Raw genomic sequence first — 56,152 nt, 5'->3', positions numbered from 1 at the left:
GCGCTCCGTGACCGAAGGAGTCGAGCGGGTGGCGAACCGACTCGCCACAACGGACAAGCCGTTCAGCGGAATCACCCCCGACGCACTGGGCCCGGTGGTCTCCGCGGTCGACCTGGACCGGCCGCTCGGAGATACCTCGGCCGCGCTCGACGAGCTGGAGAGCGTCTATCTGCGGGACGCCGTCTACTTCCACCATCCGCGCTATCTCGCGCACCTCAACTGCCCGGTCGTCATACCCGCCGTGCTCGGCGAGGCCGTGCTCTCCGCCGTCAACTCGTCCCTGGACACCTGGGACCAGAGCGCCGGCGGCACCCTGATCGAACGTCGGCTCATCGACTGGACCGCGCGGCGCATCGGGCTCGGCGCCGGTGCCGACGGTGTCTTCACCAGCGGCGGCACCCAGTCCAACCTCCAGGCGCTGCTCTTCGCCCGCGAGGAGGCCAAAGCCGACGAGCTGACGAAACTGCGCGTCTTCGCCTCCGAGTGCAGCCACTTCAGCGTGCAGAAGTCGGCCACCCTGCTCGGGCTCGGCCCGAACGCCGTGGTCTCCATCCCCTGCGACCGCGACAAGCGCATGCAGACCGTGGCCCTCGCCGCCGAGCTGGAGCGGTGCCGCGCCGAGGGGCTGACCCCGATGGCCGTCGTCGCGACCGCGGGCACCACCGACTTCGGCTCCATCGACCCGCTGCCCGAGATCGCCGCGCTCTGCGAGCAGTACGACACCTGGATGCACGTCGACGCGGCCTACGGCTGCGGGCTGCTGACCTCCCTCACCCGGCGCCCGCTCCTGACCGGCATCGAGCACGCCGACTCCGTCACCGTCGACTACCACAAGTCCTTCTTCCAGCCGGTGAGTTCGTCGGCCGTGCTGGTACGGGACGGCGCCACCCTGCGCCACGCCACGTACCACGCGGACTATCTGAACCCGCGCCGGACGGTCGAGGAGCGGATCCCCAACCAGGTCGACAAGTCCCTCCAGACCACGCGCCGCTTCGACGCCCTCAAACTGTGGATGACCCTGCGCGTCATGGGCGCCGACGGTATCGGGGAACTCTTCGACGAGGTCTGCGACCTGGCCGCCGAGGGATGGCAGCTCCTCGCCGCCGACCCGCGGTACGACGTCGTCGTGGAGCCCCAGCTCTCCACGCTCGTCTTCCGCTACATCCCCGAGCACATCACCAGCCCCACCGAGATCGACCGCGCCAACCTGCACGCCCGCAAAGCGCTCTTCGCCTCCGGTGAGGCCGTGGTCGCCGGGACGACCGTGGGCGGACGCCAGTACCTGAAGTTCACCCTGCTCAACCCTGAGACCACCGTGCGCGACATCGCCGCCGTCCTCGATCTGATCTCCGGCCACGCCGAGCAGTACCTGGGAGAGAACCTTGTCCACGCTTCCTGAGCGCAGCGCGCCGTACGACTTCGTCGGCATCGGGCTCGGCCCCTTCAACCTGGGACTCGCCTGCCTGACCGAGCCGATCGACGAACTCGACGGCGTCTTCCTGGAGTCGAAACCCGACTTCGAGTGGCACTCGGGGATGTTCCTCGAAGGCGCCCATCTCCAGACGCCGTTCCTGTCGGACCTGGTCACGCTGGCCGACCCGACCTCGCCGTACTCCTTCCTCAACTACCTGAAGGAGTCCGGACGGCTGTACTCGTTCTACATCCGCGAGAACTTCTATCCGCTGCGGACCGAGTACAACGACTACTGCCGCTGGGCCGCCGCCAAACTCTCCAGCGTGCGCTTCAACCGTACGGTGACCTCCGTCTCGTACGAGGAGGAGAGCGAGCTGTACGTGGTCCGCACCGCGGACGAGTCGTACCGTGCCCGGCGGCTGGTGTTCGGCACCGGGACCCCGCCGTACGTCCCGGAGTCCTGCCAGGGGCTCGGCGGTGACTTCCTGCACAACTCCCGCTATCTGCAAGGCAAGGCGGAGCTCCAGAAGAAGGAGTCCATCACCCTGGTCGGCAGCGGGCAGAGCGCGGCGGAGATCTACCACGACCTGCTCTCCGACATCGACACGCACGGCTACCAGCTCAACTGGATCACCCGGTCGCCGCGCTTCTTCCCGCTCGAATACACCAAACTGACGCTGGAGATGACCTCCCCGGAGTACATCGACTACTTCCACGCGCTGCCGGAGGCCACCCGCTACCGGCTGGAGTCGGGGCAGAAGGGGCTGTTCAAGGGCATCGACTCGGATCTCATCAACGAGATCTTCGATCTGCTCTACCAGAAGAACCTCAAGGGCCCGGTGCGGACCCGGCTGCTCGCCAACACCGCGCTGACCTCGGCGTCGTACGAGCAAACAGCCGGGGATGGTACGTACACGCTCGGGCTGCGCCAGGAGGAGCAGGAGCGGGACTTCTCGCTCGCCACCCAGGGCCTGGTCCTCGCCACCGGCTACCGGTACGTCGCCCCCGCCTTCCTGGAGCCGGTCGCGGACCGGATCAGGCTGGACGGCCACGGCCGGTACGACGTCGCCCGCAACTACAGCATCGACACGACCGGGCGCGGGATCTTCCTCCAGAACGCCGCCGTGCACACCCACAGCATCACCTCGCCCGACCTGGGCATGGGCCCGTACCGCAACGCGTACATCATCGGCGAGCTGCTGGGGCGGGAGTACTACCCGGTCGAGAAGGCCATCGCCTTCCAGGAGTTCGCCGCACCGGAAGGCACCGTCCGATGACCGGGCGCACAGCGGAGCCGGAGATCCTGTTCTCCCGTACGGACGAGCGGCTGGGCCTCTTCGAGGTACGCGCCGTCGACCCGTTCGCCGACATCGAACTGCTGCACGGCTGGGTCACGCACCCCAAAGCGGCCTTCTGGCTGATGCAGGGCGCCACGCTGCCGGACGTGGAGCGCGAGTACCTGGGCATCGCCGCCGCCACGAACCACGACGCGTTCATCGGGCTGCACAACGGTGTCCCCGCCTTCCTGATCGAGCGGTACGACCCGGCCGAGGTGGAGCTGAAGGGCCTGTACGAGGCCGAGACCGGCGACATCGGGATGCACTTCCTGGTCGCCCCGGTCGACGGCGCCCGGCGGCTGCACGGCTTCACCCGCGCCGTGATCACGACGGTGATGGCGCTGCTCTTCGACGACCCGTCCGTGGCGCGCGTGGTCGTCGAGCCCGACGTACGCAACACCGCCGTACACGCCCTCAACGAGGCGGTCGGCTTCCGGATCGAGAAAAAACTGGAGAAGCCGGAGAAGGGCGCCTATCTGAGCTTCTGCACGCGCGGGATGTTCCACGCGGCGCTCGCCGCACAGACCGCGCACGCCGCACAGACCGCAGGGACCGGACGACCCGAGCGGACCGAGCAGACCGAGCAGACCGAGCAGACCGCAGAGACCGAGCAGACCGCCCCGGCCGAGCAGACCGCTCACGCAGCACAAGGAGTCACCCGATGAAAGCCACGGACAGCGTCGCCCACCTCACCCCGGAGCTCTGGGAGCAGGCCGGCCGGCTGCTCATCCGCAAAGCCCTCGCCGAGTTCTCCCACGAGCGCATCCTGTCCCCCGAATCCCTCGGCGGGGACCGCTACCGGGTACGGAGCGACGACGAGGCGACCGAGTACCGCTTCACCGCGCGCCGGTTCGCCCTCGACCACTGGCAGATATCCGCCGACTCCGTACGGCGCCACCGCGGCGACGCCGAACTGCCGCTGGACGCGCTCGACTTCTTCATCGAGCTGCGCGAGACGCTGGGGCTCTCCGCCGCGATCCTGCCGGTCTACCTGGAGGAGATCTCCTCCACCCTCGCGGGCACGGCGTACAAACTCACCAAGAAGCCGGTGAGCTCGGCGGAGCTGGCCACCGCCGGGTTCCAGGAGATCGAGACGGGGATGACCGAGGGCCACCCCTGCTTCGTCGCCAACAACGGCCGGCTCGGCTTCGGCGTGGACGAGTACCGCGCGTACGCCCCCGAGGCCGCGACCCCGATCCGGCTCGTCTGGCTCGCCGCCCGCCGCGACCGGGCCACCTTCACCGCGGGCGCCGGACTCGACTACTCCTCCCTGATACGCGAGGAGCTGTCCGCCGGGACGCTGGAGCGGTTCGACGGGATCCTGCGCGACCAGGGGCTCGACCCGGACGGCTACTTCCTGATCCCCGTGCACCCCTGGCAGTGGTGGAACAAACTCTCCGTCACCTTCGCCGCCGAGCTGGGCCGGCGCCATCTCGTCTGCCTCGGGGAGGGCGAGGACGACTACCTGGCCCAGCAGTCGATCCGTACCTTCTTCAACACGACCGATCCGGCCAAGCACTACGTCAAGACCGCGCTCTCCGTCCTCAACATGGGCTTCATGCGCGGCCTGTCCGCCGCCTACATGGAGGCCACGCCCGCGATCAACGACTGGCTCGCCGGTCTGATCGAGAGCGACGCCACCCTGCGCGCGGCCCGCTTCTCGATCATCCGGGAGCGCGCGGCGATCGGCTACCACCACCGGCAGTACGAGGCCGCCACCGCCAAGGGCTCCCCGTATCTGAAAATGCTGGCCGCGCTCTGGCGCGAGAGCCCCGTGCCCTCGCTCCGGGGCGGGGAGCGGCTCGCCACGATGGCGTCCCTCCTCCACACCGACCGGGACGGCTCGTCCTTCGCGGGCGCGCTGATCGCGGCGTCGGGGCTGGCGCCGGCCGACTGGCTGCGCCGCTATCTGGACGCGTACCTGGTGCCGGTGCTGCACTCCTTCTACGCGTACGACCTGGTGTTCATGCCGCACGGCGAGAACGTCATCCTGGTCATCGAGGACGGAGTCGTCCAGCGGGCGGTCTTCAAGGACATCGCCGAGGAGATCGCGGTGATGGACCCGGACGCGGTGCTGCCGCCGGCGGTCGAGCGGATCCGCGCGGACGTGCCCGAGGACATGAAAGTCCTGTCGATCTTCACCGATGTCTTCGACTGCTTCCTCCGCTTCCTGAGCGCGGACCTCGTCTCGGACGGCACACTGCCCGACGAGGACACGTTCTGGCGTACGGTCGCCGAGTGCGTCCGGGGGTACCAGGAGTCGCTGCCGCAACTGGCCGACAGGTTCCGCCAGTACGACCTGTTCGACGAGGAGTTCGCGCTCTCCTGCCTCAACCGGCTCCAGCTCCGCAACAACGAGCAGATGGTCGACATCGCGGACCCGGCGGGCGCGCTCCAGCTCGTCGGCACCCTGACCAACCCGCTGGCCCGGTTCGCGAGATAGCGGCAGGAGAAACCGGGACCGGCCCATGCGGGCGCCGGAGGTTTGGCAGAGCCTCCGGCGCCCGTTTCCGTCTCGCCCGGGCTCCATGCCTGATGGAAGAATCCCGGCATGGCGGAAATCATCCAGAAGGACGGCACCTGGACCTTCGACGGGAACACGGTCCGTATCGTGCCCGGCAAGGACAAGGGCGTGAGCCTGCTCCGCAGGACGCTCGGCGAGATCGCGATGCCGCTGGAGGCGCTGGCGGGGATCTCCTTCGAGGAGGGGCGCAAGTCCGGACGGCTGCGGCTGCGGCTGCGGGACGGCGCCGATCCGCTGCTGCGGATCACCGGCGGCCGGCTGGACGACGGCTCCGAACCGTACCGGCTCAGCGTCGAGAAGGACCGTTTCGGCGTGGCCGAGTACCTGGTGGACGAGGTACGCCAGGCGCTGCTGCTGGACCAGGTGGACCCCGGCCCCGTCGACCGCTATCTGCTGCCCGGCCCCGCCCTGCCGATCACGGTGGGCGCGGGTGACGCGACGGTCTCCTTCGACGGGCGGCGGATCCGGCTGGAGTGGAACTGGAAGACCGAGGAGTCCAAGTCCTCCGGCGGCCCCCGTACGCTCGACCTCGACGACGTGGCGGCGGTGGAGTGGCTGCCGAGCGCCGGTCTGGAGAACGGCTACCTGCGGTTCGTGATGACGGGAAGCACCTCGGCCGCATCGGCCGCCCCGAAGTACGACCCGCACGCGGTGGACCTGTACGGGTTCCGGAAGGACCCGCTGATGGCGCTGGTGGGCGCGGCGGTGCTGGCCCGGCTGCCGCACCCGCTCGCGGCGCCGTCCCCTGCTCCGGCGCCGTCCCCGGTCGGGGAGGGATCGGGCGCCGGGCCGGTGGAGGCCTCCGTCACAGCCGCCGAGGCGGCCGGGGCCGGGGGTGGCGGCGGCGACGATCATGACGCGCTGCTGCGCCGGCTGCGGGAGCTGGGCGAGCTGCATCAGTCGGGGATACTCACCGCCGAGGAGTTCGCCACCGCCAAGCGGGCCGTCCTCGGACGCCTCTGAGGAGACGGCCGGAGCGCCCCCGCTCCCCCGGCTTCCCTCTGAGTCCTTCCCTCATTCAGCTCTCACTTTCGATGGATCCTGCCCGATTCCGGGCAGGAATGTTGCAAACACCCACGCGCGCCCGCAATATCGACGAGTGCTCGAACGCCGCCCGTCGTACGACGACCTCATCGACCATCTCGTGCGCAGCACCGCGCTCCAGCGCGGTGAGGCCGCCCGGGTGGTGCTCGACGTCCTGGCGTACTTCGACGAGACGACCGAGGAGTTCGTACGGCGCCGCCACCGGGAACTGCAGTCCGGCGGGGCCGCCAACGCCGAGATCTTCGAGCGGATCGCGGCCGAGCTGCCGCACCGCGCGGTGGCGCCCCCGGAGCTGTCGCTCCGGCAGCTGCGCCGCATCGTCTACGGCTGACACCGTGGCTGACACCTGCCACCGTGTCCGGGCACACACCGTGAGAACTTCAGGAGGGGCAGAGACCGTATGTGCGGAATCGTCGGATACATCGGCAAGCGTGATGTGGCACCACTGCTGCTGGAGGGCCTGCAGCGACTGGAGTACCGGGGATACGACTCCGCCGGCATCGTGATCACCGGCAAGCCGGCCGCGGGCAAGGCCGCCACGCTGAAGATGGTCAAGGCCAAGGGCCGCGTCCGTGAGCTGGAGTCCCGGGTCCCCAAGCGCTTCGCGGGCACCAGCGGGATCGCGCACACCCGGTGGGCCACGCACGGCGCCCCGAGCGACGAGAACGCGCATCCGCACATGGACGCCGAGGGCAAGGTCGCCCTCGTCCACAACGGCATCATCGACAACGCCTCCGAGCTGCGCGTGAAGCTGGAGGCGGACGGTGTCGTCTTCCTCTCGGAGACCGACACCGAGGTGGTCACCCATCTGGTCGCCCGCTCCCAGGCGGACACCCTGGAGGAGAAGGTCCGCCAGGCGCTCCAGCTCGTCGAGGGCACGTACGGCATCGCCGTCATGCACGCCGACTTCCCGGACCGGATCGTCGTGGCCCGCAACGGCTCCCCTGTGGTGCTGGGCATCGGCGAGAAGGAGATGTTCGTCGCCTCCGACGTGGCCGCGCTGGTCTCGCACACCCGCCAGGTCGTGACGCTGGACGACGGCGAGATGGCCACCCTCAAGGCCGACGACTTCCGTACGTACACCACCGAGGGTTCGTCCACCTCCGCCACGCCGACCACGGTGGAGTGGGAGGCCGAGTCGTACGACATGGGCGGCCACGACACGTACATGCACAAGGAGATCTCGGAGCAGGCCGACGCCGTGGACCGCGTGCTGCGCGGCCGGATCGACGACCGGTTCTCCACCGTGCACCTCGGTGGGCTGAACCTGGACGCCCGCGAGGCGCGCGGGGTCCGCCGGATCAAGATCCTCGGCTGTGGCACCTCGTACCACGCGGGCCTGATCGGGGCGCAGCTCATCGAGGAGCTGGCCCGGATCCCCGCCGACGCCGAGCCGGCCTCCGAGTTCCGCTACCGCAACCCGGTCGTGGACCCCGACACGCTGTACGTGGCGGTGTCGCAGTCCGGTGAGACGTACGACGTGCTGGCGGCGGTGCAGGAGCTGAAGCGCAAGGGCGCCCGGGTGCTGGGCGTGGTCAATGTCGTGGGTTCCGCGATCGCCCGGGAGACGGACGGCGGGGTGTACGTGCACGCCGGGCCCGAGGTCTGTGTGGTCTCCACCAAGTGCTTCACCAACACGGTGGTCTCGTTCGCGCTGCTGGCGCTGCACCTGGGCCGGATCCGCGACCTGTCCGTGGCGGACGGCAAGCGGATCATCGCGGGGCTGCGCCGGCTGCCCGAGCAGATCGCGGAGATCCTGGCGACCGAGAACGAGATCGAGAAGCTGGCCGCGGAGTACGCGGGGGCCGCCTCGATGATGTTCATCGGGCGGGTACGGGGCTACCCGGTGGCGCTGGAGGCGTCGCTGAAGCTGAAGGAGATCTCGTACATCCACGCCGAGGCGTACCCGGCGTCCGAGCTGAAGCACGGTCCGCTCGCGCTGATCGAGCCGGCGCTGCCGACGGTGGCGATCGTCCCGGACGACGATCTGCTGGAGAAGAACAGGGCGGCGCTGGAGGAGATCAAGGCGCGCAGCGGCCCGATTCTGGCGGTGGCGCACCAGGAGCAGGAGAAGGCCGACCACACCATCGTGGTGCCGAAGAACGAGACGGAGCTGGACCCGATCCTGATGGGCATCCCGCTCCAGTTGCTGGCGTACCACACGGCGCTGGCGCTGGGCCGGGACATCGACAAGCCGCGCAACCTCGCGAAGTCGGTCACGGTCGAGTAGCGGGCGGGCGGCGGCAAGGGGTGTGGGCGGCGTCCGGCGGCGGTGAGAGCGGTGAGAGCGCCCCCAGCGCGTGCCACCCGTCACACTGAGGGCGCTCTCCGAAGGGGCCGGTGCTTGCCCGGGCACCGGCCCGCGGCCACGGCGACCGTCGCGGGCCCGGTTGGCCCCCGCTCTAGACGAGTCATTCCGAAGTCCCGTCTGCGGGGAGGTGCCATGCACGCACATCCGCGGCGTTGACGGCGATGTCGGGGGAACCGACGCTCCCGCGTCGCTTCCCTCCTCCGCCTTGCGGCTGCGCTCGGCATCCGAAGGACCGTTCAATGCGCCGAGACGGAGCGAGCGCAGCGAGTGCGGTGCACCTGACACCTCCCCGCCCGCCCCAAGGGGCGGACGACGCTACTTCGGAATGACTCGTCTAGCCGGTGGCGGCCACTCCCCGGCCGGCGGCACGCCGCCGGGGGAGCGTGGTCGGCCAGTGGGCGAGCGCGGCCGTCGCTCCGTACCAGGAGGCGAGCCCGGACACGGCGGCGACCCAGCCGCCCACTTCGGCCAGGCCCGAACTGTCCGCGAACCGGGCGCCGGCGAGCAGGGTGAGTCCGAGTGCGAGATGGCCGAGAATGGAAGTGGAATTGGTGCTTCCCGCAGAGACGTCGTTGTCCACGGCGGGCTCCCTTCACGATGTGCGGGTGCTGAGTCCCAGCGGCCGTTATGTACCCTTCACGAGCGCACAACCCACCTCTACGCGTGAGTAAATTCACGCCGTGACCAAGAGAGTTGACGGCCTCTCAGGCCGAACGGACGTCCCGCGAGGGGCTGTTACGGGATGACAACGACGGGGCGCTGCGCGCGGCGGGCGAGCCGCCCGGCGACCGAGCCGAAGATCCGCCCGACGATGCCGTGGGTGGAGCCGACGACGATCGCGTCGGCGGAGTACTCCTGGCCGACCTCTTCGAGTTCGTGGCAGATGTCGCCGCCGCGCTCGACCAGGATCCACGGCACCTCGGCGAGGTAGTCCGCACAGGCCAGTTCGAGGCCGAGCACTTCGGTGCGGTGGTCGGGGACGTCCACGAAGACCGGGGGTTCGCACCCCGCCCAGACCGTGGTCGGGAGCCGGTTGGCGACATGGACGATGATCAGGCCGGAGCCGAGGCGCCGGGCCATGCCGATGGCGTAGGCGAGCGCACGCTCGCTGGACATCGAGCCGTCGAAGCCGACGACCACTCCGTGCCGGAAGGCCGGATCACAGGAGGCGCGTGTCTGTTCCGCCGCTTGCAGGTCCGACAGTGGGTCGGCTACCTGCTCGCGGTCTGCGGGTTCTGGGATTTCGTGACCGGCCATGGATGTCTCGGCGAAAGAGGTCCTCTTGAGAAGGAGCAACGAGTGGCGGGGTGGACGGAGCTGTGTCCGGGAATCGTCTTCCCAACCCCATACCCCAAAGGGTACGGCGACACTCCTCTCATGCCCAGAGCCCGCCGCGTCACACGCGGCGTTCCAGGGAGCATGCACGAGGCGGTCCCGGATCGCAATGCCGGATGGCCCCTACAGGCTTCCCGGGCGGTGCCCCGGTAGCCCCGCGGAGATCCAGGATCACCCCCACGGGTGACCGGACGGCCCGGCTCCCGTCGGCCATGCCGCCGCCCCCGGGGGCGCCCGCGCTTCCGCACCACCCGGCGCCCGCCTCTCACGGGCGCCACGCGCCACGGGGCGCGCGGGGGCCGCGGCGGGGCCCAGGACCCGCCCCCAGGCCCCTCCCGGGCCCGGAGCCCGCCCCGCCACGCGGAATAATGGGAGCGGTCCCACCGACCTCCGACAGGCCCGCCACGGGCCCTGTGCGAGGTCGCGCGGATTCGCGCCACCCGGGGCCGGCCCCCGTCGGACACGGTGGCGTCGTACGTAAGGATGTACGGAACGTACGGACCGTCCGGAAGCCGTCACTCGTGGAGGGTTCAACCAGATGGACAGGGGGCGCGGGAGGTCTCACGCGCGTACGAGGGTGGTGCGCCGGAGGATTGAGCGCATCGCACAGACGCACCCATCACTTTTCAGCCAACTTCGCACTTGGGCCCAACCTTTGATGAAATGGCCTGCCAACCCCCTTGCCACCAGGGAAGAAAGGACCGCTACGGCCCTCCGCACCCTACGGGGATGGGCCATGCATGCGACGCCCACTTCCACTCTCGGCTCGCGAGTGGAACGCTTCGTGATCGAATGCTTCGCGCCAAGTTGCCTTGTCGACATAGCGCCGGTTGGAGAACTTGTCACGCCGGCACCACGGAACACAGTAGATTCGATCATGAGGATCGACGGCTGGGGACCCGTGCAAAACCGAGGGGAATCGTGCAGGAGCGAAAGGCCCGACAAGAACGGGGAGACGAGAACACCGAGGGGGGCTTAGCGCCATGAGCCAGGACTCCACCGCCGTACCGGAGTCAGTACGGAAGCTTTCCGGGCGTCGACGCCGGGAAGTCGTCGCCGTGCTTCTTTTCAGCGGCGGCCCCATCTTCGAGAGCTCCATTCCGCTCTCGGTGTTCGGAATCGACCGCCAGGACGCCGGGGTTCCCCGCTACCGCCTGCTCGTCTGCGGTGGGGAGGACGGCCCGCTGCGCACCACCGGCGGGCTCGAACTGACCGCGCCGTACGGCCTGGAGGCGATCAGCAGGGCAGGCACCGTGGTCGTGCCGGCATGGCGGTCGATCACATCACCGCCACCACCCGAGGCACTGGACGCACTGCGCCGTGCCCATGAGGAGGGCGCCAGAATCGTCGGACTGTGCACCGGCGCGTTCGTGCTCGCGGCGGCCGGACTGCTGGACGGCCGGCCGGCCACCACGCACTGGATGTACGCCCCGACGCTCGCCAAACGCTATCCGTCCGTCCATGTGGACCCGCGGGAGCTGTTCGTCGACGACGGGGACGTGCTCACCTCCGCCGGAACAGCGGCCGGAATCGATCTGTGCCTGCATATCGTCAGGACCGACCACGGCGCGGAGGCAGCGGGGGCCCTGGCCCGCCGGCTGGTCGTACCGCCGCGCCGCAGTGGCGGGCAGGAGCGCTATCTGGACAGGTCTTTACCAGAGGAAATCGGCTCCGACCCGCTCGCCGAGGTCGTGGCCTGGGCACTGGAACATCTCCACGAGCAGTTCGACGTGGAGACGCTCGCGGCGCGCGCGTACATGAGCCGCCGCACCTTCGACCGGCGGTTCCGTTCGCTCACCGGAAGCGCGCCGCTCCAGTGGCTGATCACCCAGCGGGTGCTTCAGGCACAGCGGCTCCTGGAGACCTCCGACTACTCGGTCGACGAGGTCGCCGGCCGCTGCGGCTTCCGCTCCCCGGTGGCGCTGCGCGGGCACTTCCGGCGGCAGCTCGGCTCCTCCCCCGCGGCATACCGGTCCGCCTACCGGGCCAGGCGCCCGCAGGGCGATCCCATGCCGCCGGGGGTCATGGAGTCGATGGTGCCCGCCCAGGCGTCCGCGCACTCCAGGCGGGCGGCGGCGGCCTCCAGTCCGCCGGGCCATCCGGCGGCGTCCGCGGCGCTGCCGGACCACGGCAAGGCCGGACCCGACATGTACGCGACAGGCCCGGGCCGTCCGAGTCTGCCCGGCCAGCGGAGCGCCCCGTAGGGTAAGGCGTATGAACGATCGAATGGTGTGGATCGACTGCGAGATGACCGGGCTCTCGCTGGCGGACGACGCACTCATCGAGGTGGCCGCGCTGGTCACCGACTCGGAACTGAACGTGCTCGGTGAAGGGGTGGACATCGTGATCCGCCCGCCGGACGCGGCGCTGGAGACCATGCCCGAGGTGGTGCGGCAGATGCACACCGCCTCGGGACTCCTCGACGAGCTGGCGGGCGGCACCACGCTCGCGGCCGCCGAGGAGCAGGTCCTGGCGTACGTACGCGAGCACGTGAAGGAGCCCCGGAAGGCGCCGCTGTGCGGCAACACGGTCGGCACCGACCGCGGCTTCCTGCTCCGTGACATGGCGACGCTGGAGGGCTACCTCCACTACCGCATCGTCGATGTCTCCTCGATCAAGGAACTGGCCCGCCGCTGGTATCCGCGGGCCTATTTCAACAGCCCGGAGAAGAGCGGCAACCACCGCGCGCTGGCGGACATCCGCGAATCCATCGCGGAGCTGCGCTACTACCGGGAGGCGGTCTTCGTACCGCAGCCGGGGCCGGACTCCGACCGCGCGAAGCAGATCGCGGCGAAGCACGTCCTGCGCACGGAATAGGCCCCACGGCCCCGCTCCGCACCCCGGAACAACGCGGGTGCGAGCACCCTCGCGGACCCTGTACACTTTTTCTCGGCCGGTCAGGGAAAGAAAAAGACCGGTCGTGGTGGGTATAGCTCAGCTGGTAGAGCACCTGGTTGTGGTCCAGGATGTCGCGGGTTCAAGTCCCGTTACTCACCCTTGTCGATCAAGGCCCGATCTGTGGAAAGCAGGTCGGGCCTTCTTCGTCGCCGAACGGCGCTCGCCCTCCTTCTACGCTGTGCCACATGATTCGTGCGGTGGTGTTCGACGTCGGCGAGACACTGGTCCGCGACGACAGGTACTGGGCCTCCTGGGCGGACTGGCTGGGGGCACCGCGCCATACGGTCGCCGCCCTCGTCGGAGCCGTCGTCGCGCAGGGCCGGGACAATGCGGACGCCCTGCGGCTCATCAGGCCGGGCATCGACGTGGCAGCGGAGTACGCGGCCCGGGAGGCCGCGGGCCAGGGCGAGCGGCTCGACGAGAGCGATCTGTACTCCGACACCCGGCCCGCCCTCGCCGCCCTCCAGGGGCAGGGCGTCCGCGTCGTCGTCGCCGGCAACCAGACCGTCAAGGCAGCGGAGTTGCTGCGCGCTCTGAACCTGCCGGCCGACCTCGTCGCCACCTCGGGCGAGTGGGGTGTCGCCAAACCCTCCGCCGAGTTCTTCGCCCGCGTCCTTGCCGCGGCGGGAACGCTCGCGTACGAGACGCTCTATGTCGGCGATCACCCGGCGAACGACATCGGCCCCGCGAAGCAGGCGGGACTGCTGACCGCGCACCTGCGCCGAGGACCGTGGGGATACCTCTGGGCCGATACGCCGACGGCGGCCGAGGCGGACTTCCGGATCGACGGTCTGCACGAGCTCGTCGACATCATCCGCTGACCTCCGTACGGGTACGTCTGCCCGTGCATTGCCCCTACGCGACGGGTCCGCGTGGGTACGGTGCGACCGAGTCCCGCCCCGGAGGAGCCCGTATGGCCACCGCCCCTCAGCACATCGGTACGCGTATCGCCGCCCGCAGGCAGGCGCGCCGCATGTCGCAGACTGATCTCTCCCGCGTCTCGGGCGTCTCCCTCTCGATGATCAGAGGGATCGAGCGCGGCGTCCGGAGCCCGGGGGCGGCGACGCTCGATCGTCTCGCCACCGCGCTCGGCACCGATCCGGACCGGCTGCTCACCGCCGACCCTCCCCGGGTGTCCGAGCGCGTGCGAGCAGCATTGCCCCGGATGTCCGCGGCGATCGCCGGGTACGACATCGGCACGGACAAGGCCACAGCCACCCGTGCACTCCCCGAGCTGGCCACGGCGGTCTCCGCAGCGGAAACCCGCCGACTTGGCGCGCAGTACAGCGGCTTGGCGGCCGATGTGCCACGGCTGCTCACCGATCTGCTGGTCACCGTACATACCGTACGCATGGACCGGCAGAGGGCCGTACGACTACTTGCCCGCGCCGCGCGATCGGCGGACGCGGTGGCGTACAAGGCAGGGGCTCACGATGTGTCCGCACGGCTCATCGACGTGATGCGCTGGGCGAGCGAGCAGGCCGAGGACCCTCTGCTCGCCGCATCCGCCGCCTATGTCCGGACCGAGGTCTTCTTCGCCGCCCGTTCGTACGGGCTGGGGCTGAGGGCACTGGAGGCCGCCATCGACGACTGCGGCCCGCCTGTCGACGCACCGAACGCGGCAGCCCTGGGCGCGCTCCACATGCGGGCCGCGGTCGTGGCCGGCCGGAGCGGGGACGCCGATGCGGCAGAGACGCACCTTACGGAAGCGCGGGCGATGGCTTTACGCGTCCCCGAAGGCATCTACAGCGGAACCGCGTTCGGACCCGGTTCACTCAGGATCCATGAGGTGTCGGTGGCTGTAGCCCTGGACGGTGATCACACAGCCCGCGTCGTCGAAATCGCGCACGGCTGGAAGCCGCCGGTCGGCATGACGAGCGAGCGCCGGTCGGGCTTCTACATCGAAGTGGCCCGCGCGCAGGTGCGGAGCGGCCGCCGCGCAGATGCTTTCGCGTCGCTTCAGGTGGCCCGGTCCATCGCTCCGCAGCACACCCGCGCGCACCCCTGGGCGCGGGAGGACACGGCGACTCTGCGCCGCCTCGCGCGAGGCGAACGCTGACCTCAGCGCCTTCGCCGCATGGATCGGTGCCGCCTGAAGAAGGGTGATACACGGTGTAGCAGTTACACCCCGCCCCAGCACCCATGCTCTTTCTGCCCACACCAACCCGGCAGATGGGACAAAAGATGCAGTATGCACCAACGGCCGTGGCCCGCCGCCATGTCAGCCCTGTCCGGCTCCACGGCTACACCTGTCGGCACGACGGTCTCGTAGCCACCTCGCCGGCGAGCGCGGGGCACATCCGGTGACCGCTCACAGCGAGACCAGGCCCACCACGTCCGCCATCCAGGCCACCCTCGCCGAGGCCGCCGCACTCGGCGGAACAAGGGCCGACCTCTCCGAGCTGGCCGCCATCGGTGCGGAGCTGCGGAGGCACATCGCGGCCCTGCTGCCCGCCGCCGAGGCGCATGTCGAGGGGCTGTGGCGGGGCGGCCAGGAGTGGTACGGCCGCCGGTCCCGTCTGGACAACGTCCAGCGCCACGTCACCGAGCAGATGACGTCGTCCCCGCTGTCCGCTCAGGTGTACGTAGCCATCCTGCTCCGCGACTGCACGTGGCTTCTGGAGCACTACGGGAATCCGCCTCGGGAGGGCCGCTGATCTGCGCGCGCTGCGACAAGCCGGTCCTCCCCGGGCAGCCGTCGACCGAGACCACTGTCGAGACCGGCTCGGGTGCGGATCCACCCGTCCGGCAGCACCTGGTCTGCCGCCCGAACGCGCTCGCGAGGCCGCGCGACCACCAACTCCCTCGCGTATGACTCCCCTGGACCGCTCTGCACGGAGGGTCAGGACGAGTCGCGTACCACCAGCTCCGTCGGGAGGATGATCTGGCGCGGGCCCGGGCCCGGGCGTGCCAGGAGGGTTCCCGTGCCGTTGCCTCGTGTCCCGATCTCCGCCAGGACCAGGCGTGCCATCGCCCGGCCCATCTCCTCGATCGGCTGGCGGACGCTGGTCAGCGGCGGATCCATCAGGCGCGCGATCGCCGAGTCGTCGAAGCCGACCAGGGCCACGTCGTCCGGGGTCCGGCGGCCCGCCGTGCGCAGGGCCTGGCGGGCGCCCGCCGCCATGACGTCCGAGGCGGCGAAGACCGCGTCCAGGTCCGGGCGGCGGGCCAGCAGCTCGGTCATGGCCCGGCGGCCGCCCTCCTCGGTGAAGTCGGCCACGGCGACCAGCCCCTCGTCGGGGGCGTGGCCCGCCTCCGCCAGGGCGCGGCGGTAGCCGTCCAGGCGGCAGGCCGCGCCGTACACCGCCAGCCGGCCGGTGATCGTCGCGATGGTGCGGCGGCCCCGGGAGAGCAGATGCGTCACGGCCGTACGGGCGCCCTCCGCGTTGTCGGAGTCGACCGAGGGCAGCGGCTCGGCCTCGGACCTGCGGCCGCTGATGACGGTGGGGACGGGGATCCGGGCCAGCAGCTCGGGCAGCGGGTCGTCGGCGCGCACGGAGACCAGCAGAACGCCGTCGGCGCGGTGGGCGGCCAGGTACTGGGCGAGCCTGCGGCGCTCCCTGGCGCCGCCCGCGAAAGTGAGCAGGAGCTGCATCCCGGTCTCGGACAGCGCCTCGCCGACCCCGCTGACGATGTCCGAGAAGTACGGCTCGGCGAAGAACCGCGCCTCCGGCTCCGGTACGACCAGGGCGATCGCGTCGGCGCGGTTGGCGGCGAGCGCGCGGGCCGCCCGGTTGGGCACGTACCCCAGCTCCGCGACGGCCCGCTCGACGGCGGCCCTGGTCCGGGCGCTCACCCTGGGGGATCCGTTGATCACCCGGGAGACCGTGCCCCGGCCGACCCCGGCGCGTGCCGCCACCTCTTCGAGCGTCGGCAGCCTGCCGCCGCGCGGCCGGTACATCCGAGACGTCATCCGTGCCTCCCACCCAGTCGTCGCACCCGTACCCGCCCGGGCGCGCCCGCCCCTGCCCGCGTGCGCCCGTACCCGCCCCGGACGGGTCGTTCCGTACGCCCGGGCGGGCTGTCGCGGCCACCCGTCCGAGGAATCCGTTCCGAGTCCAGCCCTGTCCCTTGACACCCCTACGGGGACCCGCGACGCTTCAACACATCACATGTGGGAGCGCTCCCACCGTACCTGACCCATACATGCCCCGCACGTGGCCCGACCGCGCCGGATCCCCCCTCGCAACGCGGACAGCGGCACGCAGCACCGAGCACGCACGCGGTTGGCCGGAGGCCGGCGACGTCGGTGGCACTAGGAGGACGTCATGCGTACACGTACTCGTTCGTCCCGTCGGCTCGCGGCCCTCGCCGCCGCGGCGGCCCTGGCCGCGGGCGCCCTGGCCGGCTGCGCCGCCGACGACGAACCCTCCGCCTCCGCCTCCAGCGGCGGGGGCGACGGCGGCAAGGGCAAGACCACGATCACCGTGGGCGTCTTCGGCGCCTTCGGCCTCAAGGAGGCCGGGCTCTACGACCAGTACACGAAGCTCCACCCCGAGATCGTGATCAAGCAGACCTCCATCGAGCGCAACGAGAACTACTACCCGCAGCTCCTCACGCATCTGGGCTCCGGCAGCGGGCTCGCGGACATCCAGGCGGTCGAGGTCGCCAACATCGCCGAGGTCACCGCGACCCAGAGCGACAAACTGGTCGATCTCGGCAAGGCGCCCGGCGTCCGCAAGGACAGCTTCGTGCCGTGGAAGTGGGAGCAGGCCACCACCAAGGCGGGCCGGACCATAGGGCTCGGTACGGACATCGGCCCCGAGGCCATCTGCTACCGCAAGGACCTCTTCGCCCGGGCCGGGCTGCCCACCGACCGCGCGGAGGTCGGCGCGCTGTGGGCGGGCGACTGGCGGAAGTACCTGGACGCCGGGAAGAAGTTCAAGGCCAAGGCCCCCAAGGGGACCGCCTTCGTCGACTCGGCGAGCGGGGTGATGGCCGCCGTCCTCGGCAGCTCCGCCGAGCGCTTCTACGACGCGGACGGCAAGGTCGTCTACAAGACCAACCCGGCGGTGAAGGCCGCCTGGGACGAGGCCGCCTCGTTCGCCGGGAACGGGCTGACCGCCAAGCTCCAGCAGTTCACGCCCTCCTGGGACCAGGGCTTCTCCAACAACGCCTTCGCCACGGTCTCCTGCCCGCCCTGGATGCTCGGCTACATCCAGGACAAGGCCGGGGACGCGGGCAAGGACAAGTGGGACGTGGCCGCCGCGCCCAAGCCCGGCAACTGGGGCGGCTCCTTCCTCACCGTGCCCGAGGCGGGCAAGAACAAGGAGGCCGCCACCGAGCTGGCCGCCTGGCTGACCGCGCCCGAGCAGCAGGCCACCCTCTTCGAGAAGCGCGGCAGCTTCCCCAGCTCGCAGGCGGCCTACGCGCTGCCCGCGGTCTCCGGCGCGAAGCACGCGTACTTCGGCAACGCGCCGATCGGGGAGATCTTCGTCCAGGCCGCCAAGGGCGTACCGGTGCAGATCCTCGGCCCGAAGGACGGGATCATCTCGCAGAACCTGGCCGATGTCGGCATGCTCCAGGTCGACCAGAAGGGGACCTCGCCGAAGGACGGCTGGAACGCGGCCGTCAAGGCGATCGACAACGCACTGGACCAGTGACCGATGGCCAGTGACGCACCCGCCGCCGCGCCCTCCGGGGAGGAGGGCGCGGCCCCGGCCCACGGCCCCGCCGCCTCCGGCGGGACGCGCGCGCGGACCCGCCCCGGTGGGCGGCCCGGCACGGCGCGGGGCCGGAAGGACAGCACGGACCGCGAGCACGGGGAGGACGAGCGGCGCAGGGAGCGGCGCAGCCGCTGGTACCGCCGCGACGTGCGGTGGAGCCCGTACGTCTTCGTCGCACCGTTCTTCGTCTTCTTCCTCGCCTTCGGCCTCTTCCCGCTGCTCTACACCGGCTGGGCCTCGCTCCACCGGGTGGAGCTGACCGCGCCCGGCGACATGGAGTGGGTGGGGCTGCGGAACTTCTCCCGGCTGGTGAGCGACGAGTTCTTCTGGAACGCGCTGAAGAACACGCTCACCATCGGGGTGCTGTCGACCGTTCCGCAGCTCCTGATCGCGCTGGGCATCGCCCATCTCCTCAACTACCGGCTGCGCGGCTCGATGTTCTTCCGGGTCGCCGTGCTCACCCCGTACGCCACCTCGGTGGCCGCCGCGACCCTGGTCTTCGTGCTGCTCTTCGGCCGCGACTACGGGATGATCAACTGGGCGCTGGGGATGGCCGGGATCGATCCGGTCGACTGGCAGAACGGCGCGTGGACCTCGCAGCTCGCGGTCTCCACGATCGTCATCTGGCGCTGGACGGGCTACAACGCGCTGATCTATCTGGCGGCGATGCAGTCGATCCCCGACGATCTCTACGAGTCGGCGGCGCTGGACGGCGCCTCGCGCTGGCAGCAGTTCCTCCATGTGACCGTGCCGTCGCTGCGGCCGACCATTCTGTTCACGGTCGTGGTCTCGACGATAGGGGCGACCCAGCTCTTCGGTGAGCCGCTGCTCTTCAACGGCGCCGGAGGCGCGAACGGTGGGGCCGACCATCAGTTCCAGACGCTCGGGCTCTATCTGTACGAGCAGGGCTGGGTGAACCTGCATCTCGGCCGGGCCTCGGCGATCGCCTGGACGATGTTCCTGATCCTGCTGGTCGTCGGCGCGGTGAACTGGCTGATCAGCCGTCGTCTGCGCACAAGCTCGCAGGGCCGGTGAGGGAGACACATGTCCACGACGACACAGTCACAGTCAGAGTCATCGGAGTCGGAGCGGAAGTCGCCGGCGGGCGCCCGGACACCGGGACCGCCGCCGCCCAGGGGCGCCCGGGGGACGGGCGGGCGCGGCGCGGGACGGCAGCTCCACGGTGGCCGGATCACCTACGCCGTGCTGATCGTGTTCACGGTCGGCTCGCTGTTCCCGCTGGTGTGGACGGCGATCGCGGCGTCCCGTAACAACACCCGGCTCGCGCAGACCCCGCCGCCGTTCTGGTTCGGCGGGAACCTGTTCAAGAACCTGGAGATCGCCTGGACCGACGCCAACATGGGGACGGCGCTGCTCAACACGACGATCGTCGCCGGTTCGATCGCCGCCGGTACGGTGCTCTTCTCCACGCTCGCCGGATTCGCCTTCGCCAAACTCCGCTTCCGGTTCAAGAACCTGCTGCTCCTGCTGGTCATCGGCACGATGATGGTGCCGCCGCAGCTCAGCGTCGTCCCCCTGTACATGCTGATCGCCGAGCTGTCGTGGACCGACCGGCTCCAGTCGGTCATCCTGCCCACGCTGGTCAGCGCGTTCGGCGTGTTCTTCATGCGCCAGTACCTGACCGGGGCGCTGCCCACCGAGCTGATCGAGGCGGCCCGGGTGGACGGCGCGGCCAGCTGGCGGGTGGTCTGGCACGTCGTCTTCCCTGCCGCGCGGCCCGCGATGGCCGTGCTCGGGATGCTGACGTTCGTGATGGCCTGGAACGACTTCTTCTGGCCGATCATCGCGCTGACCCAGAACGGCAGCCCCACCGTGCAGGTGGCGCTGACCGGGCTCGGCCGCGGTTACATCCCCGACCAGTCGGTGATCATGGCGGGCGCGCTGCTGGGCACGCTGCCGCTGCTGATCGCCTTCGTCCTGTTCGGCAAGCACATCGTCGGCGGCATCATGCAGGGCGCGGTCAAGGGCTGACGCCGCGCCCCGCCCGCCGGGTCCCACCGCATCTCACCCCCCACCCACACCCCCCATCCCTACGGTCACCGGGAGCTGCACCATGTCCGAAACCTTCCCGCCGGGCTTTCTCTGGGGCACCGCCACCGCCGCGTACCAGATCGAGGGCGCGCCCCAGGAGAACGGCCGTACGCCCTCCATCTGGGACGTCTTCAGCCATACGCCCGGCAAGACGTGGAACGGCGACACCGGCGACGTCGCCGTCGACCACTTCCACCGCCGGGCCGAGGACGTCCGGCTGATGGCGGACCTCGGCGTGAACGCGTACCGCTTCTCGGTCTCCTGGCCGCGTGTGCAGCCCACCGGGCGCGGGCCGGCCGTCCAGCGCGGTCTGGACTTCTACCGTGAGCTGGTCGACGATCTGCTCGCCCATGGCATCGAGCCGGTCCTCACCCTCTACCACTGGGACCTCCCGCAGGAGCTGGAGGCGGCGGGCGGCTGGCCGGAGCGTGAGACGGCGTACCGGTTCGCGGAGTACGCGCGGTACGTCGGCGAGGCGCTGGGCGACCGGGTGGAGCGCTGGACGACCCTCAACGAGCCCTGGTGCAGCGCCTTCCTCGGCTACGCCTCCGGGGTGCACGCCCCGGGCCGTACGGACCCGGTGGCCGCCCTGCGCGCGGCCCACCACCTCAACCTCGGCCACGGTCTGGCCACGCAGGCGCTGCGCTCCGTGCTGCCGGCGCGGGCGCAGGTCTCGGTGAGCCTCAACCCGTCGTGCGTACGGGCCAGGACGCAGGCGCCCGAGGATCTGAACGCCCGGCGCCGGATCGACGCCCTCGCCAACCGGATCTTCACCGGGCCGATGCTCGCGGGCGCGTACCCGGACGACCTCTTCGCCGATACGGCCCGGCTCACCGACTGGTCCTTCGTCCACGCGGGCGACGCGGCGGTGGCCCGTCAGCCGCTGGACTCGCTGGGCGTCAACTACTACCAGCCCGCCGTCGTCTCGGCCGCGGCGGAGGCCGGCGCGGAGCGGCACGACGGTCACGGCGAGAGCGACCACTCCCCCTGGCCCGGCGGGGACGACATCGCCTTCCACCAGCCGCCCGGCGAACTGACCGGGATGGGCTGGACGGTGGATCCGAACGGGCTGTACGACCTGCTGATGCGCTACTCGCGCGAGGCTCCGGGGCTGCCGCTGATGGTCACGGAGAACGGCGCGGCGTACGAGGACAAGCCGGCCGCCGACGGCTCGGTCCACGACCCCGACCGGATCCGCTATCTGCACGGCCATCTGTCGGCGGTGCGGCGGGCGATCGGGGACGGGGCCGATGTACGCGGCTACTTCCTCTGGTCGCTGCTGGACAACTTCGAGTGGGCGTACGGGTACGGCAAGCGGTTCGGCGCGGTCCATGTGGACTACGAGACGCAGCGCCGTACCCCGAAGTCGAGTGCGCGGTGGTACGCGAAGGTGGCGGCGACCGGTGAGCTGCCGGAGCCACCGCTCGGCTGAGAGGGGGCCCTGGGGGGCGGGCCGGGCAGGCGGGGCGGGGGCTGTGCGCCTCTGCCCGGCCCCGGGCGGCGGACGGGGTCCGTCCGCCGGTCCCCGGGCGGCGGTTCACGCCTGCGCGCCCTCGGACGTCCGCGCTCCCCGGCCGGTCCTGCCCGGCCACCTCCCGCCGCCGCGCCACCGGCCCCGCCCGCGCAGCCGGTGGCCGCGCCGCTCGTCCGGGGAACGCCAGCCGTCGAGGCCGATCCAGATGCGTATCTCCGTACCGCCGAGCACCGAACGGCCGATCCGTACATCGCCGCCCGTCGACTCCGCGACCCGGCGCACGATGTCGAGGCCGAGGCCGGTGGAGCCCTCGCGGGCCCCGCTGTTGCCACGGGCGAGCGCGGCCTCGGGGTCGGCGATACCGGAACCGGCGTCCGAGACGAGGACGATCACCGCGTCCTCGCCGTTGTGCACGTCGACCGAGAAGGCGGTGCCCTCCGGGGTGTGCCGGAAGACATTGCCGAGCAACGCGTCGAGCGCGGCGGCCAGTTCGGTCCTGACGACCGGGGCGCGCACCGGGCGGCCGATCCCGGCGACCCGTACCGTACGGTCCTCGTCCTCCGCCAGCGCGGACCAGAAGTCCATGCGCTCCCGGACCACTTCGGAGATGTCGCATCCGCCGGCCGGTCCGGCGGCGACCGTCTGCGGCTTGGACTCACGGGCGGTGCGGATGATCGTGTCGACCTCGCGTTCCAACTGCTCGACGGCCGACCGGGTCTGGTCGGCGGCCGGGGACTCGCCGAGCGAGGCGGCGTTGAGACGGAGCACGGTGAGCGGGGTACGGAGCCGGTGCGAGAGGTCGGCGGCGAGTTCGCGTTCGTTGGCGAGGAGCTGGACGACTTGGTCGGCCATGGAGTTGAACGCGACGGCTGCGGAGTGGAGTTCGGCCGGACCCTCCTCGGGGACGCGGGCGCCGAGCTTGCCCTCGCCGAGGGCGCCGGCGGCGCCCGCGAGGCGCCGCGCGGGTTCGACCATCCGTACGCCGAGCCGGTCCGCGACGGCGACCGAGCCGACGATCAGGGCGAGGCCGACGCCCGCGAGGACCAGCCAGGCGGTGGTGACGCCGTTGGTGACCTCGTCCTCGGGGACGTAGATCTCGACGATCGCGATCCGGCCCGAGCCGAGGGCGGTCGGCTGGAGCAGTACGGAGCCGCCCGCCACCTCGGCCGTGGCGGCACGCGGGGTACGCCGTACGGTCTCCAGGTCCGCCGGGCCTGCCCGGCGGGTGCCGATCTCCACGGCCGCCTCCTCCGCCCCCGCGGCCGGGACGTGCACGGCCATCCGCCCGTCGGCGCCCGCCTGCGTGGAGGCGACGGCACGCTCCAGTTCGGCGCGGTCGGTGGTGATGGAGAGGGTGGGTCCCATGGCGGCGGCCTGCCGCTCGGCGTTGGTGAAGGCGCGGTCCCTGGCCATCTCCTTGATGACCAGGCCGAGCGGGAACGCGAAGGCGACGACGACCATCACGGTGACGGCCAGGGACACCTTGATCAGGGCCCATCTCACGGCCGTGACTCCCCGCCCCGGTCGACGCGGGACTCCACCGGCGGCTCCAGTTTCACGCCGACGCCGCGCAGGGTGTGCAGATAGCGGGGCCTGGCCGCCGTCTCACCCAGTTTCCGCCGCAGCCAGGAGAGATGGACGTCGATGGTCTGGTCGTCGCCGTAACTCTGCTGCCAGACCTCGGCGAGCAGTTCCTTGCGCGGTACGACGACCCCGGGGCGCCCGGCGAGGAAGGTCAGCAGATCGAACTCGCGGCGGGTGAGGTCCAGCAGCGTACCGTCCAACTCGGCCTGGCGGCGCAGCGGATCGATGGCGAGCCCGCCCACCCGCAGCACGTTCGGGGCGGGTGCCTCGCCCCCGGCGGCGCGGGAGCGGCGCAGGACGGCGGCGATCCTGGCCGAGAGGTGCGCCACGGAGAACGGCTTGGTGAGGTAGTCGTCGGCGCCGTCGTTGAGCAGCCGGACGATCTCGGCCTCGTCGTCCCGCGCGGTCGCGATGATCACCGGTACGTCGGTGATGCCGCGCAGCATCTTCAGCGCCTCGGAGCCGTCGAGGTCGGGCAGTCCGAGGTCGAGGATGACCACGTCGAACCGGAAATGGGCCACTTCACGCAGCGCCTCCAGGGCGGTGCCGACGCTCCGTACGGTGTGGGAAGCCTCGGTCAGGTGCCTGATGAGTGCGGAGCGTACGAACTGGTCGTCCTCGACCACGAGCACACTGGGCATGGGCGGCACCGTACGCCATCGGGGACTCGCGGGGAGACGGGTCCACGGGGCCGGGCGCCGCACCGGGACGACCCGGGGGACAGCGGTGACGTACGTGGTGCACTATGGCCCCGATGCGCAGAGGACTCGTACACACGATCGCCTGGCTCCTCGCCACCGGCGCGGCGACCACGCTGACCTGGTGGGGCGTCCACACCGTCATGGCCGGGACGGCGTACGACCCGCCGCGCGCGCTCCCGCTGCCGGTGAACGCCGCCGAGGAGGTCTCGGCCGCCTCGCGTGCGCCGCTGGACTCCTCGACGCGGCGGCCCCGCAGCCCGTCCGCGCCGGCGCCGACGTCCCCGTCCCCGGCGCCGGAGGCTCCACAGGGCGGTCCCGCCGCCTCGCCGTCCACGCCCAAGGGCCCGGGGCCCGGGGCGGTTCCGGTGCCGTCACCGTCCCCGTCGGCCCCGTCGGGGTCCGGCTCCGGTGGCCGGGTGGAGAGCTACGCGGTCGACGGTGGCCGGGTCGTCCTGGAACTGGGCTCCGCGTCGGCCGAGTTGGTCTCGGCGACGCCGGACGCGGGCTGGCAGGTGCAGGTGTGGACGGAGGAGTACTGGATCCGGGTGACGTTCACGCGGGACGGCCGGGAGGTCTCGGTCTTCTGTACGTGGCACGACAGTCCGCCGAGGGTGGAGTTCGACGACCGCTGACGGTCCTCTGACGGTCCTCTCGCGGCGAGGGCCCGGTGAGCGGCCGGTGAGGGCCCGGCGAGGGGCTTCACTCCGTGAACGTCCCCGGCGGCGGCAGCGGTGACGCCTTCGCACCCGCGTCCGTCACGACGGCCGCCCCGCCGCTGAAGTCGGCCAGCGCGCGCCCGTGTTCGACGCGTCCGGGATGCGGGTCGCTCGCGACCCTGCGGGTCAGTTCCGCCACGGGCAGTTCCCGGTCCGAGGCGAGCAGGACGGCGTTGCCGAAGCGGCGGCCGCGCAGCACGGCCGGGTCGGCGGCGAGCGCCAGCCGCTCGAACGCGCCCGCGGCGGTGGCGATCTGGCCCCGCAGATGGGTGAGCGGCGGGCCGTCCGCGATGTTCGCGGCGTACCAGCCGTCCGGCTTCAGGGCCCGCCGTACGCCGGTCAGGAACTCGGCGCTGGTGAGATGGGCGGGGGTGCGCGTCCCGCCGAACACATCGGCGATCACCAGGTCCGCCCAGCCGTCGGGCACCTTGGCGAGCGCGGCGCGGGCGTCGGTGGCGCGGACCCGGATCCGGGCGGTGGGGTCCAGCGGCAGGTGTTTCCGTACGAACTGGACGAGGGCCGCGTCCACTTCGGCGATCTGCTGGGTGGAGCGGGGCCGGGTGGCGGCGGTGTAGCGCGCGAGGGTGAAGGCGCCACCGCCGAGGTGCACGACATGCAGCGGCCGCTGGGCGGGGGCCACCAGGTCGATGATGTGGCCGAGCCTGCGCTGGTACGCGAAGGAGAGATGCGCGGGGTCGTCGAGGTCGACATGGGACTGCGGGGCACCGTCGATCAGCAGCGTCCAGGCGCGGGCGCGCTCGCGGTCGGGGGTCAGCTCGGCGACACCGGCGTCGACACTCTCGACGACGGCGTCCGCCCGGTCCCGCCTGCCGCGTGCCACGCCCCCATTGTCGCGTAGCCGGGTGCGGGGCGTTGACCCGGGCCCGCGCCGGAGCCGAAGCTCCCCGCGTCCGGGAGGGCCGCCCGGTCAGGAGCAGCGGTCAGGAGCAGCGGTCCGCGGCCTCGATCAGCCGGGCCGCCTCCCCCAGCGCCGCCCGCAGCACCACCGGGTCCGTGACGGGCCCCGTCACATCGGGCGGCAGCAGCCAGCCCGATCCGGTGACCGGCGGCTCCGAGGGGATCCGCAGGCCCCGGCCGTACGTCTGCGTACAGGCGCTGCCCGGCAGGTCCCAGCCGGCCGCCGTACCGGGCGGCACGAGGAAGCCGAGCGTGTCGCAGGCACCGTCGTGCAGCACCGGCCCGACCCGGGGGGCGCCCGCCGGGGCCGCGCCTCGCCGCAGGATGTCCACCGCCTCCAGCCCCTGGCGCGCCGGGACGGTCACCAGGTCGGGCGCCTCCCCGGTGTCGTCGGGGCGTGCGCTGGACTCCTGGTGATGTGCGTGCTGAGCAGTCGTGCGTGAGCCACCGCTGGTCTCCATACCGACCTTCCACTCCCACTCCAACAAGGCAAGCCCTCCTCGTCGAACGCAGACACGTTGAGCGTCTCCTTCAGGTTCAACGCGACGCGGTGTCAACGGCTACGGCGAAACGCCGCCGCAAAGGATGGCAGTTCATGGCGGATCGTGGGCGAGAAATCCGATTTGTAGGCAAACTCTGTGTATAAGCACCGTCACGGACGGTACGTTCGTGCTCTGCCGGGATCCCCGGCCGCACACCGGCCGGGGGCCGGTCGTATTCGGCTGTACGTGAGGCTGTGTTCCGGCTGTACATCGGCTGCACCAGGAGGGGCTCGGCCATGACGTCGTCCCGGGCAGTTCCCAATCCCGCCTTCCGCCGGCTGCGCGGACAGCGCTCGCCGGGGGAGTTCGCCGCCGCCGTGCGCAGGGCCGCACGGGAGATCGGTGAACATGTCGCGTGCGACGCACGTTATATCGGACGGGTGGAGGCCGGCGAGATCCGCTGCCCCAACTACGCGTACGAACGGGTCTTCCTGCACATGTTCCCGGGGCTGACGCTGCGGGACCTGGGCTTCTCGGCACGCGAGGACGTACGCGGCCGGGCGGCGCGGGTCACGGCCCAGCGCCGCCCGCCGGCCGTCCCCTCCCCCACCCCCACCCCGAGACCCGCACCGGCCTGGACCCCCGTGTCCACGGCCCCGACGAACCACCCCAGCGACACCAGCGAGGAGAGCGACGTGCTGCGTCGCGCATTCATGACGACCGGCCCCGCCACGGTGATGGCCGCCTCCCTCGGGCTCGGCGAGGCGCCCGCGGCCTCCGTCCCCGCCCCCCGGCGGGTCGGCGAGGCCGAGGTGCACGCCGTCGAGGAGGCCGTACGGCGGATCCGGCTGCTCGACGACCGGCACGGCGCCGACGGCCTCTACCGGAGCGCCGCCCAGCCGCTGCGCGCCGCGTACACCCTGCTCGACGCGGGCACGACGACCCGGCGCGCCACCGCCCACCGGCTCTACGCGGGCGCGGGCGAGCTGTCGATCTCGGTGGGCTGGCTCGCCCATGACTCCGGCCGCTTCGACGAGGCGCGTTCGCACTACGCGGAGGCGCTGGCCACGGCACGGATCGCGGGCGATCACGCCCTGGAGGCGCACGCCTTCTGCAACACGTCGTTCCTGGCCAGGGACGCGGGCCAGTACCGGGAGGCGGTACGCGCCGCGCAGGCGGGCCGGCGGGCGGCGGCGCGGCTCTCCTCGCGGCGGCTGCTGTCGCTGCTCGCGCTGCGGGAGGCGGGCGGCCGGGCGTGGCTCGGGGACCGTACGGGGTGCGAGCAGGCGCTGTCGCAGGCCCACGGCTACTTCGAGCGCGGGCCCTCGGACTCCGACCCGGAGTGGATGTCGTTCTTCGGCGAGCCGGAGCTGGAGGCGCAGGAGGCGCTGTGCCACGCGGCGCTGGGCGACTGGGCGCGGGCCGCGCGCCACGCGTACCGCGCGACGGTCCTTCAGCAGCCGCACTTCGCCCGCAACCTCGCCCTCTACCGCGCGGAGCTGGCCACGGACCTGGCCCGCGCGGGCGCGCCGGACGAGGCGGCGGCGGCCGGGCACCAGGTGCTCGACCTGCTGGACGACGTCCAGTCGTCGCGCATCCTGACGAAGCTGGCCGCGACGGCGCGGGTGCTGCTGCCGCACCGGCGGCTGCCCGAGGTGGGCGCGTTCCTGGAGCGCCACGCGACGCTCAAGGCGCGCGCGTAGTCCACCGCGCGAGGGGACTACGCGCGGGGCGGTGCCGGGCGGGCCCCGGTCACGCCACGAGGTGGCCCGTGTCGTTCCAGACCTGGATCGCGGGCAGGTCGTACGCCCAGCTCAGCACCGAGAGCGAGGTCGGGTCGAGCCGGATGCGGGCCGCGAACGCGATGTCCTCGCCCAGCCAGCGCGCCCCGATGGCGCGCAGGATGTGGCCGTGCGCGAAGACCAGGACGTCGCGGTCGGCCGAGCGGGCCCACTCGACGACCTCGTCCGCGCGGGCGGCGACCTGCGCCAGGGTCTCGCCGTCCGGGACTCCGTCGCGCCATATCAGCCACTCCGGGCGGTCGGCCTTGATCTGCGCCGGGGTCATCCCCTCGTACGCGCCGTAGTCGAACTCCATCAGCGCGTCCCAGGGTTCGGCGCGCTCCCCGAACCCCGCCAGCTCGCAGGTCTCGCTCGCGCGGGCCAGCGGGCTGGTGCGTATCTCCACGTCCGCCAGCCCCGACCAGGGCTCGCGGTGCAGCCGTTCGCCGAGCAGCTTGGCGCCCCTGCGGCCCTCTTCGAGCAGGGGGACGTCCGTCCGGCCCGTGTGTTGTCCGGACAGCGACCAGGCGGTCTGGCCGTGCCGGGCGAGCAGGATGCGCGGTGCCATGGAAATGCTCCCTGAGATTCACATTGGTGCCGTTCCATCATCGCGCACCTGAACGAACGGCGACTTCCAGGGGGCAACCTCCCGACGCGTACCGGCGTCCCACACTCCGTCGGAGTGCGGTTGTCGAACAGGGATTCCCGGGTACACCCGGCCGAAGGCGTCCACCGCCTACACCGTACGGTTGAACGTCGGCCGAAAGCCGCATGAAAACATGATGGAGACCGCCCGGATGCCGTACCGCGCCAGCGCCCGTGCCGCCCGTGCCGACCGTGGGGACACCGGAGCGACGCACCGCCCGCGCCCCCGGCCCCGCTGGTGGGCCGAGCCGGCCCTCCTCGCCGTGGTCTACGCCGCGTACTCGGCGGGCCGGCTGCTGGCGCGCGGCGACGTGTCGACGGCGGTCGACCACGGACTGGCGATCCTCCGGGTGGAGAAGGCGCTCCTCCTCAACGCCGAGCACCCCCTCAACCGCCTCTTCACCAGCACCCCGGCGATCGGGATACCCGCCGACTTCGCCTATGCCTCGCTGCACTACCTGGTGACCCCGGCGGTCCTCGTCTGGCTCTTCCGCCGCCGCCCGGCCCGCTACCGGGCCGCCCGCACCTGGCTGATGGTCTCCACCCTCCTCGGACTGGTCGGCTTCACGCTCCTGCCGACCTGCCCGCCCCGGCTGCTGGACGCGGGGTACGGCTTCGTCGACACCATGGCGCAGTACAGCTCGTACGGCTGGTGGGGCACGGAGGCCAGCGCGCCGCGCGGACTGGGCGGGATGACCAACCAGTACGCGGCGATGCCGAGCCTCCATGTGGGGTGGGCGCTGTGGTGCGGGGTGCTGCTGTGGAAGCACGCGCGCACGCCGCTGGTGCGGTGGCTGGGGCTCGCCTATCCGCTGGTGATCACCGTGGTGGTGATGGGCACGGCCAACCACTACTTCCTGGACGCGGTCGCGGGCGCCGCGGTGATGGGCGCGGGTGCGCTGCTGACGGGTCCTGTGACGCGCGCCGTGGAGCGCGTACGGATCCGGCTGACGCCGGGCACCGCTCCCCACCTGCCGCAACCGCCCCGGACGGCCGCCCTGTCCCAGGTGTCGCCCCCGGCCCCTTCGGCCCGCCCGGCCCCGATTGTCAGCGGTGGATGCGAGACTTCGGCGGGTGAGCGATTCCCTGGGCAGCGGACCCGCAGCAGCACCAGCACCTCCTCCGCAGACGACACTCCGGCGACGGCTCGCTGAGCTGCGCGGCCCCACCGTCGCGCCGCATCCGCTCGACGCCCGCGCGCTGGCCGCCCTCGCGGCCAACCCCGGCTGCCGGCGCCGTGCGCTGCTCGACGGCGCGGGCGTCGACAAGGCCGCGCTCGCGACGGCACTGGGCTCGCCCGCGCCGTTCGGGCAGTCGCAGTTCGCGTTCATGCGCGGCAACGCCTTCGAGGCCAAGGTCAAGGCCGACGGCGGTACGGAGCTGATGCGGCTGGTCGCGGAGCGCCTCGGCGGCTCGGCGCCGCCACCGGGCGCGGGCGAGGTCTTCGTACCTGACCTGTCGGCGGCCGGTCCCGAGGGCCGTGTGGCGCGTACGGCGCTGGCGCTGCGCGAGGCGACGGAGGCGGCGGGGTGGGCGCTGCTGGACCATCCGCTGCTGGCGCTGGAGGTCGCGGGCTCCCCCGCCTATCTGGAGCCGGACGCGGTGGTGGTGCGGCCCGACGGCCGGTGGACGGTCGTGGAGATCAAGTCCTTCCCGATGATCGACGGTTCGGCGGACGCCGCCAAGGTCGGCGCGGCGGCCCGCCAGGCGGCGGTGTACGCGCTCGCGCTGGAACGGGTCGCGCGGGTCACCGAGGGCGCCGAGGTGAGCCACCGGGTGCTGCTGGTGTGCCCGAAGGACTTCTCGAACCTGCCGACGGCGTCCGTGGTCGACGTACGCAAACAGCTCTCGGTGACGCGCCGGCAGCTCGCACGGCTCACCCGGATCGAGGAGATCGCGCGGGCGCTTCCCGAAGGCACCACCTTCGATGTGGAGCGCTGCTCGGGCGAGGAGCTGACGACCGCCGTCGAAGCGGTCTCCGCCGCGTACGCCCCCGACTGCCTGGCCGCCTGCGAGCTGGCCTTCCACTGCCGCTCGGCGGCGCGCGCGGACGGCGCGGTGGAGGCGCTGGGCCGTGGTGTACGGGGGGAGCTGGGCGGCCTGACGACGGTTCCCGCCGTGCTGGCGGCGGCGCGCGGGGAGGCGGGCGACCCGGCGGACCCGACGGTCGCGACGCTCCGGCGGGCGGCGGCGCTGCGGGCGCAGGCCCTGGCGGAGGGGCGGCGCCGCGCGGCCGGTGCCCGCACCGAGGAGGCCGTATGTCGCTGATCAGTACGCTCGCGCGGCTGGAGGCCACGGCGACCGGGCGCGCCCAGCCGCTGACGACCGTGCGGCACCGCCGGATCTCCGACCGGCCGCTCGTACTCGTCCCGCTCACCACGGCGGGCGAGGCGGGCGCGCCGCTCGGCGCGCTCGTCGGGACGGACCGGGACGCGCCCCGGCTGCTGACGGTGGCGCAGCCGCGCGACCGCGATCTGCGGTTCGCGTTCCTCGGCGAGCTGGCCGAGACGGTCCTGCCGTACCTGGACGGGTACGCCGATGTGATCGAGCCGGCCGAGCGCAACGAGACGGACCCGGAGACCGGGAAGCGGGTCAAGGTCGAGGTCGAGCTGTGCGTGGACGCGCCGCAGGTGATCGTGCCGAACCGGCCGGGTGTCGACTTCGTCCGGCTGCTGGGCCGGTCGATGCGGTTCCGGCGGACGGCGGAGGACGACCCGGACGCGCCCTACCCGGCGCCGCCGCGGGTGCCGTTGCTCGGTCGCTGGCTGACGCATTACGGCGAGCGGGCCCGTGTTCCCGGCTCCTCGCTGCTGCTCGCGACGACCGATCTGCTGAACCGCCACTGGGCGACGGGCCAGTCCAACCTGGAGGACCAGCACCTGGGCGCGCTGCTCGCCTGGCTCGATCCGCCGGACGGCACGCCGGGCGCGGAGGCGGCGCTGGGGGCGGAGCTGGCGCGGGACGGGGAGGGGCAGTTGGTGTGCCCGCCGGCCGGCCCGGCGACGGACCCGGCGTTCGACAACACGCTGCTGGCACCCGCGATCGAGGCGTACGACCGGGCGCGCGGCGCGCTCGCGGCGGCGCAGGACGGGCCGGGCGCCGAGGAGCAGTTGGCCCGGCTGACCGCGGCCGAGCGGCGGATCCGCGCACTGCTGGAGTCCGTGACGCGGCCCACGTGGGACGCGGTCTGGCACGGTCTGGACCTGCTGCGCGCGCTGCCGGAGGGCGAGCGCGTCGGCGACCGCTGGACGCGTGACCGCTGGTCCTTCACCGGCCACCGCGACCGGGTGCGCGCCGGGGAGCCGCCGCAGCCGCGCAGGGACGACGCGGTGACGGCGGCCCAGAAGCTCGCCTCGCGGGAGACGGCCCAAGGCCAACTGGAGGCGCAGGAGGCCCTGGACGACCCGCTGGTGCTGGCCGGGCGGCGGCTCGCCGGGGAGGCGTTCCTCGGGGAGGTGACGGAGGTGGTGATGGCGTACAGCGAGAGCAAGCGGCCGAGCCCGCGCCCCCTGGTCACGGTCCGCACCGAGGACCGTCCGCAGCTCGGCGCGGGGGTGAAGGTGTTCCGCTCGCTGGACGGCAAACCGCAGACGGCGGAGTTCGTACGGTACGAGGAGTTCGTGCCGTACGGGGAGGGCGACGCGGCGGAAGGCCCGGCGGAGGCCGGCGGCGGCGTGCTGGTGGTGCGGCTGACCGACCGCATGGGCCGGAGCAAGGAGCCCGCGCCGGGCTCCGTACCGGCCAAGGGCGACCGGATCGCGTGGACGCTCTTCGAGCACGACCAGCGCGGCGGGCCCAAGCTGCCGGACCCGGAGCACACGCCGTGGACGCACGGCGGCCCGCCGGCGGGCCCGGAGGCGCCCCTCGACGGCACGCTCCCCGCGCCGGTGCCGGATCCGGTGACCGAGGAGGACTTCCTGTGAGCCCCGTCCCGGCCGGGTGGCACGGGGCCCGTGGCCCCGCGGCCCGCCGCCGGCACGGCTTTCCCCTGTGGCGCCGGCCCCGGTCCCACGCCCTGTCCCGGTCCCACGCCCTGTCCCGATCCCGTAGCCGGTCCTGCGCCCGGTTCCGTACCCGATCTCCGGAGTGCCGTCGATGAACCAGCCCACCGTCCTGGACCCGGGCGCGGCCGCGACCCGGGCCACCGACGCGATTCTGCGCGACACGCTGCACGGCGCGCACCGCGGTGTCGTCGTCGACTCCCCGCCCGGCGCGGGCAAGTCGACGCTCGTGGTGCGGGCCGCGCTGGAACTGGCCGCGGCGGGGCGCCCGCTGATGGTCGTCGCGCAGACGAACGCTCAGGTGGACGATCTGGTCGTGCGGCTCGCCGAGAAGGAGCCTGAGCTGCCCGTCGGCCGGCTGCACAGCAACGACCCGGACCCGTACGACAAGACGCTGGACGGGCTGGACAACGTACGGAAGTCCGCGAAGGCCGCCGACCTGGCCGGTCTGGACATCGTCATCTCGACGGCCGCGAAGTGGGCGCATGTCCAGGGCGTCGAGCCCTGGCGGCACGCGATCGTCGACGAGGCGTACCAGATGCGTTCGGACGCGCTGCTCGCCGTCGCCGGGCTCTTCGAGCACGCACTGTTCGTCGGGGACCCCGGCCAGCTCGACCCGTTCAGCGTGGTGGGCGCGGACCAGTGGGCCGGGCTCTCGTACGACCCGTCGGCGAGCGCCGTCTCCACGCTCCTGGCGCACAATCCCGAGCTGCCCCAGCACCGGCTGCCGGTCTCGTGGCGGCTGCCTGCCTCGGCGGCGCCGCTGGTCTCGGACGCGTTCTACCCGTACACCCCGTTCCGCAGCGGTACGGACCACGGCGACCGGCGGCTCGCGTTCGGCGTCGCGTCCGACGGGTCGGGGCCCGACCGGGTGCTGGACGAGGCCGCCGCGTCCGGGTGGGGGCTGCTGGAGCTGCCCGCGCGGCGCACGCCCCGTACGGACCCCGAGGCGGTACGGGCGGTGGCGCTGGTGGTGCGCAGGCTGCTCGACCGGGGCGCGGCGGCCACCAGTGAGCGCGCTCCGGGGCCGGTGCCGGTGACGGCGGACCGGATCGCGGTCGGCACGGCCCACCGCGACCAGGCGGCGGCGATCCGCGCTGCGCTGGCGGAGCTGGGGGTGAGCGGCGTCGCCGTGGACACGGCGAACCGGCTCCAGGGGCGTGAGTTCGATGTCACGGTCGTCCTGCACCCGCTCTCGGGCCGCCCCGACGCCACCGCCTTCCATCTGGAGACGGGCCGGCTCTGTGTCCTGGCCTCCCGCCACCGGCACGCCTGCGTCGTGGTCTGCCGGGCGGGCGTGGCGGAGCTGCTGGACGAGCACCCGTCCACCGAGCCGGTCCAGCTCGGGGTGACGGTGAAATTCCCGGACGGCTGGGAAGCCATGCAGTCGACCTGGGCGCAGTGGTCGAACCACCGGGTCCCGTGGCGCCCCTGACGCCGGCGCCGAAGCGACGGTCGCCCGAGGCCCCCTTGCGGCAGGCGGGACAATGGACGGTGGCCCGAGGGCCCGGTACACGCACGAGCAGGAGGAGACACATGGCGGATCCCGAGCGGAGCGAGCGGCGGCTGCGGCCGGCGCCGTTGCTCTTCGAGCCGTCCGAGGCGGCCGCCGACCCCGAGCACTTCTTCGCGCTCGAATCGATCGAGGACCCCGCCGAGCTGCTCGCCCGGGCGACCGAGCTGGCCTTGGCGTTCCGGGCGGCGACGGACCGGGCGGTGGAGTTCCAGGCGGTCGCCGCCGCGCAGCTCGCCGACCCGCGCCGCTTCGACCGGCTGACGACGGCGGCCATCGCCGAGCGCGCGGAGTGGACCGAGGACTACGCGAAGAAGATGGTCGAGTTCGGCAGGGGCCTGCTGGCCGGGGACGTACAGCCGGGGCAGTGACCCGGCCGGGGCAGTGACCCGGCCGGGGCAGCGACGGGGCCGGGGCAGCGAGGCCCGGGCAGCGACCGGGGTCCACGGCATATGCCCGGCGGGCAGGTTACGCCCCTCTGCGGCGCCCTGTCCCGATTTCCGTGAACTCTGGGGAACCGAATCGTTACTCCCGGTAGATCTGTCTGCCATGAGTGCATGGCTACGAGATGAATCCCCGGCACGGCCCCTGAGCCCCGGAGCGAGCGACGACGAGCGACGCACCGACATCTTCGCCCTCTTCCACGACGAGGACCGCCACGAGACCGCCCAGGTGACCCCGGCCGGTGCGGACTGGCTCGCCTCCGCGGGCCTCTACCCCCGGTCCACCCTGTCCCTGTGGGCGGCCCGCCCGACCGCCCCCGGCGTGCTGCCCTGCGGCTCGGCCTTCGACGTGGTGAGCGCGCCTTCCATGTTCGGGCGGCGCATGCTCGACCGGCTGTGGTGCGACGGCCCCGGCTCGGGGCCGGTCGCCGCGCACCGGGGCCGCACGCTGCTGTTCGCGGCGCCGGGCACCGCCCAGCGGCTGCCGTCCCTGCTCGCCTGGGAGGAGTGGGGCCGCCGGGAGCCCGACGGGCGGGTCGCCGCGCCGCCGCCGCTGCTCTGCCACGGCGCGGGCGACGCCGTGACCGTACCGCCGCTCTCCCCCGGCGCCCGGTCCGGACCGCGCTGGGTGGTCGCGCCCGACACCCGCCATCCGTGGCTGCCGGGCCCCGACGTCCTGCTGTGGGCGTGCGTCCGGGCGGCCCGTACGGCGGCGCGCACGGCCCTCGGCCGCCTGGTCTGACCTCCGCGAACGCCTCCGCACGATCGATTTTTCTTCGCGCCGATCCGGGTGCTAAGGTCTACGACGTCAGCAGGCGCCGCTAGCTCAGTTGGTTAGAGCAGCTGACTCTTAATCAGCGGGTCCGGGGTTCGAGTCCCTGGCGGCGCACCGACGGGAAAGGCCCCTCGCTCCGGCGAGGGGCCTTTTCGTATGCCGTCATCCGCCCGGTATGCCGTCATCCGCCCGGTGTGATCTTGACGGTGAAGGCGCCTGAGGACGTACGGTCGGCCACCTGCACCTGGGTCCGCTCCCCCGGCACCGTGAACGTCTCGCCGACCTCCAGCGGCGCGTCCGCGAGCGGCGGGTAGACCGACCGCTCCCAGCAGGCCTCGCTGCCCGGGTGTGTGTCCACCACCTCGACCGGGCCGCCGCCCGACGCCTTCCCGCTCCGTACCCGGTAGATCAGCACCCCCTCCGTACAGGTGTGCAGGTCGTTGCCGGTGGCGGCGCGCGCCTCGATCGCCAGGGCCGAGTCCGTACCGGTCCGCACCACCGCGAGCCGGGTGCCCGCGCCGGCGCCGAAGGAGGGCTCGGCGGCGACCGGGTCGAGGGTGAGCAGGGTCGTACCGGTGGGTGAGACACAGCTCACCTGCCGCCGGTCCAGCCAGCCCAGCTTCCACTTGTGCCAGGCGAAGAAGTCCGGTGCCAGCCCGAACTGGCTGCCCATCACGTCCCAGTCACCCACATAGGTGTCCCAGTCGCCCTTGTCGTTCGTCGGCCGGTGGTAAAGGTCCGCCAGGTCGAAGACATGGCCGGTCTCGTGGGCCAGCACGTTGCGGTCGGGGGGATGCCGCTCGAAGACGGTGACGACGCGCTTGATGTCCGTGCCGTCGGCGCGCATCGGCCGGTCGAAGTTGACCACCTTCGTGGCGTCGGAGTCGACGCCCGGCGCGTCGGGGTCGGCGACGAGATAGACCACGTCGTAGCGGGAGAAGTCGACCTCCGGGTCGGCGGCTGCGAGCGCGTCCCGCAGATAGGCGGTGCGCCGCGCCGGCTCCCAGTCGCGCCGTATCCCGTACGAGGTGGAGGGGCGCGGCATGGCGAACCAGCGGAGCTGCGGGTGCGGGCGGAGCGTGAACCTGCCGTACGAGGCCCGCTCGTAGAACCGGCTGGTGGCCGGGAAGTGGTCGGCCACCAGCGCGTCGGGAGTGGCGAGCGGCCGGGAGTCCGGGAAGGAGAGAAAGATCATGACCGCGTCGAGGGAGCGGGCGGGGCGCGGATAGGCGTCGTTCCAGGTGTCCAGGCCGAGGGAGTGGTGCGCGGCGGTACGGGGCAGGGCGCACGGCCCCTGCGCGGTCGCGGTCGCGGCGGGCCCGGTCACCAGGGAGGTGGCGGCGACCGCCATGAGCGAGGTGAAGGCCGCAGCGGCCCTGCGCAGCCGGGGCCTTTCGACTGCCTCGGGTGGCTGCGGACGCTCCACATCGACCTCCGGCTGCGGATGGGGGACACGGCGGGTGGGGCAGGCGGCGACGCGGGGACACGTCGCACTCCACCTTGTGATGGTTTGCCGGGGTACGCCCTGTTGGGCTGCCCCACGCGGGTGAGCGCGGCCCGACACCCCGGGCGCGGCGGCGAAGTCACCACCCGTCACCATCGGGTGGCCCGGTGCCACAGCCGTGCAGAAACGATCGCTCGATCGTGCGGGAACGCCTCTTCGGGGCCGCCTCCGGTACGGGGGAGCTGGAATGGCCACCCGGCCTACCTCTATGATCGGCACACTTTCTCTGGCTGACCCGTCTCCACCACCCCCCTGTACAACACGACTGCACCGCGGGAGCGAGCCGTGAGCGGAACCCCCGAAGGGCCGCGCCCAGCGGCGGTCGCGGCGGCAGGCGGAGGCCATCCGCCGAACACGGAGCGTGCGGACCGTTCGGCGCGCGCGGACCCCGCGGAACGCGCGGACCCCGCAGGGCGCGCGGAACCTACGGAGCGTCAGACCATGGGCCGAGCCCTCCCGGACGACGACACCGAGCGGCACGACAGGACCACCGCCGAGCAGACCGAGCGCACCGAGCAGCGCGCGCCGCACCGGACGAGTGACGCGCGCGACTACCGGGCCGCGTTCCATGTCTCCCGGCTCGCCATGGCACTGCTCGACCGCGAGGGCACCGTCCTCGACGCCAACGACTCGTTCGGCGCGCTCCTCGGCACCGGGACCGACGCGCTGGCCGACCAGGCCGCCGCCGACCTCCTCGACCTGGCGTCGGACGCCCGTACCTGGCACGCCTACCGCGAGGCCCTCAACAGCCTGCGCGCCCGTTTCCGCTGCACCCGCCGGCTCAAGCACCCCGACGGGCGGACCCTGTGGGCCGAGGTCACGGTGGCGCCCGTACCGGACACCGAGCGCGTGCTGCTGTCCGTCACGGACATCAGCGACCGGCGCGAACTCCAGGCCCGGCTGCGCCATCTCCAGCAGCACGACCCGGTGACCCGGCTGCCCAACCGCACGCTCTTCTTCGAACGGCTGGCTGCGGCGCTGGAGGCGTCGGCCTACGGCGCCGGTCCGTTCGAGAGCGGGACGTACGGCAGCAGGACGTACACCACGGGTGCGGCGGCGTACGGCACGGGCGTCGCCTACGGCGTATCGGCCGCGTACTCCGCGCGCGGCCACGACCGGGGCGCCGGAAACGGGAGAGGGGATGGCAGAACAGGGCGGATCGGTCTCTGCTACCTCGACCTCGACGGTTTCAAGGCGGTCAACGACACCCTCGGCCACCGCACCGGCGACCGGCTGCTGGCCGCCGTCGCCGGCCGGCTCACCGAGTGCGCCGACCACGGCGGCTACACGCGCAGCGGCGGCCACCTCGTGGCCCGGCTCGGCGGCGACGAGTTCGCGATCCTCGTCGAGGACTCCACCGGTACGGAACAGCTCGCCGATCTCGCCCGTTCCGTGCTCGCCGCTCTCCAGCGCCCCTTCGACCTCGCCGGGCAGCGGCTCTCGGTGTCGGCGTCGATCGGGGTCGTGGAGCGCGCCGCGGAAGGCACCACCCCGACCGGTCTGATGCAGGCCGCCGACACCACGCTGTACTGGGCGAAGGCCGACGGCAAGGCCCGCTGGACCCTCTTCGACCCGGAGCGCAACGCCCACCGCATGACCCGGCAGGCGCTCACCTCGGCGCTGCGCCCGGCCGTCGAGCGCGAGGAGTTCGTCCTCCAGTACCAGCCGCTGGTGGGGATGGCCGACGGGATCGTCCGGGGTGTGGAGGCGCTGGTCCGCTGGAACCACCCGCAGTTCGGGACCCTGTCGCCGAATCGGTTCATCGGTATCGCCGAGGAGGACGGCTCGATCGTGCAGCTCGGCGGCTGGGTGCTCCGCACGGCCTGCCGCCAGGCGCGGCGCTGGCAGCTCGACCACCCGCACGCCCAGCCGCTGTTCGTCAGCGTCAATGTGGCCGTACGCCAGGTATGGGACTCCGATCTGGTGGGGGACGTGGCCGAGATCCTGGCGGAGACCGGGCTCTCGCCGCACCTGCTGCAACTGGAGCTGACGGAGTCCGCGGTGATGGGCTCGGCGGGCCGCCCCCTCCAGGCGCTCCAGGCGCTGAGCGACATGGGCGTGCGGATCGCGATCGACGACTTCGGCACGGGCTACTCCAATCTCGCCTATCTGAGCAGGCTGCCGGTCTCGGTCCTCAAGCTGGACGGTTCCTTCGTACGGGGGTTCCGGTACGACGAGGGCGTGCATCCGAGTCCGGCGGACGAGACGATCGTCGAGGCACTGATCCAGCTCGCACACCGGCTGGGGCTGACGGTCACGGCGGAGTGCGTGGAGACCTCGGGGCAGGCGGCGCGGCTCCAGCGGATCGGCTGCGACACGGGACAGGGGTGGCTGTTCTCCCGTCCCGTGGCGCCGGAACGGATCGCGGAGATGATCGCGGCGGTGAGCCCGAACGGCGTGTGACGGGCGTGGAGGTCCGTGCGGCGGGTCCGCGCGGGGTCCGGTCCGTGCGGCCCGGGGTGGTCCGTCCGGGTCCGTCCCGTCAGCTCGTCAGGGCCGCCGCTGTTCGCTCAGCCATCCGCCCCTGTTCGGCGTCGCGCCGTACCGGGGTGTAGGACCAGACCAGCCGCAGCCGCCGGTCCAGGGTTCCGAACGCGCCGGAGTGGCTCCCCGCCGGATCCGGGCAGCCCCTGGCCCGACCCCGAGGTTCCGCTCAGCACCCCCCAGGTGACACCCCTGAGACACCGCGCTGCCTCCGCTGCCGCCGGGCCCGTTGATGCCCCCGGGACCCGGGCAGCGGGCTCAGGCCGACCCCGGCAGGCCGTACCCGTCGGCGATCAGTTCGTAGCTGCGCAGCCGCGCCTCGCCGCCATGCGCATTGGCCGTGATCATCAACTCATCGGCGCCCGTACGCTTCTGAAGGTCGTTCAGCCCGTCCACCACGGCCTCCTTCGTGCCGTGCACGATGTTGGTGAGCCAGCCGTTGACGAACTCCTCCTCCATCGGGCTGAACCGGTACGCCTCGGCCTCCTCCGGCGTCGGGACGAGCCCCGGCCGGCCGGTCCGCAGCCGCACCATCGAGAGCGCGCCGGTCAGCACCTGGCGGCGGGCCTCGCGCTCGTCGTCGCTCGCCAGGGCCGCGACGCCGATCAGGGCGTACGGCGCGTCGAGCACGGCGGACGGCTTGAACGACTCGCGGTAGAGATCGAGCGCCGGGATGGTGTTCTGCGCCGAGAAGTGGTGGGCGAACGCGAACGGGAGGCCCAGCATCCCGGCGAGCCGGGCGCTGAAGCCCGACGATCCGAGCAGCCAGATCGGCGGGCGGCCCGACGGTCCCTGGACCGGCCCCGGCACGGCGTGGATACGGGAGTACGGGTGGCCGTCGGGGAAGTCGTCGTCCAGGAACCGGGTCAGCTCGGCGAGCTGCTGCGGGAAGTCGTCGGCGCCCTCGTTCAGCCGGTCGGAGCGGCGCAGCGCGGCGGCCGTCGCGCCGTCGGTGCCGGGCGCGCGGCCCAGGCCGAGGTCGACGCGGCCCGGGGCCAGCGCCTCCAGCGTGCCGAACTGCTCCGCGATCACCAGCGGCGCGTGGTTGGGCAGCATGACGCCGCCCGAGCCGAGCCTGACGCGCTCGGTGTGGGCGGCGAGGTGCGCGAGGATCACGGCGGGCGAGGTGGACGCGACGCCCGGCATGGAGTGGTGCTCCGCGACCCAGTGCCGGTGGAAGCCCCGGCGTTCGGCGAGCCGCGCCAGCGCCACGCTCGTACGGAGCGCTTCGGTGGCGGTGGAGCCGCTGCCCACAGTGACCAGGTCCAGCACGGAGAGCGGGACGGGTGCGGTGCCCCGTACGGCGCCCCGGACCGGATCGGTGGCGTCCCCGACCTGGTCGGTGGCGCCTCCGACCGGATCGGGGCCGGCGGTTGACCGGCCCGTCTCCGTCGTGCCGGTCTCCCGGCCCGCCCCTGTCGCGCCTCGATCCGTAACGCCTCGGCTCGCCTCGTCCACCGCTCAGACCCTCCTGCGTGTGCGTCAACGTGAAGTCACTGCTGCACGAACAACAGGAGGGTATCTCCGTTTATTCCCGCGCCGGTACGCGGCGGCGGCAGGGCGGCCCCCCGGCTACGGCCGACTCGCGAAGAGCGTGCCCAGCTTCGGCGCCCACGCCGTGCGCTCCGCCAGCCGCAGCCCTTCCCAGACGCTGACCTGGTTCGCCGTGAGCACCGGTTTGCCGAGCGCCTCCTCCAGCTCCGGCAGATACGCCGCCGTGTGCAGCGCCGTGTCCGGGAGGAGGACGACCTCCGCGTCCGGATGGTCGCCCGCGCGGGCCAGCGCCAGCACCTCGTCCCGCTCCCATGTGCCGACCTCGGCGGCCGTGATGATTCCGCTCGCACGATCGGCCACCACCTCGATGCCCGCCGATTTGAGGAAGACCCCGAAGTACTCGGTGACGTCCTGCGGATAGGTCGCCGCGACGGCGACCCGTTCCGCGCCCAGCGCCCGTACGGCGTGGGCGAACGCGAACGACGTGCTCGACGCCGGCAGCCCGGCCGCCAGGGCCAGGGCGCGCGTCTGTTCGTGCGCGCCGTCCCATCCGTAGACGAAGCTGCCGCTGGTGCAGGCCCACACCACGGACTCGGCCCCGGCCAGCCGCAGCTCCTCGACCCCGGCCGCCAGCCGCTCCCCCGCACCCATCTCCAGCAGCGCGTCGACGCGGTGGGCGTCCTCCCCGATGTCGGTGTGGACGACCGGCAGTCTGATGTCGCTCGCGAACAACATCTCGATGCGCGGGTAGTCGTCCTCGGCGGAGTGGCCGGGGTAGAGGAATCCGACGGTGGTCATGTCCATCCTTCCGTATCGTCCGGCAGGGGCGGCGGGACGGGCCCGCCGGGGCCGGCCGGTGCGCCGGGTGACGCCGGGGCGACCGATTCCACCGGAGGAACCGACTCCGCCACGGACGGGCCCTCAGCGGGCGAGCCGGGCGCGGGGACCGGCGCCGCCGGCCGGGCCGGCATCCCCGGAGAGATCGGAGTGACCGGCGCGATCGGCGGGACCGCCGGAATCGGAATCGATGTCATCGGCGTGATCGGCGTGATCGGTGCGATCGGCACGATCGTCGTCATCGGCGGAGCCGCCCGTTCCGGCGGCGGGTCGAGCAGCAGCGCCTGGTACGGGCCGACCGCGTGGGCGCCGAGCCTGCGCAGCGCGGCCCACATGGTGACCTGGTTGGCGGAGAGCACCGGCATGCCCAGTTCGGCCTCCAACTGCGGAATCACGTCGTACGTCGGCAGATTCGTGCAACTGATGAACAGCGCGTCGGCCGCTCCGACGACTGCCTGTCGCGCCATGTCCATGACCGACCGGTACGGAACCTTCCAGATGTCCCGCGTCAGCCCGAGAAAAGCGCGACCCGTAACGCCTACCCCCACCTCCGCCAGATACTCCTCCAGCGACCGCGTGACGGACTCCGTATAGGGCGTGACCAGCGCGATCCTGCCCACGCCCAGATCTTCCAGGGCCTCGACGAGGGCGCCGGTGGTGGTGAGCGACGGCACCTCCGCGGCCCTGGTCATCGCCTCGCACATGGCCCGCTCCCCGGCCGGGCCACCGACGAAACTGCCCGACGTGCAGGCGTACGCGATGACCTCGGGCTCGGAGACGCCGAGCGCCCGGACCGCCTCCCCCAGAGTCTCGTGCTCGCTGACCAGCCTGGCCAGGTCGAGGGAGACCTCGACCGGCACATAAGGCGTCCTGGTCAGACGCAACGAGATGTTGTCGGGCACCCACCGCCACAGTTCGCGATCGAGTGCGAAATCGAACGGAGCGACCACTCCCACACCACGCTGTGGCTGTGGTCCGCCCAGAAAGGAGACATCCATTGCCGGCCCCCTTGCTCACGCCCGCGCTGACGAGGTTCAGCTCTTGTTGACGACGGTAGGAGCGGGATGCGAGCGTGGTCAATCGGTACATCTCAGACGTTGCACGGAATTTTCCAGCGGGAAACTCCGCTCGGCCCCCACCCGGCACCCGCCGGGTGTATCGGCCCCGGCAGAAGGGCTGCTCCCCATGCCCCCACCCACCCTCCTCGTCCTGACGGCGGACCCGCCGCCGCGCCTCGGCCGGCTCACCGGACACGCCAGAATCGTGTCGGTCGACGCGGACGGTCTCGCCGCGCAACTCCCACTCGCCGACGCCCTGCTGGTCTGGGACTTCACCTCGGACGCGGTACGGGACTCCTGGCCCCGGACGGGCCCGCGGCCCCGCTGGGTGCACACCGCGAGCGCGGGAGTGGACCGGCTGCTCTTCCCCGGACTGGTCGCCTCCGAGACGGTCGTCACCAACGCGCGAGGCATCTTCGAGGAGCCGATCGCCGAGTACGTGGCGGGACTCGTACTGGCCATGGCCAAGGATCTGCCCGGCACGCTGGAGCTCCAGAGCCGGCGCCGCTGGCACCACCGCGAGGGGCTGCGCGTCGCCGGGAGCCGGGCCGTCGTGGTCGGCGCGGGCCCGATCGGCCGGGCCGTCGCCCACACGCTGCGGGCGCTGGGCGTGACGGTGGCCGTCACGGGCCGGACGGCGCGCCCCGGTGTGCACGGCGCCGACCAGCTCGACCGGCTGCTGACCCGGGCGGACTGGGTGATCGGCGCCGCGCCCCTGACGGACGCGACGCGCGGCATGTTCGACGCCCGGCTGTTCGGTCTGATGCAGCCGTCCGCGCGGTTCATCAATGTGGGCCGGGGGCAGCTCGTCGTCGAGGACGATCTCGTCGCCGCGGTCTCCAAGCGGTGGATCGCGGGCGCGGCGCTCGACGTCTTCCAGCGGGAGCCGCTGGACCCCGGCAGTCCGCTGTGGGACGTCCCCGGGCTGATCGTCTCCCCGCACATGAGCGGCGACACGGTCGGCTGGCGGGACCGGCTGGGCGCGCAGTTCGTCGAGCTGTACGAACTGTGGGTGGCTGGAAAGCCTCTTCCCAACGTGGTGGACAAGAAACGTGGGTACGTCCCCATGCATGACTGATCGCATCGGAGGCCACATGACGAACCGCGGCACCAGGGATCACACGGCTACGGATCACTCCGTCCTCACCGACCTCACCGCACACGCGTTGCTGGCGGGCTACGCGCGGCGCGACTTCTCCCCCGTCGACGTGACCCGCGCCGTACTGGACCGGATCGAGGCGGTGCAGCCACTGGTCAACGCGTTCGTACGGGTGGACTCCGAGGCGGCGCTCGCCCAGGCGGCGGCCTCGGCCGAGCGCTGGCGGCGGCAGGAGCCGCAGGGGCTGCTCGACGGGGTTCCGGTCTCGGTGAAGGACATGTTCCTCCAGCGCGGCGGGCCCACCCTGCGCGGCTCCCTGGCGGTGCGGCCGGGCGGCGTGTGGGACGAGGACGCCCCGGCGGTCGCTCGGCTGCGGGAGCACGGCGCGGTCCTCGTCGGGAAGACGACCACCCCCGAGTTCGGCTGGAAGGGCGTCACGGACTCCCCGCTGAACGGGGTGACCCGTAACCCGTACGACCTCTCCCGCACCTCCGGCGGGTCGAGCGGCGGCAGCGGAGCGGCGGTGGCGCTGGGCGCGGCGCCGCTCTCGCTCGGTACGGACGGCGGCGGCTCGGTCCGTATCCCGGCGTCCTTCTGCGGGATCTTCGGCCTCAAACCGACGTACGGGCGCGTACCGCTCTATCCGTCGAGCCCCTTCGGCACGCTGGCGCACGCCGGGCCCATGAGCCGGGACGCGGCGGACGCGGCCCTGCTGCTGGACGTGATCAGCGGCGCGGACTGGCGGGACTGGTCGCAGCTCGCCCCGGCGCCGGCCGCGCGCGACGCGCTGCCGGCGGGCGCCGACGGGGTGAAGGGGCTGCGCATCGCGTACTCGCCGTCCTTCGGCGGGCAGGTCGCGGTGCGTCCGGCGGTGGCGTCGGCCGTACGGGCGGCGGTGAGCAGGCTCGCGGAGCTGGGCGCGTACATCGAGGAGGCCGATCCGGACATCAGCGATCCGGTGGAGGCGTTCCACACCCTGTGGTTCACGGGGGCGGCGCGGCTGGTGGCCCCGTTCGGGAAGAAGCAGCGCGAAGGGCTCGACCCGGGGCTGCGGGAGATCGTCGCGATCGGTGAGCGACGGAGCGCGCTGGACTACCTGGCGGCGGTGGACGCGCGGATGGAGCTGGGGCGGCGGTTGGGCCGGTTCCACACCTCGTACGACCTGCTGGTCACGCCGACGCTGCCGATCACCGCGTTCGAGGCGGGAGTGGAGACCCCGAAGGGCTCGGGGCAGCGGCGCTGGACGGCGTGGACGCCGTTCACGTACCCGTTCAACCTGACGCAGCAGCCCGCGGCAACGGTGCCGTGCGGGGTGGACGCGGACGGGCTGCCGATCGGGGTGCAGATCGTCGCGGCGCGCCACGCGGACGAGCTGGTGCTGCGCGCGGCACACGCGCTGTACGCGTCGGGCGCGGCCCGGATCCCGGCGCCCGCCGGAGCCTGAGCACCACGCGGGTGCGCCCCGGCGCCTGACCACGGCGGCCGGGCGCCGGGGCGCGCACCCGGAGCCCACGCCCCCAGGGGCCCACGCCCCGCGCCCACACCCCGCGCCCCGGGGGCCCCGGCGCCCTTGACGCCCCGGCCCCCGGCCGGGGGCCTACTCGCGCCGGAAGCTGAGCGTCTCGCCGATGGCCCCCGCCCGCCAGAGGTCCTGGCAGGCGTCGGCCATCCGGTCCAAGCCGTCGACCACCGTGCCCCAGACGATGCCGGGGATCCATCCCATGTCGCCGTTGATCAGCAGGTTGTTGCGCTCGTAGAAGAGGGCGAGGTCCACGACCGTGCGGCGGCCCGCGGTGGCCTTCTCGTCGTATCCGTACGACGACGTGCCCAGCTCCGTGTCGGAGAAGGTGAAGTAGCACAGATCCCCGGGGATCGGGGTCACGGTCGGATTTTCGAGGGGTGGCTCCTCGGCGGCGAAGGCCGGAAACAGCGCGTAGATCTCGTTGCGCGCGTACTTGGCGTGGTACACGTCCGAGCCCAGCGGCAGCGCCTCCCACACCGCCGCGCAGGTGACCGGGGCCCGGTCGTCCAGCAGTTTCGCGGTGCAGTGCACGCCGCGCTTGTCCAATGACACGGTGACGAATCGATCGGTCATGCCTTCATCGTCCTCGTCCGGTCCTCCGAGTCAAGGCCACACCGGATGTCCAAGATCGGCTCAAATTGATATGCATAACCCGGATGGACCCGGGTAGCCGCGCGCCCATGGCTTCACCACCTGAGAACACCACGGAAAGAGCACCAAATCGGTCCATACGCAGACGCTCTCTGCTGCTGGGTACGGCCGTGCTGGGCGCCGCGGGGGCGCTCGGCGCCGCCGGATGCAGCCGGGTTCCGACCGGGGACACCCTCGCCCGGCTGAAATCGCAGCGTACGGTGCGGCTGGGTATCGCGGGCGAGGCACCGTACGGGTACATCAACGACCAGGGTGATTTCACGGGCGAGGCGGTGGAACTCGCGAAAATCATCTTCAAGCGGCTCGGTATCGGTTCCGTACAGCCTGTAGCGACCGACTTCTCCTCGCTGATACCCGGTCTCAACTCGCAGCAGTTCGATGTCGTCTCGGCCGGGATGTACATCAACGCGGACCGGTGCAAGCAGGTCATTTTCGCCGATCCCGAGTATCAGATGCTGGATTCCTTCATCGTGCGCAAGGGAAATCCGAAGAAGCTGCTCTCCTATCAGGACGTCGTGCGCACCAAGGCGAAACTCGCCACGGGAACCGGCTACGCGGAGATCGATTACGCGAAGGCCGCCGGGATACCCGAGAACGAGATCGTCATTCTCCAGGACCCGGTCGCCGGGCTGAACGCCGTCGAATCCGGCCGGGTCGACGTCTTCGCCGGTACGGCGCTGACCGGGCGCGAAGTGGTCAAGAACAGCCGCAAGGCCGAGGCGACCGAGCCGTTCGCCCCGCTCGTGGACGGCGAGAAGAAGGTCGACGGCGGCGGTTTCGCTTTCCGCCCCACCGATTCCGGTCTGCGGGACGCCTTCAACGTCGAGATCCACAAGATGAAGAAGAGCGGCGAACTGTTCCGGGTTCTCAAGCCGTTCGGCTTCGCCGAGTCGGAGATGACCACGCTGACGGCTAAGGAGCTGTGCGCATGACAGCCGGCCTCTGGACCCACTGGGTGCTCCCCGGTGTCTGGATCACCGTTCAGCTCACGCTGTACAGCGCGGCGCTGGCCACCTTCGTGGCATTCGCCGTGGGAACGGCCCGTACGCACCGTTCGCGCACCGTCCGTTTCCTCGCCGGCTTCTACACGGAGATCTTCCGCGGCACGTCGGCGCTGGTGCTGATGTTCTGGCTGTTCTTCGTGATGCCCGGCCTGTTCGGCTGGGCCCTCGTCCCGATGTGGGCCGCCGTGCTGGCGCTGGGCCTGTCGTACGGGGCGTACGGCGCCGAGGTCGTGCGCGGCGCCCTGAACTCCGTGGTGCCCGCGCAACGCGAGGCGGGTATCGCCCTCAACTTCACGCCGTGGCAGCGGATGCGGCTCATCCTGCTCCCCCAGGCGATACCGGAGATGATCCCGCCGTTCTGCAATCTCCTCGTCGAACTGCTGAAGGGCACGGCGCTGGTCTCACTGCTCGGGGTGGCCGATGTGTCGTTCGCCGCCTATCTGGTGCGGCTGGCCACACAGGAGAGCGCGCAGATCTACTCGGTCACCCTGGTCATCTATTTCGTGCTCGCGTTCGTCCTCACGCGCGGCATGAAGGCACTTGAGCGGAAGACGAAGGCCGGAATCGGCATCACCATGACACCGGGTACCCCGGGCACACCGGGAGGCACCCGATGAACAGTTGGGACTGGTCCGCCGTCGCGGACTTCATGCCACGATTCTGGGACGGGCTGCTCCTCACCCTTCAGGTCCTTGTCGTGGGTTCGCTCCTCTCCTTCACTCTCGGTCTGGTCTGGGCGATCGGATTCCGGGCGCCGACGCGTCTGATCCGCTGGCCCGTCCATGTCTTCACCGAATTCATCCGGAACACCCCGCTGCTCGTGCAGCTCTTTTTCTTCTTCTTCGTCCTGCCCGAGTGGGGTGTGCAGTTCTCCGGGCTGACGACCGGCACGCTCGCGATCGGGCTGCACTATTCGACGTACACCGCGCAGGTCTACCGGGCCGGAATCGACGCGGTGCCCGCCGGGCAGTGGGAGGCGGCCACCGCGCTCAGTCTGCCCGTCGGCCGGACGTGGATCGCGGTGATCCTGCCGCAGGCGATCCGGCGCATCGTGCCGGCGCTGGGCAATTACGTCATCTCGATGCTGAAGGACACCCCGCTGCTCGCCGGGATCAGTGTGCTGGAAATGCTCCAGCAGTCCCGGCTGGAGAGCGCGGCCACCTTCCAGTACACCGAACCGCTGACCGTGGTCGGTGTCGCCTTCATTCTCATCGCCTATCCGGCTTCTCTTCTCATGCGAGCCCTGGAGCGTCGTCTTGTCCGCTGACAGCATTCCCCCGAGCACCGAGAAAACCACGGCGGACACCGAGCTGATCCGCTTCGAGAACGTCACGAAGAGATTCGGGACGAACACCGTCCTGGACAACCTCTGTTTCTCCGTACAGCCGGGGAAGCACGTCACCCTGGTCGGCCCGTCAGGATCGGGCAAGACGACGATCCTGCGGCTGCTGATGACGCTGGTCGAACCCGACGAGGGCATCATCACCGTCAACGGCGACAAGCTGTTCCCCGCGGGCCGGAAGCATGTACGCGAGGTGCGGAAGAACATCGGCATGGTCTTCCAGCAGTTCAATCTCTTCCCCAACATGAACGTCCTGCGCAATGTCACCGAGGCGCCGGTCCGGGTCCTCGGGCTCGGCAAGGACGAGGCCGAGGAGCGCGGCCGTGAACTGCTCGACCTCGTCGGGCTCGGCGACCGCTGCGGAGCGAAGCCGACCCAGCTCTCGGGCGGGCAGCAGCAGCGTGTGGCGATCGCCCGCGCGCTGGCGATGCGGCCGCGGATCCTGCTGCTGGACGAGGTGACCTCGGCGCTCGACCCGGAGCTGGTCGCCGGAGTCCTGGACGTACTGCGGGACATCGCCCGCACGACGGACATCACGATGCTCTGCGTGACGCACGAGATGAACTTCGCCCGGGACATCTCCGACGACGTGATGATGTTCGACGCGGGGAAGGTCATCGAGTCCGGACCGCCGGAGAAGATCTTCACGGATCCGGAGCACGAGCGTACGCGTGAGTTCCTCGGCGCGGTGCTCTGATTGCGCCCGGCGCACGCCCGGCGCACACACGGATCGGGTCCGGACCGCCCTGACCTGCGCGGCAGCCTCACACCCTGTTGAAGAACTACGCCTCTGGCATATGCCAGAGTGGCGCGGCCCAGTACAGAGCCCTGGGCCGCGCCGAATTCGCCGGCAACCGCTGCCCTTTTCCCCATCCTTGACGGTTATCGTGGTGGTGAGCTTGCGGTAACAACCTGCCAAGGGGGGACCGTGGTGCTGAAGCCGGAGCCGACCGCCCCGTTCCATTCGGTGCGGTACGTGCTGCGTGTGCTGGAGACGGTGTCCCGGTACGGCGGCGGCGTGACCGCGGCCCGCATAGCCAGCGAGAGCGGGTTGCCGGCCGGACATCTCGCGCCGCTGCTCGCCATGTTGCGCCGCGAGGGGTACGTGGAGCAGGCAGCGGACGGCGCCTATGTGATCGGCGACTCGCTGACCCTGCTCGGCTCGGGCAGCGACCGGGCGCAGGTCCTCGAAACACGGCTCCAGGACACCCTGGCCGAGCTGCGCGACGCGATCGGCGCGGCCATCTACGTCAGCCGCTACGTCGACGGCGAAATCAAGATCACCCAAGTCTCCGAGGGCCCCCTCACCCCCGCTGTCAACGAGTACGTCGACTTCCGCACCACGGCCCACGCGAGCGCGATCGGCAAGTGCCTGATGAGCCAGCTCGACCACGGCGGCCGCAAGGAACATCTCGCCCGCCACAAGATCGCGCGATTCACGTCCCGCACGATCACCAACGAGCGGCTGCTGCTCTCCCGGCTGGACGGCCATCCACCCACCGTCCCCGTACTGGATCTCCAGGAGTACGCGGTCGGCACGGTCTGCGCGGCCGTCCCGCTGACGGCGGGCTCCGCGGTCGGGTGCCTCGCGCTCTCCCTCCCGCTCGAACACGCGCACCGGCTGCGCGCGGCGGCGGAGTCGCTGAACCGCGGGGCGGCCCCGGTGGCGCTGGCCCTGACGATCTAGAGCTTGCCGTGTGGGCCCGCCCCCCGTCGGGGCGCTGGTTCCGAGCACCCCGGAGCACCGGGTATTATTTTTGAGTCAGCAGGCGCCGCTAGCTCAGTTGGTTAGAGCAGCTGACTCTTAATCAGCGGGTCCGGGGTTCGAGTCCCTGGCGGCGCACCGGCACAGGAAGGCCCCTCGCGCGAGCGGGGGGCCTTCCTCGCGTCCTGACGTGGGGATCAGTGCGGGATCAAGGCGGGTACAGGTCGAGATCGGAGCGAGATCAGGCCGGAGGACCGGCCCGGGCCGGACCGGGATCCGGCGAGGTCAGGCCGGATCGGGGCGGGTCAGGCCGCGCCCTTCGCGCCGCCGCCCTTCTGTCCGTCCACGCCGAAGATGTCCACCGCGTGGTAGTACGTCCACGCCGTCGCGTCGCAGGACGTCTTCTGCGCGCCGGAGTACGCGGAGCACACACGCTTCAGGTCCGCGTAGAACGCGGAGTCGAGCCGGGCCTTGTTGGCTTCGAACTGACCGGCCGCCTTGTAGTTGCGGTAGCCGAAGTCATGGCGGGCACAGGAGGTCTGGAAGGGGAAGCCGAACGGGTTGTCGGGCGAGGACGAGCAGTAGTCCGTGGACCAGTCGAAGGCGTACGACGACCAGGCGCCCTGGTTGCCGCGGGCCGTGACCCAGGAGTTGTAGCTTGCCGCGCTCTCCTGGGTCCAACTGCTGAGCACCTGCGGCTTGTCGGCCGGCGCGGCGGTGGCCTGAGTGGCCGTCAGGAGAGCGGTGGGGAGGGCGAGTACTGCTGCGGCGAGAGGAAGTGCCAGACGTCTGCGCATGACGGAAAACCTCCGGGCATATGGGGGGAGACGCTCCCTGACCGAGGTGACAAGGAGCGCCCACAGCGTGAACTCCCCGGCCGTCGCACGGGTCTACGCGCGATGACCGTTACGGGAATGGTCCCCCAATTCCAGCCATCGGAAAACCCCTGCGGCGCACTCACGTGCCTTGGGAGCGACGCGTGTTGACGGTCCGTCCGGTCCGTCCGCACCTGCCCGGTTGATGCGGGTCCGGTGACGCCGTACTCCCAAGGCCGTGACGAGAGAGCCGTGCTGACTGGCCGTCAGATCAGAACTGGACGTCCGAGCAGGCGTAGAAGGCGTTCGACGTGTCCGCGATCGTCCAGACCGCCAGGATCATGTGCCGCCCCGACTTCGACGGGAGGTTACCCGAGTGCGAGAGCGTGGCGGGCGGCTGCTGGTTGTTGTACGGCACCGTCAGGAAGGGCTGGGTGTCCAGCGCCGCGCGGGTGAGCGGCTGGGAGGGGTTCCAGCCGTCCTTGGTGATGTAGTAGCGGAAGTCGGTCGTCGCGTGCCGGGCCGTGAACTGCCAGCGGAAGGTGTGGCTCTGACCGCTCGTCAGCTTGGTGGTGGGCCACCCCGTACCGCCGCGCGCGTCGTCGAGCTGCGCGAACTGGCCGTTGCCGCCCGAGCAGATCTTGCCGTCGGCGGGACCGGCCGCCGGGAAGCCCTTGGGCCCCTCGACGCTCTGCGGTTCCCACTGGATGTTGCCGCAGTTGGCGACCGTTCCGTTGGCACAGAGCTTCTGCCGGCTGATCGGTGAGTCGGTGTAGCCATGGCTGCTGGCGCTGCCGGTGGCGAGCAGGGTGACGGCGGTGACGGCGAGGCCGACGACGGCCGCGCCCATCTTCTTTCGCATGCTTCGCTCCAGAGAACGTGGGGGAGTTCGGTGAGCCGTGCCGCACGCGCGCGCAGACAGAGAACGACGGTTGGTCTGGACCAAGTCCCAGAGTATGGAGGAATTTTGATCGTGTCCATATCAACTACACAACCCGGTCCAGACCAATCGACCGGCCTCCGGGGCGCTCACAGCCGCTCCCCGACCCCCTGCCGGCCCGTGTAGAACGCGACGGTGAGGTCCTTCACCAGGGCCTTGCGCTCGTAGTCGTCCAGTTCGACCAGACCGCGCGTCGTCAGCCGGCGCACCGTGTCGTCCACCGCGTCCACCACCGACGTCAGTACGGAGTCCCGGTGTCTGGCGTCGATCGCGGCGATCCGGCTGCGCTGCATCGCCGCGGCGATCTCCGGCGCGTACTCGATCCGCGTCGGCTGCGCCGAGAAGACCTCGACGCCGACGGGCCGCCCCTCCGCCGACAGCATCCGGGTCAGCGCGTCCCCGACCGCCTCCGCGTTGCGCAGGGTCGGCGCCTCCCCGTGGAACGCGTCGGCGGGAAGCTGCGAGAGCACCCGCGCCATCGCGGCCTCGACCTGCTCCCGCAGATACTCCTCATGGTCCTGGACGCCGAGGGCCGCCCGTACGGTGTCCCGCACCCGCCAGACGACGAGGACGACGACGCGCAGCGCCGTACCGTTCGAGTCGACGGCGGGCATCGGCTCGCTGCGCCAGTGCCGCAGCCGTACGTCCACCCGGCGGCGCAGCAGCAACGGGCTCACCCACAGCAGTCCGGTACGGCGCACGCTCCCCCGGTAGTCACCGAAGAGCGTCAGCACCCACGCCTGGCCGGCCCGGCCACGGCCGAGCCCGCCGAAGGCGAAGAGCGCGACCGTCACGCCGAGCCCGAGCAGCGCCCATTCCCTGGCCCTGACGCCGTCGTACGGGAACGAGGGCAGCCGCAGCGCCTCGGTCACCTGGGCCGGCAGCATCCCGGCCCACCAGGCCACGGCCGCGCAGCCGAGCAGCGCGGCGAGGCCGACGACGACGGCGGACCAGCCGGGCAGGGCGGGGCCCGGCCGCTCGGTGAGGTGCGGGTCGCAGGACGGCGCGGCGCGCGCGGGGACGACGGGCACCGGGACAGGCGCCGGCACCCGCCGGATCCGGGGCTGCTCACCCGTACCGAGCCGGCGCCCGACGACGGTGGGCCTGGCCGGTCCTCCGGGAGCAGGTGGCGCCTCGGCCTCGTCGCGGAAGAGCAGATGAACGGGGATCTCGTGGGTGGCCTCGCCGACGATGAGCGGGCTCCAGCGGGGACGCTCACCGGACCGCGCGGGACGCGCCGACCGTACGGAGACCCCGCTGCCCCGCCCGAAGGCACCGGGCTCCAGGTCGAGCACGGGGCGCGGGTCCGGCGCGGCGACGTCCACCGGGCCGGACCAGGACGGACCGGCGGCGGGGGGCGGGGTCGTGGAGGCCACGGTCATGGAGGTCACGGGGGGCGCGGGGGACGTTGGGGCTGGTGGGTTCGATGGGGATGCCGGAACCACTGAGGCGCCCAGTACCTCCGGTGGCACTGGGGTCTCCGGTGGCACTGGGATCTCCAGGGTTGCCGGGGTGTCTGGGGTGTAAGGGGTTGTCGGGGCCTCCGGTGCCGCCGAGGTGTCCGGGCCTGCCGGTTCCTCCGAGGCCACCGGGGCGGATGGGGTCACCAAAGTCTCTGGAGCCTCCGGAGCCACGGCGTTCCCCGGAGCCACGGCGGCGACCTGCACGCCCCCGAAGCCGGCGGCCCCCTCGGGCCCCTCGGGCAACTCGGCCCTCTCCAGCAGCTCAAGCCTCTCGATCTCCCCAGCCACCCCCGGACCCTCAGCCCTCTCAGCCCTCTCAGCCCCCTCAGCCCCCTCAGCCCCCTCAGCCCTCTCAGTCCCCCCTGTCCCCTCTGTCCCTTCAGGCGTCGGCTCGGGCTCGGGTGCGGGCTCGGGGCGTACCGTGAACAGCCCTCGCAGGCCGTCCTCGTCGTCGTTCGGTTGCGGGGTGGTCGTCGTCGTCATCGTCACCGTCATCCTCGTGTCCGTCATGCGAAGAGTCGCCGCCAGGTCGCCGGGCCCGGGTAGCCGTCCGCCTCGGCGCCGCGCCAGCCCTGGGCCCGCTGGAACGCCTCGACGTTGCGCCGGTCGGCCTCCGTCCACCGCGTCCCCGGCCCCGTGGTGTAGTGCCGGCCGAAGCCCCGCTTCACGAGCTGCCTGCCGAGCTGGAGCACGTACGGGTTGGTCGCGCCGGGCCGGAAGTACGCGGTCCCGGGGAACGCCGGGGTCTTCGGCGCCTGCGGCTTCGCGCTGCCGCCGGCCGGGATGTTCTTCCCCAGGCCCTTCACCAGATACCGCCAGGTCCCCGGCCCCGGCAGCCCGTCCGCCGCCCCGCCGCGCCAGCCCTGCGCGAGCTGGAACGCCTGGGTGGCCCGCCGGTCCGCCTCGCCCCACCGGGACCCCGGCCCCCGGGCGTAGAAGCGCTTGCCGCCGCGCTCCACCAGCATCCGGCCGAGCTGGGTGACGTACTTGTTGTCGGCACCGGGCCCGAAGGCGTGCGTCCCGGGGTACGTGGCGGACGCGCCGCCCGTGGTCCCCTTGTCGTCGGCGCTCTCGATCACGCCCTTGTAGCGGTACGGGATGTAGCGGGTGGAGTTGTCCCAGTACGCCATGGGCGTGGACTGGACGCGGGTGTGCGGTTTGGTCTGTTCGTACGCCATGTAGTGGGTGTGCGTGTAGTCGGTCCAGCCGCCGAAGAGCGTGACGTGCGACCCCTTGTTCGGGTCGGCCGGGTTGTGGAAGAGGAGCATGTCGCCGGGTTGCAGCTCCTCGCGCTCGATCCGTACGCCGAACTCCGCGAGGCTGCCCGTCCATTCGTTGCCCGCGAGGTTCCAGGCCATCGACACATAGCCGGAGCAGTCCTGGCGGTACCCGTCCGACCAGTACTTCTCCATGCTGTACGGCACCTTCGCGTTCACCCACAGCTTGGCGCGGTTGATGATCGCGGCGCGGGTGGACATACGGGGCTCCGCCGTCGGCCGGTCCGCGCCGGGGCCCGGCAGGGGCCGTCCGTGGAGGGGCCCGCTGCTTCCCTGCGGGGTCTCCGGGCCGGGGTCGAAGGCCGTCCGGGCCGCCGCGCCCGCGGCGCGCGCCGGCTCCGCCCCCGCCACGCCGAGCGCGACCCCGGCGGCGGTCATCAGGACCAGCGCCCGCCGGGCGCCGTGCGCCGCCGGGTGGCCGCCGGACCGTACGGGCAGACCTTTGGCCAGATCACGCCGCCGCTCGGCGCACCCGGCGCAGGGACAGTCGAGAGCGGGTTCGTACTCCTCGAAGACCGGAACGGTCATGCGATCCCCTCCACACTCATCCTCATCAAGAAATCCCGTCGGACACTTCAGATTCTTCAGACTCTTCAGACACTTCGGACGCCGCGAGCACCCGTGAACGCCGCGAGTGCCGCGAACTCTTCTTTCCAGATGTTTCAGCCCCGCCGCACGGGCGTCAGAGTGTTAACTGTCTGGACAAATCGCATTTTGACGGATCGAAGGTAAGAAAAGACAATCCGACAGGCCGCAACAGCCATCAAATGGTCGGAGCCACTCCTTCCCGTCCGGTAGAGTTCTCCAGGTCAGCAGGCGCCGCTAGCTCAGTTGGTTAGAGCAGCTGACTCTTAATCAGCGGGTCCGGGGTTCGAGTCCCTGGCGGCGCACGCACAGTGAAGCCCCCTCACTCCAAGTGAGGGGGCTTCACTCATTCCCACGCCGGCCGACGACTCACGGAAACCCGCCAATCCTGGCGGCTGCTCGCCATCGCATCCATCACACCGAGCACACAAATCGCCTGGATGAGCAGCTATCAGCTCTTCTCTCCCTTGCGATCCGGACGATGGTCGGACAACCTATCCTCAACTCATCGCCATCAAAGGAACACGTGATCCGCACAGTTGTGTGCGGCGCGCCGGACAGTTCCCGCGACGGCGATGCGGCGGGGCGGGGGCCCGTGCGGACACGGACACGGCTTGCGCGGTGCCGCCGGCGACATCACGCAACCGGGTCGGCCGTGTTTCCGGACAGAAGGAGACACGGGCCGCGAGGCACACGCCCGGAGCGACGGCCAGGGGCCACTCCGGACAGAACATCCGGGCATCCGGACGAAAACTCGAT

Annotated in this window: 47 protein-coding genes, 4 tRNA genes and 2 pseudogenes (1 of these 53 cut by a window edge); 36 read left to right on the top strand and 17 right to left on the bottom strand. The window is 71.7% G+C overall.

The features are described from left to right. The 7 genes and pseudogenes from ACIQ7D_RS09585 to glmS all read left to right on the top strand — a co-directional run. On the top strand, positions 1-1,399 hold the 3' portion of the coding sequence (locus ACIQ7D_RS09585) for a pyridoxal phosphate-dependent decarboxylase family protein (protein WP_403935544.1). It extends 44 nt beyond the left edge of the window; 1,399 of the gene's 1,443 nt are visible here — the last part of the coding sequence; its start codon lies off the left edge, out of view; the stop codon is at positions 1,397-1,399. Beyond that, complete coding sequence (locus ACIQ7D_RS09580; protein WP_403935542.1) at positions 1,383-2,690, top strand: lysine N(6)-hydroxylase/L-ornithine N(5)-oxygenase family protein; 1,308 nt, start codon at positions 1,383-1,385, stop codon at positions 2,688-2,690. Before ACIQ7D_RS09585 ends, ACIQ7D_RS09580 begins: the two co-directional genes overlap by 17 nt. Continuing rightward, positions 2,687-3,262 (top strand): annotated as a pseudogene (locus ACIQ7D_RS09575) (GNAT family N-acetyltransferase); the annotation flags it as partial. The gene ACIQ7D_RS09580 and the pseudogene ACIQ7D_RS09575, both read left to right, overlap by 4 nt. Before the next feature lie 149 nt (positions 3,263-3,411). After that, on the top strand, positions 3,412-5,193 hold the full coding sequence (locus ACIQ7D_RS09570) for an IucA/IucC family protein (protein ID WP_403935540.1): 1,782 nt from the start codon (positions 3,412-3,414) through the stop codon (positions 5,191-5,193). Between the two features lie 108 nt (positions 5,194-5,301). Beyond that, positions 5,302-6,237, top strand: a complete 936-nt coding sequence (locus ACIQ7D_RS09565) for a DUF4429 domain-containing protein (RefSeq protein WP_403935538.1) — start codon at positions 5,302-5,304, stop codon at positions 6,235-6,237. 136 nt (positions 6,238-6,373) lie between these two features. Then, positions 6,374-6,649: a hypothetical protein gene (locus ACIQ7D_RS09560; RefSeq protein WP_329826955.1), complete on the top strand. Its 276-nt coding sequence runs from the start codon at positions 6,374-6,376 to the stop codon at positions 6,647-6,649. A gap of 69 nt (positions 6,650-6,718) precedes the next feature. Beyond that, positions 6,719-8,548, top strand: a complete 1,830-nt coding sequence (gene glmS / locus ACIQ7D_RS09555; RefSeq protein ID WP_403935536.1) for a glutamine--fructose-6-phosphate transaminase (isomerizing) — start codon at positions 6,719-6,721, stop codon at positions 8,546-8,548. 415 nt (positions 8,549-8,963) lie between these two features. Here the strand turns inward: glmS and ACIQ7D_RS09550 are convergent, their stop codons facing one another. Continuing rightward, the gene (locus ACIQ7D_RS09550) at positions 8,964-9,209 is read right to left on the bottom strand and encodes a hypothetical protein (protein WP_403935534.1); all 246 of its coding nucleotides are present in this window, start codon (positions 9,207-9,209) and stop codon (positions 8,964-8,966) included. A 155-nt stretch (positions 9,210-9,364) separates the two neighbouring features. Further along, complete coding sequence (locus ACIQ7D_RS09545) at positions 9,365-9,886, bottom strand: universal stress protein (RefSeq protein WP_030354999.1); 522 nt, start codon at positions 9,884-9,886, stop codon at positions 9,365-9,367. A 1,061-nt stretch (positions 9,887-10,947) separates the two neighbouring features. Here ACIQ7D_RS09545 and ACIQ7D_RS09540 point away from each other — a divergent pair. The 6 genes from ACIQ7D_RS09540 (at position 10,948) to ACIQ7D_RS09515 (ending at position 15,519) form a co-directional block, all read left to right on the top strand. Then, on the top strand, positions 10,948-12,168 hold the full coding sequence (locus ACIQ7D_RS09540; RefSeq protein ID WP_403935532.1) for a GlxA family transcriptional regulator: 1,221 nt from the start codon (positions 10,948-10,950) through the stop codon (positions 12,166-12,168). 10 nt (positions 12,169-12,178) lie between these two features. Then, positions 12,179-12,781, top strand: a complete 603-nt coding sequence (gene orn / locus ACIQ7D_RS09535) for an oligoribonuclease (protein ID WP_403935530.1) — start codon at positions 12,179-12,181, stop codon at positions 12,779-12,781. A gap of 106 nt (positions 12,782-12,887) precedes the next feature. Beyond that, a tRNA-His gene (locus ACIQ7D_RS09530) sits at positions 12,888-12,960 on the top strand. 87 nt (positions 12,961-13,047) lie between these two features. After that, entirely contained in the window at positions 13,048-13,683 is a 636-nt protein-coding gene (locus tag ACIQ7D_RS09525) for an HAD family hydrolase (protein ID WP_403935528.1), read from the top strand. Positions 13,684-13,775: 92 nt separating this feature from the next. Then, positions 13,776-14,921 (top strand): helix-turn-helix domain-containing protein, encoded by a 1,146-nt coding sequence (locus tag ACIQ7D_RS09520; RefSeq protein ID WP_403935526.1) that lies wholly within the window; start codon positions 13,776-13,778, stop codon positions 14,919-14,921. A 244-nt stretch (positions 14,922-15,165) separates the two neighbouring features. Further along, on the top strand, positions 15,166-15,519 hold the full coding sequence (locus ACIQ7D_RS09515) for a DUF6415 family natural product biosynthesis protein (RefSeq protein ID WP_403935524.1): 354 nt from the start codon (positions 15,166-15,168) through the stop codon (positions 15,517-15,519). 185 nt (positions 15,520-15,704) lie between these two features. Here the strand turns inward: ACIQ7D_RS09515 and ACIQ7D_RS09510 are convergent, their stop codons facing one another. Beyond that, positions 15,705-16,775, bottom strand: a complete 1,071-nt coding sequence (locus ACIQ7D_RS09510; RefSeq protein WP_403935522.1) for a LacI family DNA-binding transcriptional regulator — start codon at positions 16,773-16,775, stop codon at positions 15,705-15,707. A 355-nt stretch (positions 16,776-17,130) separates the two neighbouring features. Here ACIQ7D_RS09510 and ACIQ7D_RS09505 point away from each other — a divergent pair, with 355 nt between their 5' ends. The 4 genes from ACIQ7D_RS09505 (at position 17,131) to ACIQ7D_RS09490 (ending at position 22,012) form a co-directional block, all read left to right on the top strand. After that, positions 17,131-18,465, top strand: a complete 1,335-nt coding sequence (locus ACIQ7D_RS09505; protein ID WP_403935520.1) for an extracellular solute-binding protein — start codon at positions 17,131-17,133, stop codon at positions 18,463-18,465. A gap of 3 nt (positions 18,466-18,468) precedes the next feature. Next, positions 18,469-19,563, top strand: a complete 1,095-nt coding sequence (locus tag ACIQ7D_RS09500) for a carbohydrate ABC transporter permease (protein WP_403935518.1) — start codon at positions 18,469-18,471, stop codon at positions 19,561-19,563. Positions 19,564-19,572: 9 nt separating this feature from the next. Continuing rightward, complete coding sequence (locus tag ACIQ7D_RS09495) at positions 19,573-20,520, top strand: carbohydrate ABC transporter permease (protein WP_403935516.1); 948 nt, start codon at positions 19,573-19,575, stop codon at positions 20,518-20,520. A gap of 82 nt (positions 20,521-20,602) precedes the next feature. After that, positions 20,603-22,012, top strand: a complete 1,410-nt coding sequence (locus ACIQ7D_RS09490) for a GH1 family beta-glucosidase (protein WP_403935514.1) — start codon at positions 20,603-20,605, stop codon at positions 22,010-22,012. A 105-nt stretch (positions 22,013-22,117) separates the two neighbouring features. On the opposite strand, the gene ACIQ7D_RS09485 is transcribed toward ACIQ7D_RS09490, so the two are convergent. After that, a complete protein-coding gene (locus ACIQ7D_RS09485) occupies positions 22,118-23,557 on the bottom strand; it encodes an ATP-binding protein (protein ID WP_403935512.1) in 1,440 nt (479 codons plus the stop codon). Continuing rightward, positions 23,554-24,279: a response regulator transcription factor gene (locus tag ACIQ7D_RS09480; RefSeq protein ID WP_403935510.1), complete on the bottom strand. Its 726-nt coding sequence runs from the start codon at positions 24,277-24,279 to the stop codon at positions 23,554-23,556. The genes ACIQ7D_RS09485 and ACIQ7D_RS09480 overlap by 4 nt, the downstream gene beginning before the upstream one ends. Before the next feature lie 113 nt (positions 24,280-24,392). Between ACIQ7D_RS09480 and ACIQ7D_RS09475 the strand changes: the two genes are divergently transcribed. Beyond that, positions 24,393-24,971, top strand: a complete 579-nt coding sequence (locus ACIQ7D_RS09475; RefSeq protein WP_403935508.1) for a hypothetical protein — start codon at positions 24,393-24,395, stop codon at positions 24,969-24,971. Between the two features lie 67 nt (positions 24,972-25,038). Here ACIQ7D_RS09475 and ACIQ7D_RS09470 read toward each other — a convergent pair whose 3' ends face one another. Beyond that, positions 25,039-25,896 carry a spermidine synthase gene (locus ACIQ7D_RS09470; RefSeq protein WP_403935506.1) on the bottom strand — a complete coding sequence of 286 codons (858 nt, stop codon included), beginning with the start codon at positions 25,894-25,896 and terminating at the stop codon, positions 25,039-25,041. A gap of 100 nt (positions 25,897-25,996) precedes the next feature. Continuing rightward, the gene (locus ACIQ7D_RS09465) at positions 25,997-26,434 is read right to left on the bottom strand and encodes a hypothetical protein (RefSeq protein WP_403936076.1); all 438 of its coding nucleotides are present in this window, start codon (positions 26,432-26,434) and stop codon (positions 25,997-25,999) included. A gap of 317 nt (positions 26,435-26,751) precedes the next feature. On the opposite strand from ACIQ7D_RS09465, the gene ACIQ7D_RS09460 reads away from it, so the two are divergent. Further along, the gene (locus tag ACIQ7D_RS09460) at positions 26,752-28,158 is read left to right on the top strand and encodes a tetratricopeptide repeat protein (protein WP_403935504.1); all 1,407 of its coding nucleotides are present in this window, start codon (positions 26,752-26,754) and stop codon (positions 28,156-28,158) included. A gap of 49 nt (positions 28,159-28,207) precedes the next feature. On the opposite strand, the gene ACIQ7D_RS09455 is transcribed toward ACIQ7D_RS09460, so the two are convergent. Continuing rightward, positions 28,208-28,804, bottom strand: a complete 597-nt coding sequence (locus ACIQ7D_RS09455) for a histidine phosphatase family protein (RefSeq protein WP_403935502.1) — start codon at positions 28,802-28,804, stop codon at positions 28,208-28,210. A 214-nt stretch (positions 28,805-29,018) separates the two neighbouring features. Here ACIQ7D_RS09455 and ACIQ7D_RS09450 point away from each other — a divergent pair, with 214 nt between their 5' ends. The 7 genes and pseudogenes from ACIQ7D_RS09450 to ACIQ7D_RS09420 all read left to right on the top strand — a co-directional run bounded on the left by ACIQ7D_RS09450 (position 29,019) and on the right by ACIQ7D_RS09420 (position 35,727). After that, the gene (locus tag ACIQ7D_RS09450; RefSeq protein WP_403936074.1) at positions 29,019-30,035 is read left to right on the top strand and encodes a phosphatase PAP2 family protein; all 1,017 of its coding nucleotides are present in this window, start codon (positions 29,019-29,021) and stop codon (positions 30,033-30,035) included. Further along, the gene (locus ACIQ7D_RS09445; protein ID WP_403935500.1) at positions 29,956-31,149 is read left to right on the top strand and encodes a hypothetical protein; all 1,194 of its coding nucleotides are present in this window, start codon (positions 29,956-29,958) and stop codon (positions 31,147-31,149) included. Before ACIQ7D_RS09450 ends, ACIQ7D_RS09445 begins: the two co-directional genes overlap by 80 nt. Continuing rightward, positions 31,140-32,804 (top strand): hypothetical protein, encoded by a 1,665-nt coding sequence (locus tag ACIQ7D_RS09440; protein ID WP_403935498.1) that lies wholly within the window; start codon positions 31,140-31,142, stop codon positions 32,802-32,804. The genes ACIQ7D_RS09445 and ACIQ7D_RS09440 overlap by 10 nt, the downstream gene beginning before the upstream one ends. A gap of 172 nt (positions 32,805-32,976) precedes the next feature. Then, on the top strand, positions 32,977-34,317 hold the full coding sequence (locus ACIQ7D_RS09435; protein WP_403935496.1) for an AAA domain-containing protein: 1,341 nt from the start codon (positions 32,977-32,979) through the stop codon (positions 34,315-34,317). Positions 34,318-34,418: 101 nt separating this feature from the next. Continuing rightward, positions 34,419-34,766 (top strand): hypothetical protein, encoded by a 348-nt coding sequence (locus tag ACIQ7D_RS09430; protein ID WP_403935494.1) that lies wholly within the window; start codon positions 34,419-34,421, stop codon positions 34,764-34,766. A gap of 178 nt (positions 34,767-34,944) precedes the next feature. Next, positions 34,945-35,663 (top strand): annotated as a pseudogene (locus ACIQ7D_RS09425) (hypothetical protein). Next, positions 35,654-35,727 (top strand) — tRNA-Lys (locus ACIQ7D_RS09420). The pseudogene ACIQ7D_RS09425 and the gene ACIQ7D_RS09420 overlap by 10 nt, the downstream one beginning before the upstream one ends. A 67-nt stretch (positions 35,728-35,794) precedes the next feature. Here ACIQ7D_RS09420 and ACIQ7D_RS09415 read toward each other — a convergent pair. Then, positions 35,795-37,039, bottom strand: a complete 1,245-nt coding sequence (locus tag ACIQ7D_RS09415; protein WP_403935492.1) for a M6 family metalloprotease domain-containing protein — start codon at positions 37,037-37,039, stop codon at positions 35,795-35,797. A 519-nt stretch (positions 37,040-37,558) separates the two neighbouring features. Between ACIQ7D_RS09415 and ACIQ7D_RS09410 the strand changes: the two genes are divergently transcribed. Next, the gene (locus ACIQ7D_RS09410; RefSeq protein ID WP_403935490.1) at positions 37,559-39,520 is read left to right on the top strand and encodes a putative bifunctional diguanylate cyclase/phosphodiesterase; all 1,962 of its coding nucleotides are present in this window, start codon (positions 37,559-37,561) and stop codon (positions 39,518-39,520) included. A 339-nt stretch (positions 39,521-39,859) separates the two neighbouring features. On the opposite strand, the gene ACIQ7D_RS09405 is transcribed toward ACIQ7D_RS09410, so the two are convergent. The 3 genes from ACIQ7D_RS09405 to ACIQ7D_RS09395 form a co-directional block, all read right to left on the bottom strand. Further along, positions 39,860-40,873, bottom strand: a complete 1,014-nt coding sequence (locus ACIQ7D_RS09405) for an LLM class flavin-dependent oxidoreductase (RefSeq protein WP_403936072.1) — start codon at positions 40,871-40,873, stop codon at positions 39,860-39,862. Between the two features lie 300 nt (positions 40,874-41,173). Then, complete coding sequence (locus ACIQ7D_RS09400) at positions 41,174-41,893, bottom strand: decarboxylase (RefSeq protein WP_403935488.1); 720 nt, start codon at positions 41,891-41,893, stop codon at positions 41,174-41,176. Beyond that, positions 41,890-42,930 carry a decarboxylase gene (locus ACIQ7D_RS09395; protein ID WP_403935486.1) on the bottom strand — a complete coding sequence of 347 codons (1,041 nt, stop codon included), beginning with the start codon at positions 42,928-42,930 and terminating at the stop codon, positions 41,890-41,892. The genes ACIQ7D_RS09400 and ACIQ7D_RS09395 overlap by 4 nt, the downstream gene beginning before the upstream one ends. Before the next feature lie 187 nt (positions 42,931-43,117). On the opposite strand from ACIQ7D_RS09395, the gene ACIQ7D_RS09390 reads away from it, so the two are divergent. Both ACIQ7D_RS09390 and ACIQ7D_RS09385 read left to right on the top strand, forming a co-directional pair. Further along, positions 43,118-44,068 carry a D-2-hydroxyacid dehydrogenase gene (locus tag ACIQ7D_RS09390; RefSeq protein WP_403935484.1) on the top strand — a complete coding sequence of 317 codons (951 nt, stop codon included), beginning with the start codon at positions 43,118-43,120 and terminating at the stop codon, positions 44,066-44,068. Positions 44,069-44,084: 16 nt separating this feature from the next. Continuing rightward, entirely contained in the window at positions 44,085-45,533 is a 1,449-nt protein-coding gene (locus tag ACIQ7D_RS09385) for an amidase (protein ID WP_403936070.1), read from the top strand. A 153-nt stretch (positions 45,534-45,686) separates the two neighbouring features. Here ACIQ7D_RS09385 and ACIQ7D_RS09380 read toward each other — a convergent pair whose 3' ends face one another. Continuing rightward, complete coding sequence (locus ACIQ7D_RS09380) at positions 45,687-46,184, bottom strand: DUF3830 family protein (protein ID WP_402046940.1); 498 nt, start codon at positions 46,182-46,184, stop codon at positions 45,687-45,689. Positions 46,185-46,291: 107 nt separating this feature from the next. Here ACIQ7D_RS09380 and ehuB point away from each other — a divergent pair, with 107 nt between their 5' ends. From ehuB to ACIQ7D_RS09350, 6 genes are all read left to right on the top strand, one after another. Further along, positions 46,292-47,194: an ectoine/hydroxyectoine ABC transporter substrate-binding protein EhuB gene (ehuB, locus tag ACIQ7D_RS09375; protein WP_403935482.1), complete on the top strand. Its 903-nt coding sequence runs from the start codon at positions 46,292-46,294 to the stop codon at positions 47,192-47,194. Continuing rightward, positions 47,191-47,883, top strand: coding sequence for an ectoine/hydroxyectoine ABC transporter permease subunit EhuC (gene ehuC / locus ACIQ7D_RS09370; RefSeq protein WP_403935480.1), 693 nt, complete (start codon positions 47,191-47,193; stop codon positions 47,881-47,883). The genes ehuB and ehuC overlap by 4 nt, the downstream gene beginning before the upstream one ends. After that, positions 47,880-48,533, top strand: a complete 654-nt coding sequence (ehuD, locus tag ACIQ7D_RS09365; protein WP_384994378.1) for an ectoine/hydroxyectoine ABC transporter permease subunit EhuD — start codon at positions 47,880-47,882, stop codon at positions 48,531-48,533. The genes ehuC and ehuD overlap by 4 nt, the downstream gene beginning before the upstream one ends. Next, positions 48,523-49,305, top strand: coding sequence for an amino acid ABC transporter ATP-binding protein (locus ACIQ7D_RS09360; protein WP_403935478.1), 783 nt, complete (start codon positions 48,523-48,525; stop codon positions 49,303-49,305). The genes ehuD and ACIQ7D_RS09360 overlap by 11 nt, the downstream gene beginning before the upstream one ends. A gap of 231 nt (positions 49,306-49,536) precedes the next feature. Then, on the top strand, positions 49,537-50,295 hold the full coding sequence (locus tag ACIQ7D_RS09355; RefSeq protein ID WP_403935476.1) for an IclR family transcriptional regulator: 759 nt from the start codon (positions 49,537-49,539) through the stop codon (positions 50,293-50,295). Positions 50,296-50,377: 82 nt separating this feature from the next. Then, positions 50,378-50,451, top strand: a tRNA-Lys gene (locus ACIQ7D_RS09350). A gap of 167 nt (positions 50,452-50,618) precedes the next feature. Here ACIQ7D_RS09350 and ACIQ7D_RS09345 read toward each other — a convergent pair. From ACIQ7D_RS09345 to ACIQ7D_RS09330, 4 genes are all read right to left on the bottom strand, one after another. Further along, the gene (locus ACIQ7D_RS09345; RefSeq protein ID WP_403935474.1) at positions 50,619-51,110 is read right to left on the bottom strand and encodes a phospholipase; all 492 of its coding nucleotides are present in this window, start codon (positions 51,108-51,110) and stop codon (positions 50,619-50,621) included. 289 nt (positions 51,111-51,399) lie between these two features. Beyond that, positions 51,400-51,990, bottom strand: coding sequence for a lytic polysaccharide monooxygenase (locus ACIQ7D_RS09340; RefSeq protein WP_403935472.1), 591 nt, complete (start codon positions 51,988-51,990; stop codon positions 51,400-51,402). A gap of 167 nt (positions 51,991-52,157) precedes the next feature. Continuing rightward, complete coding sequence (locus ACIQ7D_RS09335) at positions 52,158-53,450, bottom strand: SPFH domain-containing protein (protein WP_403935470.1); 1,293 nt, start codon at positions 53,448-53,450, stop codon at positions 52,158-52,160. A gap of 587 nt (positions 53,451-54,037) precedes the next feature. Beyond that, positions 54,038-55,336, bottom strand: coding sequence for a peptidoglycan-binding protein (locus tag ACIQ7D_RS09330; RefSeq protein WP_403935468.1), 1,299 nt, complete (start codon positions 55,334-55,336; stop codon positions 54,038-54,040). A 288-nt stretch (positions 55,337-55,624) separates the two neighbouring features. Here ACIQ7D_RS09330 and ACIQ7D_RS09325 point away from each other — a divergent pair. Further along, positions 55,625-55,698 (top strand) — tRNA-Lys (locus ACIQ7D_RS09325). Positions 55,699-56,152 lie beyond the last annotated feature (454 nt).

The sequence above is a fragment of the Streptomyces sp. NPDC096310 genome (assembly GCF_044763125.1).
Lineage (GTDB): Bacteria > Actinomycetota > Actinomycetes > Streptomycetales > Streptomycetaceae > Streptomyces.
Note: the sequence above shows the minus strand (reverse complement) of the source record. Positions and strands in the feature narration are given on the sequence as shown.

Coding starts and splice junctions, on each gene's coding strand:
- ACIQ7D_RS09570 (WP_403935540.1), top strand. CDS start 3,412: ATGAAAGCCACGGACAGCGTCGCCCACCTCACCCCGGAGCTCTGGGAG.
- ACIQ7D_RS09565 (WP_403935538.1), top strand. CDS start 5,302: ATGGCGGAAATCATCCAGAAGGACGGCACCTGGACCTTCGACGGGAAC.
- glmS (WP_403935536.1), top strand. CDS start 6,719: ATGTGCGGAATCGTCGGATACATCGGCAAGCGTGATGTGGCACCACTG.
- ACIQ7D_RS09545 (WP_030354999.1), bottom strand. CDS start 9,886: ATGGCCGGTCACGAAATCCCAGAACCCGCAGACCGCGAGCAGGTAGCC.
- ACIQ7D_RS09540 (WP_403935532.1), top strand. CDS start 10,948: ATGAGCCAGGACTCCACCGCCGTACCGGAGTCAGTACGGAAGCTTTCC.
- orn (WP_403935530.1), top strand. CDS start 12,179: ATGAACGATCGAATGGTGTGGATCGACTGCGAGATGACCGGGCTCTCG.
- ACIQ7D_RS09525 (WP_403935528.1), top strand. CDS start 13,048: ATGATTCGTGCGGTGGTGTTCGACGTCGGCGAGACACTGGTCCGCGAC.
- ACIQ7D_RS09520 (WP_403935526.1), top strand. CDS start 13,776: ATGGCCACCGCCCCTCAGCACATCGGTACGCGTATCGCCGCCCGCAGG.
- ACIQ7D_RS09510 (WP_403935522.1), bottom strand. CDS start 16,775: ATGACGTCTCGGATGTACCGGCCGCGCGGCGGCAGGCTGCCGACGCTC.
- ACIQ7D_RS09505 (WP_403935520.1), top strand. CDS start 17,131: ATGCGTACACGTACTCGTTCGTCCCGTCGGCTCGCGGCCCTCGCCGCC.
- ACIQ7D_RS09500 (WP_403935518.1), top strand. CDS start 18,469: ATGGCCAGTGACGCACCCGCCGCCGCGCCCTCCGGGGAGGAGGGCGCG.
- ACIQ7D_RS09495 (WP_403935516.1), top strand. CDS start 19,573: ATGTCCACGACGACACAGTCACAGTCAGAGTCATCGGAGTCGGAGCGG.
- ACIQ7D_RS09490 (WP_403935514.1), top strand. CDS start 20,603: ATGTCCGAAACCTTCCCGCCGGGCTTTCTCTGGGGCACCGCCACCGCC.
- ACIQ7D_RS09480 (WP_403935510.1), bottom strand. CDS start 24,279: ATGCCCAGTGTGCTCGTGGTCGAGGACGACCAGTTCGTACGCTCCGCA.
- ACIQ7D_RS09475 (WP_403935508.1), top strand. CDS start 24,393: ATGCGCAGAGGACTCGTACACACGATCGCCTGGCTCCTCGCCACCGGC.
- ACIQ7D_RS09465 (WP_403936076.1), bottom strand. CDS start 26,434: ATGGAGACCAGCGGTGGCTCACGCACGACTGCTCAGCACGCACATCAC.
- ACIQ7D_RS09460 (WP_403935504.1), top strand. CDS start 26,752: ATGACGTCGTCCCGGGCAGTTCCCAATCCCGCCTTCCGCCGGCTGCGC.
- ACIQ7D_RS09455 (WP_403935502.1), bottom strand. CDS start 28,804: ATGGCACCGCGCATCCTGCTCGCCCGGCACGGCCAGACCGCCTGGTCG.
- ACIQ7D_RS09450 (WP_403936074.1), top strand. CDS start 29,019: ATGGAGACCGCCCGGATGCCGTACCGCGCCAGCGCCCGTGCCGCCCGT.
- ACIQ7D_RS09440 (WP_403935498.1), top strand. CDS start 31,140: ATGTCGCTGATCAGTACGCTCGCGCGGCTGGAGGCCACGGCGACCGGG.
- ACIQ7D_RS09435 (WP_403935496.1), top strand. CDS start 32,977: ATGAACCAGCCCACCGTCCTGGACCCGGGCGCGGCCGCGACCCGGGCC.
- ACIQ7D_RS09430 (WP_403935494.1), top strand. CDS start 34,419: ATGGCGGATCCCGAGCGGAGCGAGCGGCGGCTGCGGCCGGCGCCGTTG.
- ACIQ7D_RS09410 (WP_403935490.1), top strand. CDS start 37,559: ATGGGCCGAGCCCTCCCGGACGACGACACCGAGCGGCACGACAGGACC.
- ACIQ7D_RS09400 (WP_403935488.1), bottom strand. CDS start 41,893: ATGACCACCGTCGGATTCCTCTACCCCGGCCACTCCGCCGAGGACGAC.
- ACIQ7D_RS09395 (WP_403935486.1), bottom strand. CDS start 42,930: ATGGATGTCTCCTTTCTGGGCGGACCACAGCCACAGCGTGGTGTGGGA.
- ACIQ7D_RS09390 (WP_403935484.1), top strand. CDS start 43,118: ATGCCCCCACCCACCCTCCTCGTCCTGACGGCGGACCCGCCGCCGCGC.
- ACIQ7D_RS09385 (WP_403936070.1), top strand. CDS start 44,085: ATGACGAACCGCGGCACCAGGGATCACACGGCTACGGATCACTCCGTC.
- ACIQ7D_RS09380 (WP_402046940.1), bottom strand. CDS start 46,184: ATGACCGATCGATTCGTCACCGTGTCATTGGACAAGCGCGGCGTGCAC.
- ehuB (WP_403935482.1), top strand. CDS start 46,292: ATGGCTTCACCACCTGAGAACACCACGGAAAGAGCACCAAATCGGTCC.
- ehuC (WP_403935480.1), top strand. CDS start 47,191: ATGACAGCCGGCCTCTGGACCCACTGGGTGCTCCCCGGTGTCTGGATC.
- ehuD (WP_384994378.1), top strand. CDS start 47,880: ATGAACAGTTGGGACTGGTCCGCCGTCGCGGACTTCATGCCACGATTC.
- ACIQ7D_RS09345 (WP_403935474.1), bottom strand. CDS start 51,110: ATGCGCAGACGTCTGGCACTTCCTCTCGCCGCAGCAGTACTCGCCCTC.
- ACIQ7D_RS09340 (WP_403935472.1), bottom strand. CDS start 51,990: ATGCGAAAGAAGATGGGCGCGGCCGTCGTCGGCCTCGCCGTCACCGCC.
- ACIQ7D_RS09335 (WP_403935470.1), bottom strand. CDS start 53,450: ATGACCGTGGCCTCCACGACCCCGCCCCCCGCCGCCGGTCCGTCCTGG.
- ACIQ7D_RS09330 (WP_403935468.1), bottom strand. CDS start 55,336: ATGACCGTTCCGGTCTTCGAGGAGTACGAACCCGCTCTCGACTGTCCC.